The organism is Cryobacterium sp. TMT2-17-1 (assembly GCF_004402765.1).
GTDB classification, from domain to species: Bacteria; Actinomycetota; Actinomycetes; order Actinomycetales; family Microbacteriaceae; genus Cryobacterium; species Cryobacterium sandaracinum.
In genome coordinates this window covers 1-57,671 of sequence record NZ_SOGC01000040.1, presented here as the reverse complement: position 1 = coordinate 57,671, position 57,671 = coordinate 1, and the positions used below count along the sequence as shown (strand labels likewise).

General features: G+C 67.0%; 46 protein-coding genes, 1 tRNA gene and 1 pseudogene (1 of these 48 running past the window's edge). 39 read left to right on the top strand and 9 right to left on the bottom strand.

Going from position 1 to position 57,671, the window contains the following annotated elements:
• The 21 genes from E3O47_RS11715 to E3O47_RS11615 all read left to right on the top strand — a co-directional run.
• On the top strand, positions 1-2,041 hold the 3' portion of the coding sequence (locus tag E3O47_RS11715; protein ID WP_134420601.1) for a primosomal protein N'. 50 nt of this gene lie to the left of the window's left edge; only the last 2,041 of its 2,091 coding nucleotides appear in the window; its start codon lies off the left edge, out of view; it ends in the stop codon at positions 2,039-2,041.
• Entirely contained in the window at positions 2,042-2,959 is a 918-nt protein-coding gene (fmt, locus tag E3O47_RS11710; protein ID WP_104100522.1) for a methionyl-tRNA formyltransferase, read from the top strand. It begins immediately after the preceding gene.
• On the top strand, positions 2,956-4,404 hold the full coding sequence (locus tag E3O47_RS11705) for a transcription antitermination factor NusB (protein WP_134400838.1): 1,449 nt from the start codon (positions 2,956-2,958) through the stop codon (positions 4,402-4,404). Before fmt ends, E3O47_RS11705 begins: the two co-directional genes overlap by 4 nt.
• A gap of 759 nt (positions 4,405-5,163) precedes the next feature.
• Positions 5,164-5,832 carry a ribulose-phosphate 3-epimerase gene (gene rpe / locus E3O47_RS11700; protein WP_134420599.1) on the top strand — a complete coding sequence of 223 codons (669 nt, stop codon included), beginning with the start codon at positions 5,164-5,166 and terminating at the stop codon, positions 5,830-5,832.
• 12 nt (positions 5,833-5,844) lie between these two features.
• Positions 5,845-6,108, top strand: a complete 264-nt coding sequence (locus E3O47_RS11695) for a phosphoribosyl-ATP diphosphatase (RefSeq protein ID WP_104100525.1) — start codon at positions 5,845-5,847, stop codon at positions 6,106-6,108.
• A 78-nt stretch (positions 6,109-6,186) separates the two neighbouring features.
• Positions 6,187-7,026, top strand: a complete 840-nt coding sequence (gene hisG, locus E3O47_RS11690) for an ATP phosphoribosyltransferase (protein WP_104194874.1) — start codon at positions 6,187-6,189, stop codon at positions 7,024-7,026.
• A 51-nt stretch (positions 7,027-7,077) separates the two neighbouring features.
• Positions 7,078-7,839, top strand: a complete 762-nt coding sequence (gene hisF / locus E3O47_RS11685) for an imidazole glycerol phosphate synthase subunit HisF (RefSeq protein ID WP_104100527.1) — start codon at positions 7,078-7,080, stop codon at positions 7,837-7,839.
• Positions 7,840-7,877: 38 nt separating this feature from the next.
• Positions 7,878-8,297, top strand: coding sequence for a phosphoribosyl-AMP cyclohydrolase (hisI, locus tag E3O47_RS11680; RefSeq protein WP_134420597.1), 420 nt, complete (start codon positions 7,878-7,880; stop codon positions 8,295-8,297).
• A 2-nt stretch (positions 8,298-8,299) separates the two neighbouring features.
• Positions 8,300-9,841 carry an anthranilate synthase component I gene (locus E3O47_RS11675; RefSeq protein WP_134420595.1) on the top strand — a complete coding sequence of 514 codons (1,542 nt, stop codon included), beginning with the start codon at positions 8,300-8,302 and terminating at the stop codon, positions 9,839-9,841.
• Positions 9,842-10,507 (top strand): Trp biosynthesis-associated membrane protein, encoded by a 666-nt coding sequence (locus tag E3O47_RS11670; protein ID WP_134420593.1) that lies wholly within the window; start codon positions 9,842-9,844, stop codon positions 10,505-10,507.
• A gap of 100 nt (positions 10,508-10,607) precedes the next feature.
• Complete coding sequence (locus E3O47_RS11665; protein ID WP_104100531.1) at positions 10,608-10,832, top strand: DUF6704 family protein; 225 nt, start codon at positions 10,608-10,610, stop codon at positions 10,830-10,832.
• Positions 10,833-10,836: 4 nt separating this feature from the next.
• A complete protein-coding gene (gene trpC, locus E3O47_RS11660; protein ID WP_134420591.1) occupies positions 10,837-11,607 on the top strand; it encodes an indole-3-glycerol phosphate synthase TrpC in 771 nt (256 codons plus the stop codon).
• Complete coding sequence (trpB, locus tag E3O47_RS11655) at positions 11,608-12,825, top strand: tryptophan synthase subunit beta (protein WP_104100533.1); 1,218 nt, start codon at positions 11,608-11,610, stop codon at positions 12,823-12,825.
• Complete coding sequence (gene trpA / locus E3O47_RS11650; protein ID WP_104100534.1) at positions 12,822-13,658, top strand: tryptophan synthase subunit alpha; 837 nt, start codon at positions 12,822-12,824, stop codon at positions 13,656-13,658. The genes trpB and trpA overlap by 4 nt, the downstream gene beginning before the upstream one ends.
• A gap of 90 nt (positions 13,659-13,748) precedes the next feature.
• Positions 13,749-14,726 (top strand): prolipoprotein diacylglyceryl transferase, encoded by a 978-nt coding sequence (lgt, locus tag E3O47_RS11645; RefSeq protein WP_241976772.1) that lies wholly within the window; start codon positions 13,749-13,751, stop codon positions 14,724-14,726.
• A gap of 124 nt (positions 14,727-14,850) precedes the next feature.
• Positions 14,851-19,428: a glutamate synthase large subunit gene (gene gltB / locus E3O47_RS11640; protein WP_134420589.1), complete on the top strand. Its 4,578-nt coding sequence runs from the start codon at positions 14,851-14,853 to the stop codon at positions 19,426-19,428.
• Positions 19,421-20,878: a glutamate synthase subunit beta gene (locus tag E3O47_RS11635; protein WP_104100537.1), complete on the top strand. Its 1,458-nt coding sequence runs from the start codon at positions 19,421-19,423 to the stop codon at positions 20,876-20,878. The genes gltB and E3O47_RS11635 overlap by 8 nt, the downstream gene beginning before the upstream one ends.
• Positions 20,879-20,988: 110 nt before the next feature.
• Positions 20,989-22,434, top strand: a complete 1,446-nt coding sequence (pyk, locus tag E3O47_RS11630; protein WP_104100538.1) for a pyruvate kinase — start codon at positions 20,989-20,991, stop codon at positions 22,432-22,434.
• 322 nt (positions 22,435-22,756) lie between these two features.
• A complete protein-coding gene (locus E3O47_RS11625; RefSeq protein WP_104100539.1) occupies positions 22,757-23,251 on the top strand; it encodes a hypothetical protein in 495 nt (164 codons plus the stop codon).
• A gap of 122 nt (positions 23,252-23,373) precedes the next feature.
• On the top strand, positions 23,374-24,294 hold the full coding sequence (locus E3O47_RS11620) for a DUF6545 domain-containing protein (RefSeq protein WP_134401183.1): 921 nt from the start codon (positions 23,374-23,376) through the stop codon (positions 24,292-24,294).
• Complete coding sequence (locus tag E3O47_RS11615) at positions 24,291-24,770, top strand: hypothetical protein (protein ID WP_233191355.1); 480 nt, start codon at positions 24,291-24,293, stop codon at positions 24,768-24,770. Before E3O47_RS11620 ends, E3O47_RS11615 begins: the two co-directional genes overlap by 4 nt.
• 117 nt (positions 24,771-24,887) lie before the next feature.
• On the opposite strand, the gene E3O47_RS11610 is transcribed toward E3O47_RS11615, so the two are convergent.
• Positions 24,888-24,973 (bottom strand) — tRNA-Leu (locus tag E3O47_RS11610).
• A 38-nt stretch (positions 24,974-25,011) separates the two neighbouring features.
• Between E3O47_RS11610 and E3O47_RS11605 the strand changes: the two genes are divergently transcribed.
• Positions 25,012-25,617: a response regulator gene (locus E3O47_RS11605; RefSeq protein WP_104100541.1), complete on the top strand. Its 606-nt coding sequence runs from the start codon at positions 25,012-25,014 to the stop codon at positions 25,615-25,617.
• A gap of 19 nt (positions 25,618-25,636) precedes the next feature.
• Here E3O47_RS11605 and E3O47_RS11600 read toward each other — a convergent pair whose 3' ends face one another.
• Complete coding sequence (locus E3O47_RS11600; RefSeq protein ID WP_104100542.1) at positions 25,637-26,113, bottom strand: hotdog fold thioesterase; 477 nt, start codon at positions 26,111-26,113, stop codon at positions 25,637-25,639.
• 56 nt (positions 26,114-26,169) lie between these two features.
• Here E3O47_RS11600 and polA point away from each other — a divergent pair, with 56 nt between their 5' ends.
• From polA to E3O47_RS11525, 15 genes are all read left to right on the top strand, one after another.
• On the top strand, positions 26,170-28,848 hold the full coding sequence (polA, locus tag E3O47_RS11595; protein ID WP_134420587.1) for a DNA polymerase I: 2,679 nt from the start codon (positions 26,170-26,172) through the stop codon (positions 28,846-28,848).
• Between the two features lie 75 nt (positions 28,849-28,923).
• Complete coding sequence (locus E3O47_RS11590; RefSeq protein WP_134401181.1) at positions 28,924-30,600, top strand: DUF885 domain-containing protein; 1,677 nt, start codon at positions 28,924-28,926, stop codon at positions 30,598-30,600.
• A gap of 178 nt (positions 30,601-30,778) precedes the next feature.
• The gene (gene rpsA / locus E3O47_RS11585; RefSeq protein ID WP_104100545.1) at positions 30,779-32,236 is read left to right on the top strand and encodes a 30S ribosomal protein S1; all 1,458 of its coding nucleotides are present in this window, start codon (positions 30,779-30,781) and stop codon (positions 32,234-32,236) included.
• 99 nt (positions 32,237-32,335) lie between these two features.
• Positions 32,336-32,965 carry a dephospho-CoA kinase gene (gene coaE / locus E3O47_RS11580; protein WP_104100572.1) on the top strand — a complete coding sequence of 210 codons (630 nt, stop codon included), beginning with the start codon at positions 32,336-32,338 and terminating at the stop codon, positions 32,963-32,965.
• 10 nt (positions 32,966-32,975) lie between these two features.
• Positions 32,976-35,039 carry an excinuclease ABC subunit UvrB gene (gene uvrB, locus E3O47_RS11575; protein ID WP_134342446.1) on the top strand — a complete coding sequence of 688 codons (2,064 nt, stop codon included), beginning with the start codon at positions 32,976-32,978 and terminating at the stop codon, positions 35,037-35,039.
• Between the two features lie 98 nt (positions 35,040-35,137).
• Positions 35,138-38,005 carry an excinuclease ABC subunit UvrA gene (uvrA, locus tag E3O47_RS11570; protein ID WP_233191356.1) on the top strand — a complete coding sequence of 956 codons (2,868 nt, stop codon included), beginning with the start codon at positions 35,138-35,140 and terminating at the stop codon, positions 38,003-38,005.
• A 17-nt stretch (positions 38,006-38,022) separates the two neighbouring features.
• On the top strand, positions 38,023-39,891 hold the full coding sequence (gene uvrC / locus E3O47_RS11565; protein ID WP_104100548.1) for an excinuclease ABC subunit UvrC: 1,869 nt from the start codon (positions 38,023-38,025) through the stop codon (positions 39,889-39,891).
• 62 nt (positions 39,892-39,953) lie between these two features.
• Positions 39,954-40,829, top strand: a complete 876-nt coding sequence (gene rapZ / locus E3O47_RS11560) for an RNase adapter RapZ (RefSeq protein ID WP_104100549.1) — start codon at positions 39,954-39,956, stop codon at positions 40,827-40,829.
• Positions 40,830-40,927: 98 nt separating this feature from the next.
• Positions 40,928-41,908 carry a DNA-binding protein WhiA gene (whiA, locus tag E3O47_RS11555; protein WP_104100550.1) on the top strand — a complete coding sequence of 327 codons (981 nt, stop codon included), beginning with the start codon at positions 40,928-40,930 and terminating at the stop codon, positions 41,906-41,908.
• A gap of 125 nt (positions 41,909-42,033) precedes the next feature.
• Positions 42,034-42,660, top strand: coding sequence for a superoxide dismutase (locus tag E3O47_RS11550; protein WP_134420585.1), 627 nt, complete (start codon positions 42,034-42,036; stop codon positions 42,658-42,660).
• A gap of 83 nt (positions 42,661-42,743) precedes the next feature.
• Positions 42,744-43,748: a type I glyceraldehyde-3-phosphate dehydrogenase gene (gene gap, locus E3O47_RS11545; RefSeq protein ID WP_104100552.1), complete on the top strand. Its 1,005-nt coding sequence runs from the start codon at positions 42,744-42,746 to the stop codon at positions 43,746-43,748.
• 11 nt (positions 43,749-43,759) lie between these two features.
• Positions 43,760-44,974 (top strand): phosphoglycerate kinase, encoded by a 1,215-nt coding sequence (locus tag E3O47_RS11540; protein ID WP_134420583.1) that lies wholly within the window; start codon positions 43,760-43,762, stop codon positions 44,972-44,974.
• The gene (gene tpiA, locus E3O47_RS11535; protein ID WP_104100554.1) at positions 44,965-45,765 is read left to right on the top strand and encodes a triose-phosphate isomerase; all 801 of its coding nucleotides are present in this window, start codon (positions 44,965-44,967) and stop codon (positions 45,763-45,765) included. The genes E3O47_RS11540 and tpiA overlap by 10 nt, the downstream gene beginning before the upstream one ends.
• A gap of 162 nt (positions 45,766-45,927) precedes the next feature.
• A complete protein-coding gene (gene secG, locus E3O47_RS11530) occupies positions 45,928-46,179 on the top strand; it encodes a preprotein translocase subunit SecG (protein ID WP_104100555.1) in 252 nt (83 codons plus the stop codon).
• Between the two features lie 79 nt (positions 46,180-46,258).
• Positions 46,259-46,627: an RNA polymerase-binding protein RbpA gene (locus E3O47_RS11525; RefSeq protein WP_104100556.1), complete on the top strand. Its 369-nt coding sequence runs from the start codon at positions 46,259-46,261 to the stop codon at positions 46,625-46,627.
• A 95-nt stretch (positions 46,628-46,722) separates the two neighbouring features.
• Here the strand turns inward: E3O47_RS11525 and pgl are convergent, their stop codons facing one another.
• The 6 genes from pgl to tkt all read right to left on the bottom strand — a co-directional run bounded on the left by pgl (position 46,723) and on the right by tkt (position 54,959).
• A complete protein-coding gene (pgl, locus tag E3O47_RS11520) occupies positions 46,723-47,493 on the bottom strand; it encodes a 6-phosphogluconolactonase (protein ID WP_104100557.1) in 771 nt (256 codons plus the stop codon).
• The gene (locus tag E3O47_RS11515; protein WP_104100558.1) at positions 47,490-48,458 is read right to left on the bottom strand and encodes a glucose-6-phosphate dehydrogenase assembly protein OpcA; all 969 of its coding nucleotides are present in this window, start codon (positions 48,456-48,458) and stop codon (positions 47,490-47,492) included. Before E3O47_RS11515 ends, pgl begins: the two co-directional genes overlap by 4 nt.
• Positions 48,455-49,996, bottom strand: coding sequence for a glucose-6-phosphate dehydrogenase (gene zwf, locus E3O47_RS11510; protein ID WP_134371577.1), 1,542 nt, complete (start codon positions 49,994-49,996; stop codon positions 48,455-48,457). The genes E3O47_RS11515 and zwf overlap by 4 nt, the downstream gene beginning before the upstream one ends.
• 69 nt (positions 49,997-50,065) lie before the next feature.
• Positions 50,066-51,673 (bottom strand): glucose-6-phosphate isomerase, encoded by a 1,608-nt coding sequence (locus tag E3O47_RS11505; RefSeq protein ID WP_104100560.1) that lies wholly within the window; start codon positions 51,671-51,673, stop codon positions 50,066-50,068.
• Entirely contained in the window at positions 51,670-52,806 is a 1,137-nt protein-coding gene (tal, locus tag E3O47_RS11500) for a transaldolase (protein WP_104100561.1), read from the bottom strand. Before tal ends, E3O47_RS11505 begins: the two co-directional genes overlap by 4 nt.
• Positions 52,807-52,865: 59 nt before the next feature.
• A complete protein-coding gene (gene tkt / locus E3O47_RS11495; RefSeq protein WP_104100562.1) occupies positions 52,866-54,959 on the bottom strand; it encodes a transketolase in 2,094 nt (697 codons plus the stop codon).
• 283 nt (positions 54,960-55,242) lie between these two features.
• Between tkt and E3O47_RS11490 the strand changes: the two genes are divergently transcribed.
• Positions 55,243-56,163, top strand: a complete 921-nt coding sequence (locus tag E3O47_RS11490; RefSeq protein ID WP_241986187.1) for a heme o synthase — start codon at positions 55,243-55,245, stop codon at positions 56,161-56,163.
• 76 nt (positions 56,164-56,239) lie between these two features.
• Here the strand turns inward: E3O47_RS11490 and E3O47_RS11485 are convergent, their stop codons facing one another.
• Complete coding sequence (locus tag E3O47_RS11485; protein ID WP_241972974.1) at positions 56,240-57,130, bottom strand: COX15/CtaA family protein; 891 nt, start codon at positions 57,128-57,130, stop codon at positions 56,240-56,242.
• 309 nt (positions 57,131-57,439) lie between these two features.
• Here E3O47_RS11485 and E3O47_RS11480 point away from each other — a divergent pair.
• Positions 57,440-57,671, top strand: a pseudogene (locus E3O47_RS11480) (Fe-S cluster assembly protein SufB); the annotation flags it as partial.

The following is a 57,671-nucleotide window of genomic DNA, read 5'->3' as shown; positions in this document are numbered from 1 at the left end:
GCAGCTCGACCACCTGTTCGATTACAGCATTCCCGATGAGCTCGCCGGCATCGCCCGGCCCGGCGTGCGCGTGCGGGTGCCGCTGCGCTCGGCCGGTCGCGTCGCCGACGGATACCTGATCGAGGTGTTGGGTGCGGCCGAGGGGCGCGGTGCGGTCGGACCGGCCGCAGGCCCGGAGGCGCTGCCGGGTCTCGAGGCTGGCACCGAATTCCGGGGCGCGCTCAGCCCGATCGAGAGCGTGGTCTCCGCCGCCCAGGTGCTCACCCCCGAGGTCTGGGAGCTCGCCCGTCGGGTCGCCGACCGGGCCTCGGGGAACGCGAGCGACATCATCCGTCTCGCCGTGCCCCCGCGCCAGGTCCGGGTGGAGAAAACCTGGCTGGCGGCGCGAACAGCGGATGCTTCCGCCCCGGCCGACGGGACGGCCGGTGTTGCCACCGTGGCCGAGCCTGGCGATGTGGCCGACCCCGCCACCCCCGCCGGGCCGGCCTGTTCCGATTACCCGGCCGGCACCCTCGACACGGCCGTCGCCACGGGGGCGCGCCTCTGCGTGGCCGCGGTGCCCGAGCTGCAACGGCTGCCGGACGGGCAGACCATCGGGAAGTGGGCGATCACCCTGGCCGAGCTCGCGGTGGCCGGCCTGGCCGCCGGGCGGAGCGCCATCCTCGTCGTGCCGGACTACCGCGACCAGGACCAGCTTCAGGCCGCCCTCGACCTGCTGGCCCCGGCCGACTCGGTCAGCCGCGTCGATGCACGCCAGCCCAACCCGGAACGCTATCGGGCCTTCCTGGCCGCCCTTGCCCCGGAACCCCGGATCGTGCTCGGCAATCGGTCGGCCGTCTACGCGCCGGCCCACGACCTCGGTCTGATCGCGCTCTTCGACGACGGCGACCCGCTGCACGGCGAACCGCTCAGCCCCTACGCGCACTCCCGCGACGCCGCGCTCGTGCGCCAGGGCCAGTCCGGCTGCGCCCTCGTCTTCCTCGGCCATACCCGCACCGTCGAGGTGCAGCGCCTGGTCGAGCTGGGCTGGCTCACTGCGGTGCACCCCGCGCAGAACCGGCATCCGCGGATCATCCCTACCGACTTCCAGTCCGAGCCCGACCAGCAGGCCCGCGCCGCGCGCATCCCGACGGCCGCGTGGCGGGCCGCCAAGGAGGCGCTGGCCCACGGCCCCGTGCTGGTGCAGGTGGCCAGCCCCGGCTACGCCCCGATGCTCGCCTGCCAGAGTTGCAAGAAGGCCGCCCGCTGCACCACCTGTCAGGGGCCGCTCGCTTTGGCCTCCAAGGACTCCACCCCGTCGTGTCGCTGGTGCGGGGCGCTGGCCGCCAACTGGAGCTGCACGCACTGCGAGGGGCGCGCCCTGCGGGTCGTCACCCTCGGCACCGGGCGAACCGCCGAAGAACTCGGCCGGGCGTTCCCCGGCGCGCGCATTATCGTCGCCGACGGCGACCATCCGCTGCAGCACCTCGGCGACGCCCCGGCCCTGGTGATCGCCACCCGCGGCGCGGAGCCCATCCCGACGGGTGGATACCGAGCCATCCTGCTGCTCGACGGCGAACGGATGCTCGCCCGGGAATCCCTGCGGGTCGGGGAGGACTGCCTGCGCTGGTGGTCCAACGCCGCATCCCTGGCGGCCCCAGGTGCCGCTGTGGTCCTGGTCGGCGTGGGCGGGCTCGTCGCCCGGGCGCTGAACTCCTGGCAGCCCGAGATGCTCGCCGCGTCGGAACTGGCCGATCGCCGCCAACTGCGATTCCCGCCCGCGGTGCGTGCTGCATCCGTCACCGGCACCGACGCCGACGTCGCCCTGGCCCTGGCAGAGCTGGCCGGGATGGACGGCGTCGATGTACTCGGCCCGGTCACCACGGAGGACCCCCTGGTGCGTGCGATCGTGCGGCTGCCCTACGCCAGCGGTGACGCCGTGGCCCGTGCGCTCAAGGCCGCGGTCGTGCGCAATGCCGCCCGCCGCCGGCGCCCGAAGGGGGCGGCCTTCCGCCCCGCGCCTACACTCAAAGTACGATTCGACGACCCGGAGCTGCTCTAAATGAAACTCGTCTTCGCCGGCACGCCGCAGGCGGCCGTGCCCAGCCTGGGCGCCCTGGCTCAGTCCCACCACGACCTCGCGGCCGTGATCACCCGGGCGGATGCCCCGTTCGGCCGCAAACGCGTGCTCACCCCCTCGCCGCTCGCGCGAGCCGCCGTCGAGAACGGGCTGCACGTGATCAAGGCCAATCGCCTCGACGAGGCCGCGACCGTGGAGATCGCCGCACTGCGACCCGACCTCGGCGTCATCGTCGCCTACGGCGGGCTCGTGCGTGAACCGCTCCTGTCGGTGCCCCGGCTCGGCTGGATCAACCTGCACTTCTCCCTGCTCCCGCGCTGGCGCGGTGCCGCTCCCGTGCAGCGCGCACTCATGGCCGGCGACGAGCAGACTGGTGCCGCCGTATTCCAGCTGGTTCCGGAACTCGACGCGGGCGCCGTGTTCGCGCAACTGACGCGGGCGATCGTCGAGGACGACACCGCGGGCAGCCTGTTGCGGGCGCTCAGCGACAGCGGCGCGCGTCTGCTGCTGCAGGTGATCGACGCCCTCGAAGCCGGCGGCGTCCAGGCGACCCCGCAGTCCGGTCCGGTCACCCTGGCCCCCAAGCTGACTCTCGCGGATGCCCGTATCGACTGGTCCGAACCGGCCGTCTCGGTGCGCAACCGGGTGCGCGGGGTCACCCCGGAGCCGGGCGCGTTCACGGTGCTCGGCGACGCCCGCCTCAAACTCCAGGGCGTTGCCCTGACCCAGGGATCCGAGCCGCAACCGGCCGGCCTGATCCGTGAGATCGACAAGAAAGTGCTGATTGGAACGGGGACCGAGCCGCTCGAGCTGGTCACCGTGCAACCGGCCGGAAAGACACAGATGAAGGCAATCGACTGGTGGCGCGGAGTGAATTGGACGGAGGTTGTCGCCTCATGAGCGACGACCGTCGCCAGGGGCGAAAGAACGACGTCCGTGCTCAGGGCGGCCGCGGCCTGGAGCGCCCGCAGACCGACTTCGTGCAGCCGGCCCGGCGGGTGGCCTACGAGGTCATCGCCGCCGTGCGGGAATCAGACGCCTACGCGAACCTGCTGCTGCCCAGCCGCATCAAGCGGGCGGCGCTCAGCACCGCGGATGCCGCATTGGCCACCGAGCTGACCTACGGCACCCTGCGTATGCAGGGCTTCTACGACCGGGTGATCGCCGACGCGGCCGGTCGGCCCGTCACCGTGATCGACCCGGCCATCCTGGACGTGCTACGTCTTGGTGCGCACCAGTTGCTCGCCACCCGGGTGGCCACCCACGCCGCCGTGAACGAGTCCGTCGAACTCGCCCGTCAGGTGGGCTCCCGCGCCACCACCGGTTTCACCAACGGGGTGCTGCGCACCATCTCCCGCTCCAGCGCCGACGAGTGGCGCGAACGCGTGCTCACCGAAGCCACCAGTGATGATGACCGCCTTGCCGCGGAGTACTCACACCCGATCTGGGTGGTGCGGGCGTTCCGGCAGTCGCTGCGCCTCGAGTGCCGAGAGACCGAGCTCGAGGAGCTGCTGTCGGCCGACAATGCCGCGCCCAAGGTGAACATGGTCATTCTGCCCGGCCTCAGCAACACCGAAGACACCGACGGTCTCGGCGTTGCCAACGACTTCTCGCCCATCGGTTTTGTGTTGGCCGGCGGCGACCCCGTGCACCTGATGCAGGACAGCGGCGGACGCCTTCGAGTGCAGGACGAGGGATCCCAGTTGGCGGCCCTCACGCTCAGTCGGGCCCGCCCGGTGGCGCCGGGAGAGCGTTGGCTCGACCTCTGCGCGGGCCCCGGCGGCAAGGCCTCCCTGCTTGCCTCCGAGGCGCTGGCCGGCGGGGCCAGCCTCGTCGCCAACGAGCTCGTCCCGGCCCGGGCCGCCCTCGTGCGTAAGGCGCTGACCGCCGTGCCCGGAGAGGTGCCTGTCTGGGAGGAGGACGGCACCCGGTTCGGAGACGATCATCCGAAGGAGTTCGACCGGATCCTGCTGGATGCTCCCTGCACCGGGCTCGGCGCGCTACGTCGGCGCCCGGAGGCCCGCTGGCGCAAGCAGCCCAAGGACGTCGCCGAGCTCTCCGATCTGCAGTCCGGGCTGATCCACGCGGCCCTTGGCGCGCTCAAGCCGGGCGGGGTGCTGGCCTACGTCACCTGCTCACCGCACATCGCGGAGACCCGCGGGATCGTGGCTACCGCGCTCAAGAGATGGGAGGGCCGTGTGCGCACTCTCGACACGGCATCCGTGCTGCAGGGGCTGAGCAGCTCCGAGCTCGACCTGCCCGGCGACGGGGGCAGCGTGCAACTGTGGCCGCATAGGCACGGCACTGACGCTATGTTCATCACCCTGCTCGAGCGCACGGAGTAGCCCGCGCACCCGGACCCCGCGCACCCGGGCCCCGCGCACCCGGACCCGGCGCATTCGGGCCCTGCGCATTCGGGCCCCGGCCTCGACCCAATCTGACGGAGATTCTGGCTCCCCTGGTTCTTCCGTGAGCATGGCCCGGCCGAGCCCGCGCGTGTGGCTAAGGCAGGACATCCGTCCCGCGCGTTCACCGGTGCCGCGAGTCAGTGCGGCACCGGGGTAGATATCCAATCCGGCCGGTGGGATCTCCTGAGTTGACCACGACACTCACGAATGCGCAGCGGTTCTGGCGCGGGCGGGGCGAGTGTCCGGCCCGCCCGACGGCAACCGGTGGATGCGTCGTTCCTGCGGCTGCGGCTCTGCCTCGGCCAGCCGGCATGCGGGCGGGCGGACGTCGCCCCGGCCGCGCCCGCGCGTCGCGTGGCCAACTCAGGACATCCGTCGTCCGGGCTGCCCAGCCGCCGCGGACCAGTACGGGACCAGTTCGGATGCCGGTGTAGCCGGACGGACCTCCTGCGTTAGCCACAACCCGCGCCGAATCTGCGGCAGGGCTTGTGAGGTCCAGGCACTCGCATCCTTCTCCGTCGCAGCCCCAACGAATTCGACGGAGATTCTGGTTGAAAACTACTTTTTTGAAAGGTTCTCGGCCCATTTCGGCAAAATCTCCGTCGAATTCGTTCGGGACGGGATCGCTCCAGGGCCTTGGACTCGACCGGCAGGGGACTTTCGAGCCGCCGGGGCTCGCCGCAGTAGGGTGAAGGCATGGTCACCCGGATTAACCCCAGCATTCTCGCCGCCGACTTCGCCAATCTCGAACGGGACCTGGGGCGCATCCGCACCGCCGACCTGGTGCACGTCGACATCATGGACAACCATTTTGTACCGAATCTGACGTTCGGACCGCCTGTCGTCGACCGCCTCGCCCAGGTCTCCCCGCTGCCCTTCGACCTGCACCTGATGATCGAGAACCCGGAGCGTTGGGCGCTCGGCTACGCCGAAGCCGGCGCGTTCTCGGTCACCTTCCACGCGGAGGCCACGACCAACCCGGTCGGCCTGGCCCGCAAGCTGCGCTCGATCGGCGCCCGGGCCGGCATCGCCCTCAAGCCCGGCACGGCCATCGAGCCCTACCTCGAGCTTCTGCCCGAATTCGACCAGGTGCTCGTGATGACCGTCGAACCCGGCTTCGGGGGGCAGAGCTTCATGCCCTCCACCATGCGCAAGCTCCGCACCCTGGCGGAGGCCGTGAAGAAGTCCGGCCTGGACGTCTGGCTGCAGGTCGACGGCGGCATCACCGAGGACACCATCGTCATCGCCGCCGAGGCCGGGGCGAACACGTTCGTCGCCGGCTCCAGCGTGTTCAACGCCGCGGACCCGGCGAAGCAGATCGCCCTGTTGCGCGCCGCCGCGACCGAACACCAGCACGCGCACTAGTACCCTAGTCAGGTGAAGACTTTTGACGACCTGTTCGCTGAACTGAGCGACAAAGCACGGACCCGGCCCGACGGCTCGGGGACCGTGCGCGAACTCGACGCCGGCGTACATGCCATCGGCAAGAAGATCGTCGAAGAAGCCGCCGAGGTCTGGATGGCCGCCGAGTTCCAGAGCGACGACGAAACCGCCGCCGAGATGAGCCAGCTGCTGTACCACGTGCAGGTGATGATGCTGGCGAAGGGGCTGACCCCCGCCGACCTGTACCGCCATCTGTGACGCGTCATCAGAGAGACTCCACCCGGTTGACCCCGTGAGACCTGTTCGCCAGAACCTGAAGACGCAGAGAGTGCCCAAATGCTGAGAATTGCCGTGCCCAACAAGGGCTCGTTGTCCGAAACCGCCGCGCAGATGCTGTTCGAGGCCGGCTACACCGGCCGCCGCGACCCGCGCGACCTCGTCGTCGCCGACCCCCGCAACGACGTGGAGTTCTTCTACTTGCGTCCCCGCGACATCGCCACCTATGTGGGCTCCGGAGCCCTCGACGTGGGAATCACCGGGCGCGACCTGCTGCTCGACTCGGGCTCCACCGCCCAGGAGATCGCCAGCCTCGACTTCGGCGACTCCACCTTCCGCTTCGCCGGCCCCGCAGGCCGCTTCACCGACCTGGCCGACCTGTCCGGCCATCGCGTCGCCACCAGCTACCCCGGACTGGTCGAGGCCTTCCTCGCCGAGCACGACGTCAGCGTGACACTGGTCACCCTCGACGGCGCGGTCGAGTCCGCCGTTCAGCTCGGCGTGGCGGATGCCGTCGCCGACGTCGTCTCCACCGGCTCCACGCTGCGCAAGGCCGGCCTCGAGATCTTCGGCCCGGTCATCCTGCAGTCCACGGCCGTGCTGATCAGCTCCGAGAACGACAAGCCCGGCATCGCGACCCTCCTGCGCCGCTTGCAGGGCGTGCTCGTGGCCCGCCAGTACGTGCTGATGGACTACGACATCCCGCAGACGCTCCTCGACGACGCCTGCCTGCTGGCGCCCGGCATCGAGTCGCCCACCGTATCGTCCCTGCACGACCCGGAATGGGTTGCCGTGCGTGTGATGATCCCGCGCCTGAACACGAACCATGTCATGGACGCCCTCTACGAGCTCGGGGCGCGCGCCATCCTGATCAGCTCCATTCACAACGCCCGCTTGTAACGGGCTGACCGGCGGTACCCAGATGCGGCGACACACAATGGAGGCACAATCGTGAGTCTTTCGGTGCGGGTCATACCCTGCCTCGACGTGGCCGACGGCCGCGTGGTCAAGGGCGTGAACTTCCAGAATCTGCGAGACGCGGGCGATCCGGTCGAACTCGCCCGCCGGTACTACGAGCAGGGAGCCGACGAACTCACCTTCCTCGATGTGACCGCCACGGTGGACAACCGTGCCACCACCTATGACGTCGTGCGCGCCACCGCAGAGCAGGTCTTCATCCCGCTTACGGTGGGCGGCGGCATCCGCACGGTCGAGGACGTGTCCCGGCTGCAGGCCAGTGGTGCCGACAAGGTCGGAGTCAACAGCGCCGCCATCAAGCGGCCCGCCCTGATCGGCGAGATCGCCGACCGGTTCGGCTCCCAGGTACTCGTGCTCTCGCTTGATGTGAAGCGTAGCGGGCGCACCGAGTCCGGCTTCGTCGTCACCACCCACGGTGGCCGCACCGAAACCGACCTGGACGCTCTCGCCTGGGCGCAGACGGCCGTCGGGCTGGGGGTCGGCGAGCTGCTCGTCAACTCCATCGACGCCGACGGCACGAAGGCGGGCTTCGACGTCGAACTCATCACGCTGATGCGCGCCCTGAGCACCGTTCCGGTGATCGCCTCCGGCGGCGCCGGCCGGGTCGAGGATTTTCCCCCGGCCATCGCGGCGGGGGCGGATGCCGTGCTCGCGGCATCCGTGTTCCACAGCGGCCAGCTGACCGTCGGCGACATCAAGGCGGAGCTCCGGCACGCCGGAATGCCCGTGCGCTGATGATGCTGTGCCTTACCCGACCCGAAACGGCTCCGTAAATGACCGATGTACTCTCCACCCTCGACGACGCCCTGGCCAGGGCCGTCTTCAACTCCGACGGCCTGCTGCCGGCGGTGATCCAGCAGTGGGACACCAGTGAGGTGCTCATGCTCGGCTGGATGAACCGGGAAGCGCTGCGCCGCACGCTCACCGAGGGGCGCGTGACGTTTTGGTCGCGCAGTCGCCAGGAATTCTGGCGCAAGGGCGACATCTCCGGCCACGGCCAGTATGTGAAGTCCGCCGCGCTCGACTGTGACGCGGACACCCTCCTGGTGCAGGCGGACCAGGTCGCAGCAGCCTGCCACACCGGCTCCCGCACCTGTTTCGACGGGCGCGGCATCGAGGTCGTGACCGGCGCCCGCCCCGCGGCACCCGACGTGGCAGCAGACCGGGCAACCACCCAAAAACCGAAGGACTGACCATGGCACCGAACAGCTCCGGCCCAGCCCCGACGACCACCGCCGGGCAGTTCGCGCTCCAGATCGACGACCACCGGGTGTTCCCCGTGGTGCGCGAACTCTTCGCCGACGGCGAAACCCCGGTGGGCATCTACCGCAAGCTCGCTGCCGGCCAGCCCGGTAGCTTTCTGCTCGAGTCCGCCGAGCAGGGCGGCATTTGGTCGCGGTTCTCGTTCGTGGGCGTGTCCTCGTTCGGCGTGCTCACCCAGCAGGGCGACGAGACCCGCTGGCTCGACTATGGCCTCTCGGCTGAGCGCGCCCTCGGCGACGCCACCGGCCTCGGCCCGCTGGCGGCTCTCGCGGCCCTCCACGAACGCTGGGAAACCCCGCGGATGCCCGGCCACCCACCCCTGACCGGCGGCCTCGTCGGATTCATCGGCTGGGAGGCGATCCGCCAGATCGAGCGCCTGCCGAATCGCCCGCCGGCGGACTACGACGTGCCGGGCCAGGCCTTCAGCTTCGTGGCCGACCTCGTCGTGATCGACCACAAATTCGGCACCGTGCAGCTCATTGCCAACGTTCTCAACGACGGCCACGACGAACCGGATGCCCTCTGGGCCGCCGCCCAGGACCGGCTCGACGCCCTGCAGTCTCGCCTGGCCGAGCCCTCCGAGACCTGGCTCGCAGAGGTCGACCTCGCCACGCCCGCCTCCCCGACGAACCGCACCCGACGTGAGGACTTCCTCGCCGCTGTCGACGTCGCCAAGGAGCACATCGTCGACGGTGACGTGTTCCAGGTGGTCGTCTCCCAGCGGTTCGACCAGGAGTGCACGGCGGACCCCATCGACGTCTACCGGGTGCTGCGCAGCCTCAACCCGTCGCCCTACATGTACCTGCTGAGCCTGGAATCGCCGGAGAAGGAGACTTACTGGATCGTGGGCTCCTCCCCGGAGGCCTTGGTGAAGGTGCAGAACGACCGCGTGTTCACGCATCCGATCGCGGGCTCGAAGCCGCGCGGCACGACCCCGGAGGCCGACGCCGACTTCGAAGCCGAGCTCGCGGGCGACGCCAAGGAACGCGCCGAGCATCTGATGCTCGTGGACCTGGCCCGCAACGACCTGCTCAAGGTGTGTGCACCCGGCTCGGTCGAGGTGACCGAGTTCATGCGCATCGAGCGGTTCAGCCACATCATGCACCTCGTCTCCTCGGTGGAGGGGAACCTGCTGCCGGGCCGGTCCGCGATCGACGTCTTCCGCGCCACGTTCCCGGCCGGCACTCTCTCCGGGGCCCCGAAACCGCGCGCCCTCGAGATCATCGACGCGCTCGAGCCCGCGCAGCGCGGCGTGTACGGGGGGGTGGTCGGCTACTTCGGGTTCGCCGGGGACGCGGACCTGGCCATCGCCATTCGGACCGCAACGATCATGAATGGCGTCGCCCGCGTGCAGGCCGGCGGCGGCCTCGTCGCGGACTCCGACCCGGCGTCGGAATACCAGGAGTCGCAGAACAAGGCCGCGGCGCCCCTTCGCGCAGTCGCGGTCGCGAACGCCATGAAGCGGGTGCGCTAGGTGGCATCCGCACGGCGCCTCAAGCTCGGGCACATCCTCGTGGTGCTGGCGGCCAGCGGTCTGGCCCTGCTGGCCTGGACCCAGGTCTGGGTGAACGTCATCGTGGAGCAGTCCGGCTCGGCTGTGCACAGCCTCGAGGTGTCCGGCTCCACGGCCGCCCCCGGGGTGACAGCCCTTGCCCTCGCCGGACTGGCCCTCGCCGGTGCCCTGAGTATCGCCGGTCCCGTCATCCGGGTGGTCCTCGGCCTGCTTCAGGTTCTGCTCGGCTTCTCCGTGTGCCTTTCGGCTATTTTGGCCGTCACCGATCCGGCGGCGGCCAGTGCCGGCGCGGTCACCGATGCCACCGGAATCTCCGGCGCAGACTCGGTCGTCGACGCCGTCGCCTCGGCGGCCGTGACCCCGTGGCCGTTCATCGCGCTGCTCGCCGGCGTGGTCATGGGCGGCGCCGGGGTCGGGGTGCTCGTCACGTCCCGGCGTTGGCCCGGACCGACGTCCCGCTACCAGGCCGTGCGATTCGAAGCGGCCGAGTCGGCCGAGTCGGCCGAGTCGGCCGAGGCGACGGATGCCGGCGATTCCGACGCCGCGGACGTTTCCGCACCCGAACGTGACGCCATCGACGACTGGGACGGGCTGAGCCGCGGCGAAGACCCCACCACCCCGCAGTGAATCGAGACCTGATTCCCGGTTTCACCTGGTGCGCTGGGGAGGCCGGGGAACCGTGGGGCCGCTAGACTTGACTTGTCCGTCAGCGCACAAGAGGAGAATCATGAGCTTTGAATCGGTAGACCCAGGTGAAGGCCATTCGATCGCGGCCTGGACCGCCGTCACCATCATGCTTCTCGCCGTCGCGATCGGCACCGTTGCCTTCTTTCTGGTGATCCCTTGGCTCGTCTGGGCATCCGTCGGCCTGCTGGTGGTTGGCCTGCTGGTCGGCCGGATCCTCGCCAAAATCGGTTACGGCGTAGCCGATACGGCTCACCTGGGCCACTAGTCGAGTGCTGTCTGATCTTCTAGCCGGGGCCGTCGCCGACGCTGAACTTCGTCGGGCCGCCCGTCCGTTCGCCATCGTCGAGTCAACCGCTCTCGACCAAACTCCCGCGATCGATGCCCTGGCGGTGCTCGCACCCGCCGATCAGGTCAAGATCATCGCGGAGGTCAAGCGCGCCAGCCCGTCCCGGGGCACCCTGGCCGAGATTTCGGACCCTGCCGCCCTCGCCGTCTCCTACGAGTTCGGCGGCGCCAGCGCGATCAGCGTGCTCACCGAAGGTCGCAAGTTCCTCGGCTCCCTGTCAGACCTCGAGCAAGTGCGATCCGCCGTGCGCATCCCGGTGCTGCGTAAAGACTTCATCGGCTTGCCGTACCAGGTCTTCGAGGCCAGGGCGGCAGGTGCCGACATGGTTCTGCTCATCGTCGCCGCACTCGACCAGACCACCCTGGTCTCCCTGCACGACCTCGTGCGCCAGCTCGGCATGACCGCGCTGGTCGAGACCCATAGCGCCGAGGAGGTCGACCGTGCCCTGGCCATTGGCGCAAGCCTCGTCGGGGTAAACGCCCGCGACCTGTCCACGTTCCAACTCGATCAGGACCTGTTCGGCAGGCTCGCGGACCGGATCCCCTCGGGCGTCGTCCGCGTCGCCGAATCGGCCGTCAAGACCGCCGCCGACGTGGCGCACTACCGCGCCGCCGGCGCCGACATCGTGCTCGTCGGCGAGGCCCTCGTCACAAACGATCCCATCCGAACCCTCTCCGAATTCCTGGCGGTTTAAATGTCAACGTCCCTCAGAACAGAAGCAGGCCCGTACTTCGGCGACTTCGGCGGGAGGTTCGTGCCGGAGTCCCTCGTGGCTGCCCTCGACGAGCTGACCGACGAGTACGCTCTGGCACGGCAGGACCCGGCCTTCGCGGCCGAATTGATGGAATTGCACCGGAGCTACACCGGGCGCCCGTCCATCATCACCGAGGTGCCCCGGTTCGCCGCGCACGCCGGCGGTGCCCGCATCATCCTCAAGCGGGAAGACCTCAACCACACCGGCTCGCACAAAATCAACAATGTGCTCGGCCAGGCTCTTCTCACCAAGCGCATCGGCAAGTCCCGCGTCATCGCCGAGACGGGCGCCGGGCAGCATGGCGTGGCGGCCGCGACGGCCGCCGCCCTGTTCGGGCTCGACTGCGTCGTCTACATGGGCGAGGTCGACACGGAGCGCCAGGCCCTGAATGTGGCCCGGATGCGACTGCTCGGCGCCGAGGTCGTGCCGGTCAAGACCGGGTCCCGCACCCTGAAAGACGCCATCAACGACGCCATGCGTGACTGGGTCACCAACGTTGAGACCACCAACTACATCTTCGGTACCGTCGCCGGGCCGCATCCGTTTCCGGCCATGGTGCGCGACTTCCAGAAGATCATCGGCGAGGAGGCCCGCCAGCAGGTGCTGGACCTCACCGGCCGCCTCCCCGACGCGGTCACCGCCTGCGTCGGCGGTGGTTCGAACGCCATGGGTATCTTCCACGCGTTCCTCGACGACCCGGAGGTGGCCCTGGTCGGCTACGAGGCCGGCGGTGACGGCGCGGAGACCCTGCGCCATGCGGCGACGATCACCAAGGGGCGCCCCGGCATCCTGCACGGCGCCCGCAGCTTCCTGCTGCAGGACGAAGACGGTCAGACCGTGGAGTCGCACTCCATCTCTGCGGGTCTGGACTACCCGGGGGTGGGCCCGGAACATGCGTGGCTCGCCAGTATCGGCCGGGCCACCTACCTGCCGGTCACCGATGACGAGGCGATGAGCGCCCTCCGGCTGCTCAGCCGCACGGAGGGCATCATCCCCGCCATCGAGTCGGCGCACGCCCTCGCCGGCACCTTGGACCTCGGCAAGCAGCTCGGACCTGACGCCACCATCCTGGTAAACCTCAGCGGACGCGGCGACAAGGACATGGAAACCGCGGGTCGGTACTTCGACCTGCTCGACAAGGGCGCGGAACAGTCATGAGCACGGAAACAGGTACGGGTTCCACGACCGGAACGACGAGCACGGTCGAGGCGACAATCGCCCGTCGCCGCTCCGAGGGCGGCGGTGCTCTGATCGGCTACCTGCCCGTCGGGTTTCCCACCCTGACCGAGAGCATCGACGCGGCCGTGGCACTCGCGCAGAACGGTGTCGACGTCATCGAGCTGGGCCTGCCGTACACCGATCCCGTCATGGACGGGCCAGTGATCCAGGCGGCCACCCAGCAGGCTCTGGCCAACGGCTTTCGGCTGCGGCACGGGATCGAGGCCGTCGCGGCGATCACCGCCCAGGTGAACGTGCCCGTTCTGGTCATGACCTACTGGAACCCGATCATGCAGTACGGCGTGGACCGGTTCGCCGACGACCTGCTCGCGGCGGGAGGCGCCGGGCTGATCACGCCCGACCTCATCCCCGACGACGCGGCCGCCTGGGTGGGAGCCAGCACGCGAACCGGACTCGACCGTGTCTTCCTCGCCGCCCCGTCGTCGTCCGATGCCCGGCTGCGTCAGGCAGTGGACGCCAGCCGCGGCTTCGTCTACGCGGCCTCCACCATGGGAATCACCGGCGCCCGCGGCGACGTGGACTCCGCCGCGCGGGTGCTCGTCGACCGCCTCCGCGCCGTCGGGTCCACCAGCGCGTGCGTCGGACTCGGCATCTCCACCCCGGAGCAGGTGCGGGAGATCCTCGCCTACGCCGATGGCGCCATCGTCGGTTCCGCCCTGGTCAAGGCACTGTCCGACGGGGGAGTGCCGGCCCTGGCCGTCCTCACCCGTGACCTCGCGGCCAGTGCCCGGGATCTGCGCCCCGCCGTCTGATCCCCGCCATCGAAGCACCCAAAAGCTAAGGTAAGTTGACCGAGGCGGTCACGGGGCCTCCCCGGCGCCACGATGAAAGGTAGTCCCCAGGTGTCTTTTCTTCTGAGCATCCCGAGCCCGAGCCCCGAATGGAGCTCGTTCACCCTCGGCCCGTTCACCATCCACGCCTACGCCCTCTGCATTCTGGCAGGGATCATCGCCGCCACCGTCATGACGAGCCGCCGACTGTCTGCGCGCGGCGGAGAGCCGGGCGTGGTGCTGGACATCATCCTGTGGGCCGTTCCTCTCGGCATCGTCGGCGCGCGCTTCTACCATGTGTTCACGCACCCCTCCGACTACTTCTTCGAGGGTGCCAACCCTCTCGAGGTGTTCGCCATTTGGAACGGCGGCAACGCCATCTTCGGAGCGCTCCTGGGCGGGGCCGTCGGCGCTTACATCGGCTGCCGCATCTCGGGCATCCGGTTCTGGGCCTTCGCGGACGCCCTGGCACCGGGGATGCTCGTGGCGCAGGCCATGGGCCGTCTCGGCAACTGGTTCAACGAGGAGCTCTTCGGTCTGCCGACCGACCTGCCCTGGGGCCTCGAGGTGTCCGCGGCGAACCCGGCCCTCCCGATCGGGCTTCCCCCCGAAACGTTGTTTCACCCAACCTTCCTCTACGAGATGGTCTGGAACGTGGTCGGCGTCGTCCTGATCCTCGCGATCGAACGCAAGGTCGCGCTCCGCTGGGGCAAGGCCTTCGGCGTCTACCTGATTTGGTATGGCCTCGGCCGCAGCTTCTTCGAATCGATCCGGGTCGACCCGAGCGAGATGTTCTTTGGCCTCCGCACCAATGTGTGGGCCGCTTTCGCCGCCATCCTGCTGGGAATCATCCTGATCGTCGTGCAGAGCAAGCGCCACACGGGCCTGCCCGCGAGCGTGTACATTCCCGGCCGCGAGTGGAAGGGGCCCGACGCTGAGGTAGAATCTGATGAGTTTGATTCGGACCCCAAGGATCACGGTGATAAGGCCGTCGGTCTCGCCGGATCAGACGACGTTGCAGCCACAAGCACCAGCAACTCGCGCCTCTAGGCTCAAGGTTGACTCCAACCTGTTCCACGGCTTGTGACCCGGTATGACGGGCCGCCGCGCACATGTCTACCTGAGCGGGCCAGCGTCGTCCCCACTCGCCAGTTACTTTTGTGAGGACGGTCCAATGCCGCAAACACCCCTCTTCTCGCGCTTCAGCGCAGTGCCGAAGCCGCAGGGCTTGTACAACCCGGCCGATGAGCGCGATGCCTGCGGCCTCGCCATGGTTGCCACGCTTCGGGGCACCGCCGGGCACGACATCATCACCCTCGCCCTCGACGCGCTGCGCAACCTCGAGCACCGCGGTGCGGTCGGATCGGATGCCGGCACCGGAGACGGCGCGGGCATCATCACTCAGGTTCCCGACGAGTTCCTGCGGTCGGTCACCGATTTCGCCTTGCCCGCGGCGGGCCGCTACGCCGTCGGCAATGTGTTCCTGCCGATCGATCCCACCAAGCGCAGCGGCATCAAGCGCCAGATCAACCGGATCGCCCTCGAAGAGGGACTGGTGATCCTCGGCTGGCGCGAAGTTCCCGTGCGCCCCGACGAGGTCGGCACCCTGGCGCGCGCGGCCATGCCGGCCATCCAGCAACTGTTCGTGCAGAGCGCCCGCACGACCGAGGCCGGCGACACGCTCGGCGACATCGCGCTGGACCGCCAGGCAGTCAGGCTGCGGAAGCGTGCCGAACGCGAGCTGGAGATCTACTTCGCCTCACTGTCCTGTCGCACCGTGGTCTACAAGGGTATGGTCACGACGCTTCAGCTGGAGCCGTTCTACCCGGACCTGTCCGATCCGCGCTTCGTCTCCAAGCTCGCCCTCGTGCACTCCCGCTACTCCACCAACACGTTCCCGTCCTGGCCGCTCGCGCAGCCGTTCCGCATGATCGCGCACAACGGCGAGATCAACACGGTTCAGGGCAACCGCAACTGGATGCAGGCGCGCCAGTCGCAGCTCGAATCCGACCTGCTCGGCGACCTGGCGCCGCTGCTCCCGATCGTCACCCCCGGCGGCAGCGATTCGGCCTCGTTCGATGAGGTCGTTGAGCTGCTCAGCCTGTCGGGGCGTTCGCTCCCGCACGCCGTCATGATGATGGTGCCGGAGGCCTGGGAGAACCAGACCGACCTCGACGCCGAACGCCGTGCGTTCTACGAGTACCATTCCATGCTGATGGAGCCGTGGGACGGCCCGGCCGCGATCGTGTTCACCGACGGATCCCTCGTCGGCGCCACCCTCGACCGCAACGGGCTGCGCCCCGGCCGCTACCTCATCACCGACGACGGCCTCGTCGTGCTCGCCAGCGAGATCGGGGTGCTCGACATCGACCCCAACCGGGTGGTGCGCAAGGGCCGCCTGCGTCCCGGCAAGATGTTTCTGGTCGACACGGTCGCCGGACGCCTGATCGAAGACGACGAGATCAAGGCCGACCTCGCGGCCAGCGAGCCGTGGGGAACCTGGCTGGACGCCGGGCGCATCAACCTCAAGGATCTGCCCGAGCGGGAGCACATCGTGCACCCGCCGGCATCCGTCGTGCGCCGCCAGCGCACCTTCGGCTACACCGAGGAGGAGGTGCGCATCCTGCTCGCGCCGATGGCTCGCCTCGGCGGGGAACCGCTCGGCGCGATGGGCTCCGACACCCCCATCGCCGTGCTCAGCGACCGACCCCGGCTGCTCTTCGATTACTTCACGCAGCAGTTCGCTCAGGTGACCAACCCGCCGCTCGACTCGATCCGCGAGGAAGTTGTCACTTCCCTCAAGCTCGGGCTCGGTCCGGAACGCAACCTCCTCTCGGTGGGCCCCGAGCACGCCCGGCAGGTCGTGCTCGATTTCCCCGTGATCGACAACGACGAGTTGGCGAAGATCCAGCACATCGACACCGCGCCGGGCAGCCGCACCACCAGGACCATTCGCGGGCTCTACCGGTTCGAAGACGGGCCGGACGCCTTGGAGGCCCGCATCAAGGAGATGTGCGCCGAGGCCGACGCCGCCATCGACGACGGCGCGATGTTCCTCGTCCTGTCCGACCGGGATTCCAACAAGGATCTGGCCCCGATCCCGTCGCTGCTGATGATTGCCGCGGTTCACCACCACCTGATCCGCACCGAGAACCGCATGAAGGTCGGCATCGTGGTCGAGGCCGGCGATGTGCGCGAGGTGCACCACGTCGCCCTCCTGATCGGCTACGGCGCATCCGCCGTGAACCCGTACCTTGCGATGGAAACGTGCGAGGATTTGGTGCGCAGTGGCTACATCACGACCGGCACGCCCGAACAGGCCGTGCGCAACGTGATCAAGGCCCTCGGCAAGGGCGTGCTCAAGATCATGTCCAAGATGGGGATCTCGACCGTCTCCTCCTACGCCGGCGCGCAGACCTTCGAGGCCGTGGGACTGAGCCAGGAATTCATCGACCAGTACTTCACCGGCACCACGAGCAAGCTCGGCGGCATCGGCATCGAGGTGGTCGCGGCCGAGAATGAGGCCCGGCACCGGGCCGCCTACCCCGAGGATGCCGCGGTCACCGCGCACGAACGCCTCGCGACCGGAGGTGAGTACCAGTGGCGCCGCGACGGGTCTCCGCACCTGTTCAACCCGGACACCATTTTCCGGCTCCAGCATTCCACCCGCACGCGCAGCTACGACATCTTCCGCGAGTACACGAAACTCGTCGACGACCAGGCGACGAGCCTGATGACGCTGCGCGGCATGTTCACCTTCACCACCGGCAAGCGCCACCCCGTGCCGCTGGACGAGGTGGAACCGATCTCCTCGATCGTGAAGCGCTTCGCGACGGGGGCGATGAGCTACGGATCGATCTCCGCCGAGGCGCACGAGACCCTCGCCATCGCAATGAACCGCCTCGGGGGCAAGTCCAACACCGGTGAGGGTGGAGAAGACCTTGACCGCCTGCTCGACCCGGAGCGACGCAGCGCCGTCAAGCAGGTGGCATCCGGCCGGTTCGGTGTGACCAGCATGTACTTGTCCCACGCCGACGACATCCAGATCAAGCTGGCGCAGGGAGCCAAGCCCGGCGAGGGCGGCCAGCTGCCGCCCACGAAGGTCTACCCGTGGATCGCCCGCACCCGGCACGCGACCGCCGGCGTCGGCCTGATCTCGCCGCCCCCGCACCACGATATCTACTCGATCGAAGACCTCAAACAGTTGATCTTCGACCTGAAGCGGGCGAATCCGACCGCACGCATCCACACCAAGCTCGTCAGCCAGTCCGGTATCGGCGCGGTCGCCGCCGGAGTGGCCAAGGCCCTGTCCGACGTCATTCTCATCTCCGGTCACGACGGCGGAACCGGCGCGAGCCCGCTCAACTCCCTCAAGCACGCGGGGACCCCCTGGGAACTCGGCCTGGCCGAAACGCAGCAGACCCTGATGCTCAACGGGATGCGCGACCGGGTCGTGCTGCAGGTCGACGGCCAGTTGAAGACCGGCCGTGACGTCATCATCGGAGCGTTGCTCGGCGCCGAGGAGTTCGGCTTCGCTACCGCCCCGCTGATCGTGGAGGGCTGCGTCATGATGCGCGTCTGCCACCTGGACACCTGCCCCGTCGGGGTGGCCACCCAGAATCCCGAGCTGCGCAAACGTTTCACTGGCAAGGCCGAGCACGTGATCAACTTCTTCGAGTTCATCGCTCAGGAGGTGCGCGAGTACCTCGCCGAGCTCGGATTCCGCAGCCTCGACGAGGCCATCGGCCACCGGGAGGTGCTCGACGTCAACGGGGCGCTTACGCACTGGAAGGCCTCCGGACTCGACCTGTCGCCCATCCTCGTCGGTCCGGACTTCTCCGCGGGGGAGCCCCGGCAGTCCGGTCGCCCTCAGGAGCACGAACTTGAGCTCCACTTCGACAACGAACTGATCCGGCAGAGCGCCAGTGTGCTTGAACATGGTGGGCAGGTCTCGATCTCCCTGCCCATCCGAAACACCGAGCGGGCCGTGGGCACCATGCTCGGCCACGAGGTCACCGTGCGCCACGGCGAGAACGGGCTGCCGTCCGGTTCCATCGACGTCACCCTCACCGGCAGCGCCGGACAGTCCTTCGGCGCGTTCCTGCCGAGCGGCATCATCCTGCGGCTCGAGGGTGACTCCAACGACTACGTCGGCAAGGGTCTCTCCGGTGGCCAGATCACCGTGCGACCCGACCGGGGCAGCCTGTTCCCGGCCGAGCAGAACGTGATCGCCGGTAACGTCATCGGCTACGGCGCGACCCAGGGCAGCATGTTCATCCGCGGCATCGTGGGCGAACGCTTCCTGGTGCGCAACTCCGGGGCCACCGCCGTCGTCGAGGGCGTCGGAGATCACGCCCTCGAATACATGACCGGGGGACTGGCGGTCATCCTGGGCGAAACGGGGCGCAACCTGGGTGCCGGTATGTCTGGCGGAACCGCCTACGTCTACGGTCTTCGTACCGAGAATGTCAACCGGCAGGCCCTCGACTCCGGCGAACTCACACTTCTGCCGCTCGGCGGCGCGGACCGCGAGATCGTGCGCGACTTGCTCGGACAGCATCATGACCAGACCGAGTCCGCCCTGGCGGCCCGGCTGCTGGCCGATTTCGAGACCACCATGTCCACATTCGTCAAGGTGCTACCGCGCGACTACGCGGCCGTCCTGGCAACCAGGCAGATCGCCGTCGACGAGGGCCTCGACCCCGATGGCGTCGTCGTTTGGAACCGCATTCTGGAGGCAACCAATGGCTGATCCGAAAGGATTCCTCAAGACCACGGACCGGGAGCTTCCGGCCCGCCGTCCCGTATCCGTTCGTCTGATGGACTGGAAAGAGGTCTACGAGCAGGGCGACGCGACGCAACTGAAACGCCAGGCCGGCCGCTGTATGGACTGCGGTGTGCCGTTCTGTCAGCAGGGCTGCCCGCTCGGCAACATCATTCCGGAATGGAACGACCTCACCTGGCGGGACGAGGGTCGACAGGCCATCGAACGTCTCCATGTCACCAACAACTTCCCGGAGTTCACCGGGCGTCTCTGCCCGGCACCCTGTGAGTCGGCCTGCGTTCTCGGAATCAGTCAGCCGCCGGTCACGATCAAGCAGGTTGAGGTCTCCATCATCGACCAGGCCTTCGCCAACGGATGGGTGCAGCCCCAGCCGCCCGGACGCCTCACCGGCAAGACGATCGCGGTCGTCGGCTCTGGCCCGGCCGGCCTCGCGGCCGCGCAGCAGCTCACGCGGGCCGGTCACACGGTGGCGGTCTTCGAGCGCGACGACCGGATCGGCGGGCTTTTACGTTACGGCATCCCGGACTTCAAGATGGAGAAGAAGCACCTCGAGACCCGACTCGGCCAGATGACGGCCGAGGGCACCCGCTTCCGAGCAGGCGTCACCATCGGGGTCGACATCACCTGGGATGACCTCCGGGCCCGCTATGACGCTGTGGTGGTCGCCACGGGGGCCCTGGTACCCCGCGACCTGCCGATCCCCGGGCGCGACCTGCCCGGAGTGCACTTCGCCATGGAATACCTCGTGCAGCAGAACAAGGTCGGCGCCGGCGACACTGTTGACCAGCAGATCACCGCCGAGGGCAAGCACGTGGTCGTACTCGGCGGCGGCGACACCGGCGCCGACTGTATCGGTACCGCGCACCGCCAGGCCGCGGCATCCGTCACGAATCTCGCCATCGGCCGCCAACCGGGCATGGAACGGGCGGAACACCAGCCGTGGCCGCTGTCACCGACGCTGTTCGAGGTGTCGAGCGCCCACGAAGAGGGCGGCAACCGCGAGTACCTGGTGTCGACGGTGGAGTTCCTGGCCAACGAGGCGGGTGAGGTGCGCGCCATCCGCGTGGCCGAGACCGAATTCCGGGGCGGACGCCGGGTGCCCAAGGCCGGAACGGAGCGCGAGATCCCTGCGGATCTGGTTCTCCTGGCCATGGGCTTCACCGGTCCTGAATCACGCGAGCTGACCGACCAGCTGCACGTGCCGGTCGATGGGCGGAGTAATGTCGAGCGTGACGTTAATTACCAGACCAGCCATGAAGGCGTGTTCGTTGCTGGTGATGCCGGCCGTGGCCAGTCGCTCATCGTCTGGGCGATCGCCGAAGGTCGGGCTGCTGCGGCAGCCGTCGACAAATTCCTCGAAGGCGAGACGCAACTGCCTGCACCGGTCAAACCGTCCGATCATGCCTTCGCAATCTGATTGGTCACTGATCCAGTGATTCGATTCCAAGAGATCCACCACCCCGTGGTCTCCCAACCATCAACAGAGAATATGCGCCGAAACAGCGCGGAAACCGGAGTTCTTTCAGAATGAGACGCGCCAAAATTGTCGCCACGCTCGGGCCGGCAGCAGCCAGCTACGATCAAATTCGTGCCCTTATCGATGCCGGTGTCGACGTCTGCCGGATGAACCTGAGCCACGGGGACTACCAGGTCCACGAGGGTGTTTATGCGAATGTACGCAAAGCAGCGAACGACTCCGGTCGTGCCGTCGCCGTCATGGTCGACCTGCAGGGACCGAAGATCCGTCTCGGAAAATTCGAAGGCGGCCCTTACGAACTTGCCCTCGGAGACATTTTTAAGATCACCACAGAAGAAATCCTGGGTACCAAGGAACTCTCCGGCACCACGTACAAGGGCCTGCCCCAGGACGTCAGGCCCGGCGACTTCCTGCTGATCGACGACGGCAAGGTCAAGGTCGAGGTGGTGGCCACGAACGACACCGTCGTGACGACCAAGGTGATCGTTGCCGGCCCCGTGTCGAACAACAAGGGCATCAACCTGCCCGGTGTCGCCGTCAACGTGCCGGCCCTGTCCGAAAAGGACGAGGCCGACCTGCGCTGGGGTCTCCGCCTCGGCACGGACCTGATCGCGCTGTCGTTCGTTCGGGACGCCGCCGACATCACCCGCGTGCACGAGATCATGGCCGAAGAAGGACGCCGCGTTCCCGTGATCGCGAAGATCGAGAAGCCGCAGGCCGTGGAGAACCTCGAGGGCATCGTCGACGCGTTCGACGCCATCATGGTGGCCCGTGGCGACCTGGGCGTGGAGCTGCCGCTCGAGGCCGTTCCGATCGTGCAGAAGCAGGCGGTCGAGCTCGCTCGTCGCATGGCCAAGCCGGTCATCGTGGCGACGCAGATGCTCGAGTCCATGATCCACAGCCCGGTGCCGACCCGCGCGGAGACGTCTGACGTCGCCAACGCCGTGCTCGACGGCGCGGATGCGGTCATGCTCAGTGGCGAGACCAGCGTCGGCGAGTACCCCGTCGTCACGGTCCAGACGATGGCGCGGATTGTCGCGTCGACCGAGGACCACGGCCTGGAGCGTATCGTTCCGCTGACGAACAAGCCGCGTACCCAGGGCGGTGCGATTACCCTCGCCGCCATCGAGGTCGCCGAGTTCGTCGAAGCGAAGTTCCTGTGCATCTTCACGGAGTCCGGTGACTCGGCCCGACGGATGTCCCGGCTGCGGTCGAAGATCCCCATGCTGGCTTTCACCCCGGAGCCCGGTATCCGTCGTCGACTGGCCCTCACCTGGGGCATCCAGACCTACCTGGTCGACCGGGTCACCCACACGGATGCCATGTTCGGACAGGTGGATGACATCCTGCTGGGCCAGGGTCTGGCACAGCTCGGTGACAAGGTCGTCGTCATCAGCGGTTCCCCTCCCGGCATCGCGGGTTCCACGAACGACATCCGTGTGCACCGCGTCGGCGATGCCCACAATGAAGTTCACCCGGCGTACGCGAAGAAGTAGCGCCGCGACGGAGAAAGCCCCGCCGCCCGGCTTCGGGTGGCGGGGCTTTCTCGTGTTGTCAAATCTGCGCGGCACAGCCGAGCGCCGTGATTCTGTGACCCACCGCCCCCGGGCGACACCCTGTTCCCCTTCAGTGTCGCCCATGAGGCTGTGCGCGTGAACACTCCGAACCGGAGCGTGACTGGACGGTCCGTGGCGTGCGCGGGTCCCCCGACCCGGTAGCGTGGACATGTCCAACCTCATTTCAGGCTAACACCTGTTGGACATGTCTAATGTCACGGTCCGGCGCCACGGGACAGCGGCGCACAGGGGGGAGCAGGACGTGAACTACGAAGCACGCACCGAGCGGGCGCGCGAACTGGTGGCCACCCTCACCCTCCCGCGTCCGCTGACCGCCGCGACGCTGCACCGGTACATGGAAGGTCTGCGCGGCAAGGCGATCCTGATTCGTGCGGCGAGTCCGCGGCTCGTAGAATCCGGAGTCTGCGGGCTGTGGATCGAGGTCGCCGGGGAGAATTTCGAGCGCATCCACCATGCGCCGACGGACTCCGCCGTGCACCGCCAGCAGTTCATCAACCATGAGTTCGGCCACATGATCCTGCGGCATGAGAAGCAGCTGATGCCGGCCGAGCGGGTCGCGCTGCTCGCACCCCTCATCCCGCTCGACTCGATCGCATACGCGCTGTCCCGCAGCAACTTCACCGACGAGCAGGAAGCCCTGGCCGAGGCGATCGGCGACCGGCTGGCCCTGATCATGTTCGGAGACAGCGCCGAAACGGCCAACGGCCCCCGAACCGGTTTCGGCCGGGTGCTGTAGTGCAGATCATCCTGCTATCGGTGTCGGCGTTGATCTGGATCGCCACAATATTGTGCGTGCCGTCACTCCTTCGCGGTCGTCGTCGCCGTCTCTTCTGGGTCCTCGTTGCTTTCGGGACGACAATGACCCTGCAGCCTTACGTCGTGTACAACGCCGTCGACGGACTACTGGGTGGGGACAACGTCGCCTACTTCAGCTTTCATGCAACGGCGATCGTTACCATTGGTCTCCTGGACGGCATCGTGCAGGAGGCCGTGTCCGTGGGCGGTCTCACGCGGCGTAGGAATCAGGTGACCGCACTCGTCACCGGCGCAATTGTCACCGCCCAAGCTGTCCTATTCTTCGGCGGAGACTGGCGTTTTCGAGACCAGATCCACGAGGCTTTTCCGAATCGTTGGGATTTCGCCGCCTACTCGTCCACCACGTGGATTGCGATGGCCCTCTTCTCCGTGTCGGTAGGTGCGGCATGCGCGTCCGATCTACGCCTTCAGCATCGGTTGATCACTCGGGCGTCTCTCGCTCTCGTTGTGCTCGGTTGCCTCGGGGTTCTGGTCTACACGATCGTCAGCTTCGCGAGCGTGACCGCAGCCCTTCTCAGTCCGGACTTCTCCTTTGACGGGTGGCCCTACACCGCTTACCACATCGCCCTCGCCACCGCTCCCGTCTGCCTCGGCCTGGGTCTGGGTCTGACTGCCATGGAAGTGGGTATCCAGGCCCTGGCGAAGACCAGCCGCAACCGGGTGCTGCTGTGGCAGATCACTCCGTTGTGGGAGCGCCTGCTGGCCGGATCTCCGGAGCTCAGCATCGAGCGCGACCTCTCGCGCGTCGGGCTGCTCCTCGTGCGGGCTCCCGGCGCTCACCTGTACCGGCGTTACGTCGAGGTGCGGGATAGCCTGCTCCTCAACCCAGACCAGAGCCTGACGGTATCCGAACGGACACTGGTCAACGCCGCCGAGAACCACGTGCGGGCCATCCCCGCCGCAGCTTCGATCGTCACCACCCTTGCCCGCCCCGCGACACCCCGACAGGACCACACATCGTGATTGACCCGCGAGCAGCCGACGACGGGCCCAGCATCCCCGGCGAACCGATCAGTCCGCAGCGGGAACTGGCACGCAAGCTCAACCTCCTGCTTGACGTGGTCGTCGCCGAGGGCAACACGCCGCACACCTACAAGCAGATCGCCGCGGGACTGCAGGCGCGGGGCCTGTCGCTCTCCCGAGCCCGGTGGGCCTACATGATCACCGGGGACGGGCCTCTCGTGACAGACGTCGACCTGCTCACGGGCATCGGCGAGTTCTTCCGTATCCCGCCGGAGTACCTGCTGGGCTCTGACTGCGACCTCCCCGACCGCGTCGATTCCCAGCTCGCGTTCGTGAAAAGCCTGCGTGCCCAGCGCGTGGTCAACTTCGCGGCACGCACGCTCGGGGATGTGTCCCCGGAGACGCTGCGGTCGATCACCGCGCTCCTGGAAGAGGACATGCAGCGCGGCGATGCCGCGCGACCCGCTGAGGGCTGACGGGCTGACGGGCTGACGGGCTGACGGGCTGACGGGCTGGCCGATGCGCCGACTGGCGCTGACGCCCCGGCAGAGCCGAAACGGCCCGACTCGGCGGAAATTTCTGCCTGGGGGTGTTGGTACCGGTGGTGGGACTCGAACCCACACGTCCTTGCGAACAAAGCATTTTGAGTGCTCCGCGTCTGCCATTCCGCCACACCGGCTCACAACACCTGCTCCAGAATACCGTAGGCTTTCCCCCGTGACCGACCAAGACTCCACCCCAGTACCTCCTCGCCGCGTTGTCGTTGCCGAGGATGAGTCCCTCATCCGCCTCGACATCGTCGAAATCCTCCGTGACGCCGGATTCGAGGTGGTCGGTGAAGCCGGCGACGGAGAAACCGCTGTCGCCCTGGCCACCGAGCTGCGGCCCGATCTGGTCATCATGGACGTGAAGATGCCGCACCTCGACGGAATTTCCGCGGCCGAGCGCATCACCAAGGCGCACATCGCCCCCGTCGTGCTGCTGACCGCGTTCAGCCAGAAAGAACTCGTCGAGCGCGCCACGGAAGCGGGCGCGCTGGCCTACGTGGTCAAGCCGTTCACCCCAAACGACCTGCTGCCCGCCATCGAGATCGCGCTGTCGCGCTACAGCCAGATCATCACCCTCGAGGCCGAGGTGGCCGACCTCGTCGAGCGCTTCGAGACCCGCAAGCTCGTCGACCGGGCCAAGGGCCTGCTCAACGAGAAGATGGGGCTCACCGAGCCCGAGGCCTTCCGGTGGATCCAGAAGGCGTCCATGGACCGCCGGCTCACCATGCACGACGTCGCCCAGGCGATTATCGAGCAGCTCAGCGCCAAGAAGTAACCTTCGGCAGCCGGGCAGATCACCCTTCGAGGTTGATGCCTGGCCGTTTTTCAAGCCTCGGGTCTTGCGCCTCGGGCCGGTTCGTCAGTTCCTTGATCAGATTGGTGATCCGGATCGTCGAGCAGCGCCGGCCCTGATCATCCGTGACCGCGATCTCGTGCGTCGTGAGCGTACGGCCCAGGTGCACCGGCGTGCAGACACCCGTGACGAAGCCCGACGTCGCCGACCGGGTATGTGTGGCATTGATCTCGATCCCCACCGCCAGGCGGCCGGGACCGGCGTGCAGATTGGCGGCCATCGAGCCCAGCGACTCGCCCAGCACGACATAGGCGCCACCGTGCAGGAGCATCGCCGGTTGCGTGTTGCCCTCGACGGGCATCCGTGCCACCGCGCGCTCGATGGTGAACTCGACGAACTCGATGCCCATCTTTTCGGCCAGGGAGCCGGCTCCCCGCTGCTGGACCCACTCGAGGGCGTCCGTGGTCTGCTGGATCATAGTCACCTTCGGTCGCTGCACCTGCCCGCGCCGGATGACGCTTGTAGGCTATCTCTGTGTCAGATTCCGAAAAGCCTACCCTGATGATCATCGACGGCCATTCCCTGGCCTACCGGGCGTTCCACGCCCTCCCCGTGGACAGTTTCCAGACCCACGACGGGCAGCACACCAACGCCATCCACGGGTTCCTGTCCATGCTGCTCAGTCTGCTGCGCAACGAGAAGCCCACGCACATCGCCGTGGCGTTCGACATCTCGCGGTTCTCCTTTCGAACGCGCGAATACGCCGATTACAAGGGCACGCGGGCCAGCACGCCAAGCGAGTTCATCGGGCAGGTGCCGCTGCTGCAGGAGGCCCTGGCTGCGATGAACATCACGACGCTGACCAAGGAAGACTTCGAGGCCGACGACATCCTCGCAACACTGTCCGTGCGCGGCAACCAGGAAGGCTTCCATGTCCTGGTGGTCTCGGGGGACCGGGACACGATCCAACTCGTCAACGAAAACGTCACCCTGCTCTACCCGGCCAGCCAGGGCGTCTCGGCGCTCACCCGCTACGACCCGGCCCGGGTGCGCGAGAAGTACGGCATCGAGCCGGCACAATACCCGGATGTCGCGGCCCTGGTCGGCGAGACCAGCGACAACCTGATCGGGATCTCCAAGGTGGGGGAGAAGACCGCCGTGAAATGGCTCGGCCTCTACGGCAGCCTCGACGGCATCCTGGAACACGCCGAGGAGATCAAGGGCGTCGTCGGCAACAACCTGCGCGAGCAGAAAGAGAACGCGATCCGCAACCGGCGACTCAACCACCTCGTCACCGACCTCGACCTCCCGGTGGAGCTCCCCGACCTCGTGCGGCGCCCCATCGACGAACCGGCCGTGCGCGCTGTGTTCGGTCGGCTCGAGTTTCGCACCCTGCTTGACCGCGTGATCAAGCTTGAGGGCGCCGGCGCGACCGGAGGCGTCGCCGTGGTCGTGCCGGAGGAAGTGCTGGTCGCCGCGCCTCAGGCACCCGCCGCCCAGGACCTGCTCGACGAGGAGCTGGCCGCGTGGATCGCCCGGGCCACGGTCGCCTCCCCGCAGGGCCTCGCTCTCTCCGTCGAGGTACACGAGGGCAAGGCCATCGGCTTCGGAGTGTCCGGACCGACCGAGTCGGTAAACCTGCCCTGGCAGCCCGGACGCACGGACTACCTCGCATTCGAGGCCTGGCTGGCCAGCGACTCGCCCAAGATCATGCACGACGCCAAGAGCCAGATCAAGGCGCTCCGCCGCAGCAACCTGGACTTTTCGGGGCTGGTGTTCGACAGCCTGATCGCGGGCTGGCTACTGCGCCCCGGGGTGCCGGACAAAACCCTCGCCACCCTCGTCTTGCGATACCTGGGCGAAACCCTGCCGGTGACCGACCCCAACCAGCTGATCCCGGCCGAGAACGAGGCCGGGGGCGTGCCGGTGGAGTCCTGGTACACGTTCCGGGTGGCCGCGGCCATCGACGCGCTGCTCGACGACGGGTCCCGCGAGGTGCTCACCACCATCGAGATGCCCACCCTGCTGGCACTCTCCGACATGGAACTGGCCGGCGTGGCCGTCTCCCATGACCAGTTGTCGGCACTGTCCGGCCAGCTGGGCGAGCGCGCCGCCGGGTTGGCCGCCGGCGCCTACGCCGAGATCGGCCGCGAGGTGAACCTCGGTTCACCCAAGCAGTTGCAGGAGGTGCTGTTCGACCAGCTCGGCATGCCCAAGACCCGTGCGAACAAGACCGGGTTCTCCACGGATGCCGGGGCTCTGGCCGACCTGCAGGCCAGCAACCCGCATCCGTTCCTTGACATGCTGTTGCAGCACCGCGACGCCACCAAGCTGCGCCAGATCGTGGAGACCCTGGACAGGGCCATCGACGAGACGGGACGTATCCACACCACGTACGTGCAGATCGGCACGGCCACCGGTCGGATCTCCTCCACCGACCCCAACCTGCAGAACATCCCGGTGCGCACCGAGGAGGGCCGCCGCATCCGGGCCGCATTCCACGCGGCCAACGGGGCCGACTGCCTGCTCACCGCCGACTACTCACAGATCGAGATGCGCATCATGGCGCACCTTTCCGGCGACGCGGGACTGATCGAGGCCTTCAACGCCGGCGAAGACCTGCACCGGTTCGTCGGCGCAAGCGTGTTCGGCGTGGCGCCGGAAGACGTCACGAACGAGATGCGCTCCAAGGTCAAGGCCATGTCCTACGGCCTGGCCTACGGATTGAGCGCCTTCGGGCTGTCCCGGCAGCTGCGCATCGAGACGAAGGAGGCCAAGCAGCTCATCACAGACTACTTCGCCCGGTTCGGCGCGGTACGCGACTACCTGCGCAATGTCGTCGAGCAGGCCAAAATAGATGGTTACACGGCCACCATATTCGGCCGCCGCCGCCCGTTCCCCGAGCTGCACAGCGCCAACCGGGTCGTACGCGAGAACGCGGAGCGCGCGGCCCTCAACGCGCCGATCCAGGGGTCGGCCGCCGATATCATGAAGATCGCGATGAACGGGATCGCCGTGGACCTGATCGACGGCAATTTGGGGTCGCGCATGCTGCTTCAGGTACACGACGAACTGATCTTTGAGGTTGCCCCGGGGGAGTGGGATGCGCTCCGCCAGGTCGTGACGCACCGGATGGAGACCGCAGCGGACCTGTTGGTGCCGCTCGACGTGCAGGTCGGCCGCGGCGACAACTGGGATGCCGCCGCCCACTAGGCAGCGACTACCAGCCGCCCGAATGCAAGGTCCGGCGCTCCGCCCGCGGTCGAGCGCGTGTTCTAGGCTCGGGTCATGACAACCGACAAGCAGCGCACCCCCACGCCGATCGACCGGATCGCCGAGGACTGGGTGGACACCCTCGTCGGTATCGACCCGACCGTGGGCACGTACATCGGCCGCACCGAGGTTGACGGCCGCTTCGGCGACTACTCCCCGGACGGCCTGGACCGCAGGGTCGACGCGGCCCGATCCTTCATCACCCGCCTCGACGCGGCCACGGCCGTCGACGACGTCGACGTCGTCACCCGCACCGACCTGCGCAGCTCGCTCGCCCTCGACGTCGAGAGCGCCGAAGCCGGATTGCCGCTGCGCGACCTGAACGTGATCGCGTCGCCGGCCCAGGGCATCCGGGAGGTCTTCGACCTGATGCCCACCGCCACCGTCGCCGACTGGGACACCGTTTGCGCCCGTCTGCGCGCACTGCCCGGGGCCATCGACGGCTACATCCAGACCCTGCGTCTCGGCATCGAGCGCGGCAGTATGCCTGCCCGGCGTCAAGTGCAGGAAGTCATCCTGCAGGCCCGGCGCCACGCGGCGAACGACGGCTTCTTCGCCGAGCTCGCCGCCAACGCCGGCCACGACACGGGAGCGCTCCCGGCCTCGCTGGCCAAGGATCTCGACACCCGGGCGCGTGCCGCTGCCGCGGCCTATGGAACGCTGGCGGACTTCCTCGGCACCGAGCTCGAGGGCAGGGCCCCCACCCGTGACGCCATCGGTCGCGACCTCTACCTGCTGCAGTCCCGCCGTTTCCTCGGCGCGACCATCGACCTCGACGAAACCTATGAGTGGGGCGTGGAGGAGCTGGCGCGGATGGTCGCCGAGCAGGAGAGCATCGCCGACCTGATCAAGCCGGGCGCGAGCGTGCCCGAGGCCATTGCGTTCCTCGACACCGAACCCAGCCGCAAGCTGCACGGCACCGACGCCCTGCAGAAATGGATGCAGGAGACCAGCGACCGAGCCGTCGCCGAGCTCTCCGAGACCCAGTTCGACATCCCCGACGAGATCAAACGCCTCGAGTGCCTGATCGCCCCCACCCAGGAAGGCGGCATCTACTACACCGGGCCTACGGACGACTTCTCCCGCCCGGGCCGGATGTGGTGGTCGGTGCCGGTCGGGATCACCGAATTCGACACCTGGCGCGAATTGACCACCGTTTACCACGAGGGCGTGCCCGGCCACCATCTGCAGATCGGCCAGGCCGTCTACAACCGGGCCAAGCTGAACACCTGGCGCCGCCAGCTGGCCGGCACCTCGGGTCACGCCGAGGGCTGGGCGCTCTACGCGGAACGTCTGATGGAGCAGCTGGGCTACCTCGATGACCCGGCCGACCGTCTCGGCATGCTGGACGGGCAGCGGATGCGCGCCGCCCGCGTCGTCCTCGACATCGGCGTGCACCTCGAGAAGCAGCTGCCCGACGGTTCGGGCCCCTGGACCGCCGACTACGCCTTGGAGTTCTTGGGCCGGAACGTGAACATGAACGCGAGCTTTGTCAAGTTCGAGGTGAACCGGTACCTCGGCTGGCCGGGGCAGGCCCCGTCCTACAAGGTCGGCCAGCGCATCTGGGAGCAGCTGCGGGACAGGTACAGGGAGCGCGAGGGTGACGCCTTCTCGATCAAGGAGTTCCACCGCAAGGCCCTCGATCTCGGCGGGGTCGGCCTGGACACCCTCCAGGCGGCGATGCTCGGTTAACGTTCGGGGTCGATCGGCGTAGCTTCCGTGGGGGACGGGCAAGTTGCCGGCCTCTCCCGCAAACAGCTAAGCTTGATTGTCACGCTTGTGACGAACTGTCCACCGCCATGCATGGTGCACGAGCACGAGTTTTTCCCGTGTGTGGCCCGAACTATGTCCATCCTGGAGCAACTACTACATGACAAACGCAACGACCGAACGGGCACCCAAGCAGGTCGCCATCAACGACATTGGATCTGCTGAAGACTTTCTTGCCGCGGTCGAAAAGACTCTGAAATTCTTCAACGACGGAGACCTCATCGAGGGCACCGTGGTGAAGATCGACCGCGACGAGGTTCTCCTCGACGTGGGCTACAAGACCGAGGGCGTCATTCCCTCCCGCGAACTTTCCATCAAGCACGACGTCGACCCCTCTGAGGTCGTCAAGGTCGGCGACCTGGTTGAGGCCCTCGTTCTTCAGAAGGAAGACAAAGAAGGCCGTCTCATCCTGTCCAAGAAGCGTGCTCAGTACGAGCGTGCATGGGGCGACGTTGAGAAGATCAAGGAGTCGGATGGCGTTGTCACCGGTTCGGTCATCGAGGTTGTCAAGGGTGGCCTCATCGTGGACATCGGACTCCGCGGGTTCCTCCCGGCTTCGCTCATCGAGTTGCGCCGTGTTCGCGACCTGACCCCGTACCTGGGCCAGGAGATCGAGGCCAAGATCCTCGAACTCGACAAGAACCGCAACAACGTCGTGCTGTCCCGTCGTGCGCTGCTCGAGCAGACTCAGTCCGAGAGCCGCACCACGTTCCTCAACAACCTTCAGAAGGGACAGGTCCGCAAGGGTGTTGTCTCGTCGATCGTCAACTTCGGTGCGTTCGTCGACCTGGGTGGCGTTGACGGTCTGGTTCACGTCTCCGAGCTCAGCTGGAAGCACATCGAGCACGCCAGCGAGGTCGTCGAGGTTGGCCAGGAAGTCACCGTCGAGATCCTTGAGGTCGACCTCGAGCGCGAGCGCGTGTCGCTCTCCCTCAAGGCCACGCAGGAAGACCCGTGGCAGGTCTTTGCTCGCACCCACGCCATCGGCCAGGTTGCACCGGGTAAGGTCACCAAGCTCGTTCCGTTCGGCGCGTTCGTTCGCGTTGCCGAGGGCATCGAGGGACTCGTTCACATCTCCGAGCTCTCCGGCAAGCACGTCGAGCTCGCCGAGCAGGTCGTGTCGGTCGGCGACGAGGTCTTCGTCAAGGTCATCGACATCGACCTCGAGCGTCGCCGCATCTCGCTGAGCCTCAAGCAGGCCAACGACGGTGTCGACCCCGAGGGCACCGAGTTCGACCCGGCGCTCTACGGAATGCTCACCGAGTACGACGACCAGGGCAACTACAAGTACCCCGAGGGCTTCGACCCGGAGACCAACGAGTGGCGCGAAGGCTTCGAGACCCAGCGCGAGAAGTGGGAGCAGGACTACGCTGCAGCCCAGGCTCGCTGGGAAGCCCACAAGAAGCAGGTTGCCTCCGCGAACGACGAGATCACCGCCGTCAGCGATGTCCCGTCCGCCGCAGGCAACACCTTCTCGAACGAGACGGCCGGCGCCGGCACGCTCGCGGACGACGAGGCCCTCGCAGCACTGCGCGAGAAGCTCTCCAGCTCCAACTAGCACCGAGCTGACTGAAGGCCGCACCCTCCGGGGTGCGGCCTTTTTTCGCTTCGCCGGCGGATGCCGGTTCGTCCATCGAGGGCCGTTAGCATGGCAAGTGTGTACTTGATTGGACTGACCGGCGGGATCGCATCCGGAAAAAGCACCGTCGCGCGGCGGCTAGTGCAGCACGGGGCCGTGCACATCGACGCCGACCAACTCGCGCGGGTCGTGGTCGGGCCCGCCACCCCGGGGCTCGTCAAGATCGCGGATGCTTTCGGTGACGCGGTGCTGCTGCCCGACGGCAGCCTGAACCGGGTGGCGCTCGGCGCGGTCGTGTTCCGCGACCCGGAGGCGTTGGACCGCCTCAACGCGATCGTGCACCCCGAGGTGCGCGCGCGCTCGAACGCACTGATCCGCGAGGCGGAAGATGCCGACCGCAACGCGATCGTCGTGTACGACGTGCCCCTGCTGGTGGAGGCAGGCGTCGACCATCCTTTCGACCTCGTCGTCGTCACCCAGGCCGACGAGCCGACCCGGGTGCGCCGCATGGTGGAGCTGCGGGCGATGGATGTCGGCGAAGCGGAGCGCCGGATCCGCGCCCAGGCCAGTGACGCCGACCGTCACAGGATCGCCGACGTCGTCATCGACACGGGCGGCACTCTTGAGCAGACCCTGGAGCAGGTCGACGTGCTGTGGGACCAGGTGCGGGGTCAGGGTCAGCAGCGCATTGTCAGAGGCGCTCCGTAGACTGACGAGCATGGAACCCACGCGCTCTGTTAATCCGTTCGAGGTGGTGAGCGAGTACACGCCGAGCGGCGACCAGCCCACAGCGATCGCCGAGCTGGCCGGCCGCATCAACGCCGGAGAGACCGACATCGTGCTGCTCGGCGCCACCGGAACGGGCAAATCGGCGACCACGGCCTGGCTGATCGAACAGGTGCAGCGGCCGACCCTGGTGCTCGCCCATAACAAGACCCTCGCCGCGCAGCTCGTGAACGAATTCCGTGAGCTGATGCCCAACAATGCCGTCGAGTATTTCGTGTCGTATTACGACTACTACCAGCCCGAGGCCTATGTGCCCCAGACCGACACCTTTATCGAGAAGGACTCCTCGATCAACGCGGAGGTCGAGCGCCTACGGCACTCCACCACGAACTCCCTGCTCAGCCGGCGCGACGTCATCGTGGTCTCCACGGTCTCCTGCATTTACGGCCTCGGCACGCCCGAAGGCTACCTCGAGGCCATGGTCGCTCTCCAGGTCGGTCAACAGGTCAACCGGGACTGGCTGATCCGCAAGTTCGTTGCCATGCAGTACCAGCGCAACGACATCGACTTCTCTCGCGGCCACTTTCGGGTGCGCGGCGACACCATCGAGATCATCCCGATGTACGAAGAACTCGCCATCCGCATCGAGATGTTCGGCGACGAGATCGAGGCGCTCTACAGCCTGCATCCGCTCACCGGCGACATCGTGAGGAAGCTCGACTCCGTTGCCGTCTTCCCCGGCTCGCACTACGTGGCCAGCACGGACGTGATGGAGCGCGCCATCGGCACCATTCAGGAGGAGCTCGCCGAACGGCTTGAACAGCTGGAGCGCGAGGGCAAACTGCTCGAGGCCCAGCGCCTGCGCATGCGCACGCAGTTTGATCTGGAGATGATGGAGCAGATCGGTTTCTGCTCCGGCATCGAGAACTATTCCCGGCACATCGACCAGCGGCAACCGGGGGAGGCGCCGCATTGCCTGCTCGACTATTTTCCTGACGACTTCCTGATGGTCATCGACGAGTCCCACGTCACGGTGCCGCAGATCGGCGCCATGTACGAGGGCGACTCCTCGCGCAAGCGCACACTCGTCGATCACGGGTTCCGGCTCCCGAGCGCCCTCGACAACCGACCGCTCAAATTCGGGGAGTTCAAGGGGCGCGTCGGCCAGACCGTCTACCTCTCCGCCACCCCCGGCAAGTACGAGTTGGGCATCGCCGACGGCATCGTTGAACAGATCATCCGTCCCACCGGGCTGATCGACCCGCAGATCATCGTCAAGCCCAGTAAGGGCCAGATCGACGACCTTCTCGAGGAAATCCACAAGCGCGTCGACCGCAACGAACGCGTCTTGGTCACCACGCTCACCAAGAAGATGTCCGAGGAACTCACTGACTTCCTCACCGAGGCCGGCGTGCGGGTGCGGTACCTGCACTCGGATGTCGACACGCTCCGTCGCGTCGAACTCCTCACTGAGCTGCGGGCCGGCGTCTACGACGTCCTCGTGGGCATCAACCTGCTCCGCGAGGGGCTCGACCTGCCCGAGGTGTCGCTTGTCGCCATCCTCGACGCCGACAAGGAGGGCTTCCTCCGTTCGGCGACCTCGCTGATCCAGACCATCGGCCGCGCGGCCCGCAACGTCTCCGGCGAGGTGCATATGTACGCCGACCGGCTCACAGCCTCGATGGAGCGCGCGATCGACGAGACCGACCGCCGCCGCGAGAAGCAGGTGGCCTACAACACCCTTCACGGCATCGATCCCACCCCGCTGCGCAAACGGATCGCTGACATCACTGAGGTTCTCGCTCGGGAAGAGGCGGACACCGCCGAGCTTTTGGCCGGCCGCGACACCCGCCGCAAGGGCGTCGCGGCGACACCGCGCCGGCAGGGACTGGCCGCGAACGGCGCGAACGACCTCGAGTCGATTATCGCCGACCTGAACGGCCAGATGCTCGAGGCGGCGGGGGAGCTCAAGTTCGAGCTCGCGGCCCGGCTCCGCGACGAGGTATCCGAGCTGAAGCGCGAGCTGCGCCAGATGGAGAAGGCCGGCCACATCTGATCGGATGATTGGACTGGCTGGCTAGACTTCGAACATTTGTTCGCTCAGGGCGTGCTGATTCGCAGGGTTGGACGCGTGACGCTGCATAGAATCGAATGGTGTCAATTTCCAAGGTAGAGACCGGATCAAAACTCAACGTTCGTGGCGCCCGTGTGCACAACCTGCACAACGTGGACCTCGAGATTCCGCGCGATTCGCTCGTCGTCTTCACGGGGCTGTCCGGCTCGGGCAAGTCTTCGCTCGCGTTCGACACCATCTTCGCGGAGGGCCAGCGGCGCTACGTCGAATCGCTGTCCGCGTACGCCAGGCAGTTCCTGGGCCAGGTCGACCGACCCGACGTCGACTTCATCGAGGGCCTGAGCCCTGCCGTCTCCATCGACCAGAGATCGACCAACCGCAACCCTCGGTCGACCGTGGGCACCATCACCGAGGTCTACGACTACATGCGGCTGCTCTGGGCGCGCATCGGTGTGCCGCACTGCGCCGTCTGCGGCGAGGTCATCCAGGCACAGACCGTGCAGCAGATCGCCGACCAGCTGATGGGACTCGATGAGGGCGTCCGTTACCAGGTGCTCAGCCCGGTCGTATCCCAAAAAAAGGGCGAGTTCGTCGACCTGTTCAAGGAACTGGCAGCGGGCGGTTATTCCCGCGCCATCGTCGACGGCACCCCGATCCAGCTCAACGAGCCGCCCGTTCTGAAGAAGCAGCTCAAACACGACATCTTCGTGGTCATCGACCGTCTGGTCGCCGGCCCCGACCTGTTGAGCCGGCTCACAGACTCCCTTGAGACGGCGCTCAAGCTGACCGATGGCATCGTGCAGATCAACTACGTCGACCGGGAGGGCGACGAGGCCTGGCAAAGCTACTCGGAGAAGCTCTCCTGTCCCAACAACCACCCCGTGCAGCTCACCGAGATCGAGCCGCGCACATTCTCCTTCAACGCGCCCTTCGGCTCCTGCCCTGAGTGCTCCGGGCTCGGCACGCGCATGTCGGTCGACGCAGACCTGCTTCTCGGCGACCCCGAGCTCAGCATCGCGGACGGCGTCGTGCTGCCCTGGACCACGCAGGGCAAGGGACTGTTCCAGTACTACGAGAAGCTCCTCGACGGGCTCGCCCGAGACCTGGACTTCTCCCTCGACACCCCGTGGGGCGAACTGCCCGCCGAGGTGCAGGACGCCGTTCTGCGCGGCGACAACTTCGAGGTCAAGGTGAAGTGGAAGAACCGCTACGGCCGGGAGATGAGCTACACCTCCGGCTTCGAGGGCGTCGTGCCCTACATTGAACGTCAGTACCTGCAGGCGGAGTCCGACACCCAGCGCGCCCGCTGGGGAGAATACCTGCGCGAAGTCGACTGCCCCGTCTGCTCCGGAACCCGGCTCAAGCCCGAGGTCCTCGCCGTGCTCGTGCACGGGGCCAGCATCGCTGATGTCTGCAACCTCAGTCTCACCGACGCCCGCGATTTCATGAACAAGCTCGAGCTGACCGACCGGGAGGCCGTCATCGCCGCGCAGGTGCTGCGAGAGATCAAGGCGCGCCTGGACTTCCTGATCCGCGTCGGCCTGAACTACCTCAATCTGGCCCGGGCCGCGGCGACCCTGTCCGGCGGCGAGGCGCAGCGCATCCGTCTGGCCACCCAGATCGGGTCCGGCCTGACCGGGGTGCTGTACGTGCTCGACGAACCGAGCATCGGCCTGCACCAGCGCGACAACCGACGGCTGATCGAGACCCTGGTTACCCTGCGCGACCTCGGGAACACCCTGATCGTGGTTGAGCACGACGAAGACACCATCAAGACGGCCGACTGGGTCGTCGACATCGGTCCGGGCGCCGGCGTCAACGGCGGCCATGTCGTGCATTCCGGTTCCTACGCCGACCTGCTCACCAACACGGAGTCGCTGACCGGGGACTACCTTGCCGGCCGCAGATCCATCCCGACCCCGGCCACCAGGCGCGAGATCGACCCGGCGCGCGAAATCTCGGTTATCGGCGCGGAGGCCAACAATCTCAAGAAGGTGTCGGTCAGCTTCCCGCTCGGCACGTTCACGGCCGTGACCGGCGTCAGCGGATCGGGCAAGTCGTCTCTCGTCAACGACATCCTGTACCGGGTACTGGCCAACCGGCTCAACGGCGCCCGCAAACTCCCCGGCCGGCACACTCGCGTCACCGGGCTCGAGCAGCTCGACAAGGTCATCCACGTCGACCAGGCCCCGATCGGGCGCACGCCGCGCTCCAACCCTGCCACCTACACCGGCGTCTTCGACAAGATCCGCACCCTCTTCTCCGAGACGATCGAGGCTAAGGCGCGCGGCTACCTGCCCGGCCGGTTCAGCTTCAACGTCAAGGGCGGCCGCTGCGAAGCCTGCTCCGGCGACGGCACGATCAAAATCGAGATGAACTTCTTGCCCGACGTCTACGTTGCCTGCGAGGTCTGCGGGGGAGCGCGCTACAACCGCGACACCCTCACCGTGCACTACAAGGGCAAAAGCATCGCCGAGGTGCTGGACATGCCGATCAGCGAGGCCGCCGATTTCTTCGAGGCGATCTCGTCCATCCACCGGTTCCTGAACACCCTCGTCGAGGTCGGCCTCGGCTACGTGCGCCTCGGCCAGAGCGCCACGACGCTGTCCGGCGGCGAGGCCCAGCGCGTCAAGCTGGCCACCGAGCTGCAGCGCCGGTCCAATGGCCGCAGCGTGTACGTGCTCGACGAGCCCACGACCGGCCTGCACTTCGAAGACGTGCGCAAACTGCTGCTTGTGCTGAACAGCCTGGTCGACAAGGGCAACACCGTAATCGTGATCGAGCACAACCTCGACGTGATAAAATCCGCGGACTGGGTGATCGACCTTGGTCCCGAGGGCGGCTCCGGCGGGGGCCGCGTGCTTGCCACCGGAACCCCGGAGCACGTCGCCACCGTGAAGAAGAGCCACACGGGCGTGTTCCTGAAGGAGATCCTGGCGGCACACTGACCGCCTCAGGAACCATCATGTCCGATGCGCTGAGCTACCGCCCCAAGACGGGCGAGATCCCCACGAGTCCCGGGGTGTACCGATTTCGTGACGAAACCGGGCGGGTACTCTATGTCGGCAAGGCCAAGAACCTGCGGGCGCGGCTCGCGAACTACTTCGCCCCGCTGAGCAGCCTGCATGAGCGCACCCGGCGCATGGTCACCACGGCCAGCTCGGTTGAGTGGACGGTCGTCGGCACCGAGGTCGAGGCCCTCCAGCTGGAGTGGACCTGGATCAACGAGTTCGACCCGCCCTTCAACGTGCGGTTCAAGGACGACAAGTCCTACCCGTACCTCGCGGTGACCCTCGCCGACGAGGCGCCGCGGGCTCTCGTCACCCGCACCACCGGCATCCGCGGCGCCCGGTATTTCGGACCGTACCCGAAGGTCTGGGCCGTGCACGAGACAATCGAGCTGATGCTCAAAGCCTTCCCCATCCGCACCTGCAACAACGCCAACTACAAACGGGCCATTCAGTCCGGCAAGCCCTGCTTCGGCGGGCAGATCGGGCGGTGCTTCGGCCCCTGCTCCGGCCTGGTCTCCATCGAGGAGCACCGGGTGATCGTAAATGAGTTCGTCAGCTTCATGGGCAGCCAGGATCGCAAGCTGATCAACCAGCTGACCGCGGAGATGAAGGATGCCGCGGTGGGCCAGAACTACGAGGTCGCCGCCAAACGGCGCGACCAGGTGCGGGCGCTGAACGCCGTTCTGGAGAAGAGCGCCGTCGTGCTCCGCGACAGCGTCGACATCGACCTGTTCGCCATCGACCAGGATGAACTCGCCGCGGCGGTGCAGTTGTTCATCGTGCGGGGCGGCCGCATCCGCGGTGTGCGCGGCTGGATGGTCGACAAGGAACTGGACCTCACGACGAGCGACCTGATCGACTCGATCATGCTGACGGCCTACGGCTCCGGAGCCGTGCCTCCGCGGGAGATCGTTGTGCCGGAGTTGCCCGACGACGCCGCGGCGCTGGAAACCTGGCTGGCCGGCGTCGGCAAACGCAAGGTCCGGCTTGTCGCTGCCCAGCGGGGCGAGAAGGCCGCCCTGCTCGCCACGGCGACCCAGAACGCCAAGCATGCCTTGATGCTCTACAAGACCCGGCGGAGCTCCGACTTCGTCGCCCGGTCCAAGGCCCTCGAAGACATCCAGGAGGCGTTGGAGATGCCCTCCGCGCCGCTCAGGATGGAATGCTACGACGTCTCGCACCTGAGCGGCACCAACATCGTCGCCTCCATGGTGGTGTTCGAAGACGGGTTGCCGCGAACCGACGAGTACCGCCGGTTCAGCATCCCCGAGTCCACGGATGACACGGACTCCATCTACCGCACGCTTACCCGCCGCCTGGCCTACCTGATCCCCGACGAGGAAGCGGCGCCGGAGAGCGAGGCCGATGCCACGGTGACGCGCAAGAAGTTCCGGTACCAGCCGAACCTGCTCATCGTCGACGGCGGCCAGCCTCAGGTGGCCGCGGCGGCGCGGGCGCTGCGCGAATCCGGCGTCACCGGTATCCAGCTGTGCGGAATCGCGAAGCGGCTCGAGGAAATCTGGTTGCCGGACTCCGACTACCCGGTGATCCTGCCGCGCAACAGTGACGCCCTGTTCCTGATCCAGCGCATCCGCGACGAGGCGCACCGGTTCGCGATCATGCACCAGCGCTCGAGAAGGAAGCGGGACATCACGTCGGTGCTGAACGAGGTCCCCGGTCTCGGCCCGGCCAGAGTCAAGGTGCTCCTGCAGCATTTCGGCTCCGTCACCCGGCTCAAGGAGGCGCCGGCGGAGGCGATTGCCGACGTTCGCGGCATCGGTCCGGTGCTGGCCGAGGCGATTCATCGCCACTTGCGCGCCTGAACGGTCCGGCTGATCGGTAGGCTGGACACTTAGGTTCCACCCGATCGAAGGCGCAGTCCAGAATGACAACGGAGAACGACAGGCAGGAAATGCTTATCGTGACGGGGATGTCCGGCGCAGGCCGCTCCACCGTGGCCAACGCGCTGGAAGACCTGGGCTGGTACGTCGTCGACAACCTTCCGCCGCAGATGCTGCGCCCGCTGGCCGAACTCGTCGGCCGGGCCGGCACCAGCCTGCCGAAGATCGCTGCCGTGGTCGATATCCGCGGCCGAGACTTCTTCACCGATTTCCAGGAGATCCTGCACTCGCTGCGCAAGACGTCCCAGGTACGGGTCATTTTCCTCGAAGCCCGCGACGACGTGCTCGTGCGACGGTTCGAATCCGTGCGACGACCGCATCCGCTGCAGGGCGACGGCACGATCCTTGACGGCATCGCGGCCGAGCGCGTCAAGCTCAGCGCCGTGCGCGAGTCCTGCGACCTCGTCATCGACACCTCCGATCTCAACATCCACCAGCTGGCCACGTCGATCTCGGACCGCTTCGCCGCCGAGGACGCCGCCGGGGTGCACGTCACGCTGATGAGTTTCGGCTTCAAGTACGGCCTTCCCACCGACGTCGACATGGTCGCCGATGTGCGTTTCCTTCCCAACCCGTTCTGGGTTCCCGAACTGCGCAGCCACAACGGCCAAGACTCCGAGGTACGGGATTTTGTTCTCGCCCAGACCGGGGCGCGGGAGTTCATCTCGCACTACGCGGCGGCCCTGGAACCGGTCCTCGCGGGGTACCAGCGGGAGAACAAACGCCACGCGACCATCGCGGTCGGGTGCACGGGCGGCAAGCACCGCTCGGTCGCCATGGCCGCGGAAATCGCGGCCCTGGTCAAGGACTTCCCCGGTGTCGCGGTCAGCGTCAAGAACCGCGACCTCGGACGGGAATAACCCGGTCACGGGCGACTGCATCCAGCAGACGCCCACTCCGGCCAGAACGACTACAACTCGGCCCCACATCAGGCCAGGACGACAGAATGGACAAGCGATTGGCACTCACCGCCGACGTCAAAGACGAGCTTGCTCGCGTCGAAATTTCAAAGACCACGGTGCGTGCAGCGGAACTGGCCACCATTCTCCGCTTCTCCGGCGGACTGCACATGATTTCCGGCCGGATCGCCATCGAGTCAGAGCTCGACACCCCTCTCCTCGCCAGGAGGGTGCGCAAAGATCTCGCCGAGCTCTACGGCGTGCGCAGCGACGTGACCGTGATCCCCGCCGCCGGCCTGAGGCGCGCCAGCCACTACCTGGTGCGAGTGCTTGACGGCGGCGAAACCCTCGCGCGCCAGACCGGGCTGCTCGACGCGAGACGGCGCCCGATTCGCGGTCTGCCGAACCGGCTCACCACGGGCTCGAAGGAAGAGATCGCCGCTGTCTGGCGTGGAGCCTTCCTCGCCCACGGCTCGTTGACCGACCCGGGTCGTTCGGCGGCGCTGGAGGTCACCTGCCCCGGGAACGAATCTGCCATGGCCCTCGTGGGAGCCGCCGGCCGCCTCGGAGTCGTCGCCAAGGCGCGTGAGGTACGGGGCGTGCACCGGGTCGTCATCCGCGACGGCGACGCCATCGGCGCCATGCTCGTGCAGATGGGGGCGCAGGAGACCGTGCTCAACTGGGAGGCCCTCCGCCAGCGTCGGGAAGTGCGCGCGACTGCGAACCGACTGGTCAACTTCGACGACGCGAACCTGCGCCGCTCCGCTCAGGCCGCGGTGGCCGCGTGCGCGCGCGTGCAGCGCGCCATGGAAATCCTTGACGAGGAGATCCCGGAGCACCTCCGGTATGCGGGCGAGCTGCGCCTCTCCTTCCGCGACTCCAGCCTCGACGAGCTCGGTCACCACGCGGACCCGCCCATGACGAAGGATGCCGTCGCCGGCCGCATCCGTCGCCTGCTGGCCATGGCCGACAAGAAGGCCGCCGACCTGGGCATCCCGGGCACGGACGCGAACCTCCCGGCCGACCTCGATGACGTCTGACCTGCCCGGCGTTCAGCGTTCATCCACGTTCGTCACAGCCACAGCGCATCCTGAGTAGACTGGAATGGTTGCTCACGAACGGGTGGCGGAGCGTTTCGCGCCGACAACTACAGAGGAGATGCACCTTGGCTGAATACACACTTCCGGCTCTGGCCTACGACTACTCGGCTCTTGCGCCGAGTATCAGCGGCACCATCATGGAACTCCATCACGGAAAGCACCACCAGGCCTACGTCACCGGGGCCAACACAGCCCTGGCCCAGCTGGCCGAGGCTCGCGACAGCGGCAACCTCACCTTTGTGAACAAGCTCGAGAAGGACCTCGCGTTCAACCTGGGCGGCCACGTCAACCACTCGATCTTCTGGACCAACCTGTCGCCCGATGGCGGAGACAAGCCCACTGGTGACCTGGCTAGCGCAATCGAGGACAACTTCGGTTCCTTCGACAAGTTCCAGGCCCACTTCGCGGCCGTGGCCCTTGGCGTTCAGGGCTCCGGCTGGGCGGTTCTCGCCTGGGACTCGATCGGCCAGCGCCTGATCATTCAGCAGTTCTTCGACCAGCAGGCCAACTTTGCGGCCGGCACGATTCCGGTGCTGATGCTCGACGTCTGGGAGCACGCGTACTACCTCGACTACCGCAACGTTCGTGCGGACTATGTGAAGGCGTTCTGGAACATCATCAACTGGGCCAACGTACAGGAACGCTTCACCATCGCACGCGAAAAGACCACCGGACTGCTGCTCCTTTCCTGAGAGGAGGGGCCCCCACGGGGGCCCGCAGCCCGTCCGATTCACCCACCACAACGCGCCTCGGCGCACAAGAATAGGAGACATTCGTGTCTGTAAAGATTGGTATTAACGGATTTGGCCGCATTGGCCGTAATTATCTTCGCGCCGTCCTGGCCCAGGGCAGCGACATCGAGATCGTCGCCGTGAACGACCTCACCGAGGCGAAGACGCTGGCTCACCTTCTTAAATATGACTCCATCACCGGTCGCCTTCCCGCCACCGTCGAGGTCGATGGAGACACCATCCTCGTCAACGGCAAGCCGATTAAGGTTCTTGCCGAGCGCGACCCCGCCAACCTGCCCTGGGCAGCCCTGGGCGTCGACATTGTGATCGAATCCACCGGACGCTTCACCAAGGCTGAGGATGCGCGCAAGCACATCACCGCCGGTGCCAAGAAGGTCATCGTTTCCGCTCCTGCCTCCGGCGAGGCGGCAACCATCGTCATGGGCGTCAATGAGGCAGACTACGACCCGGCCAAGTTCGACATCATCTCCAACGCGTCGTGCACCACGAACTGCCTCGCGCCCCTCGCGAAGGTGTTCAACGACAACTTCGGCATCAAGCACGGCCTGATGACCACGATCCACGCGTACACGGCCGACCAGAACCTGCAGGACGGCCCGCACTCTGACCTGCGTCGTGCCCGCGCGGCCGCTCTGAACATCATTCCGACCACGACCGGTGCCGCCAAGGCCCTCGGCCTGGTTCTGCCGGAGCTCAAGGGCAAGCTTGACGGCTTCGCGCTGCGCGTTCCGGTTCCCACCGGCTCCATCACCGACCTCACCGTCGTTGCCGAGCGTCCCGTCACCGTCGAGGCCATCAAGGCCGCGTACAAGGCTGCCGCCGAGGGTCCCCTCAAGGGCATCCTCATGTACACGGAAGACGAGATCGTCTCCAGTGACATCGTCACCGACCCGCACTCCTCGATCTTCGATGCCGGCCTGCTTCGCGTCATCGGCGACCAGGTCAAACTGTCCGCATGGTACGACAACGAATGGGGCTACTCCAACCGCATGGTTGACCTCACTGCGCTCGTCGCCAAGAGCCTCTAACGGAGTCCGCAGTGACGCTGCGTACTATTGATTCACTGGGGCAGCTCGGCGGAAAGCGCGTCATCGTCCGTTGTGACCTGAATGTGCCGTTGCAAGACGGTCAGATCACCGACGATGGGCGTGTCCGGGCATCCTTGCCCACCATCAAGGCCCTCATCGAGCAGGGCGCGCGAGTTGTGATCGTGTCGCACCTCGGTCGACCGAAGGGCGCACCGGAAGCCAAGTACAGCCTGGCTCCCGTTGCCGACCGTCTCGGCGAGCTCCTGGGCGCGGACGTGGCATTCGCCACGGACACGGTCGGGGCGTCGGCTCAGGCTGCCGTTGCCGCCCTCACCGACGGTGACGTGGTTGTTCTCGAGAACCTCCGCTTCAACGCGGGGGAGACCGCCAAGGACGACGCCGCGCGCGGCGCCTTCGCCACGGAGCTTTCCGCTCTGGGCGATGTGCTCGTCTCGGATGGCTTTGGCGTCGTGCACCGCAAGCAGGCCAGTGTGTACGACCTCGCCGGGATCCTTCCCAGCGCGGCCGGCCTCCTGATCGCCGCTGAGCTCGAAGTCCTGGACCGCCTCACCGAGAAGCCCGAAGCGCCGTACGCGGTCGTTCTGGGCGGCTCGAAGGTGTCCGACAAGCTCGGCGTCATCGGGCACCTGCTGCCCCGCGTCAACTCGCTGCTCATCGGCGGCGGCATGGCATACACGTTCCTCGCCGCTCAGGGCCACAAGGTGGGCGCAAGCCTGCTGGAGGCCGACCAGATCGAAACCGTTCGCGGTTACCTTCAGGAAGCGGAGCGCCTGGGCGTGCGGATCGTGCTGCCGACGGATATCGTCGTTGCCTCCAAGTTTGGGGCAGACGCCGAAGTGGCGGTCACCCCGGCCGACGCGATCGAGAGCACCACGTTCGGTGCCTCCGGTCTCGGTCTGGACATCGGACCGGAGACCGGTGCGGCGTTCGCCGACATCATCCGGTCGTCGAAGACGGTCTTCTGGAACGGCCCGATGGGCGTGTTCGAGTTGGCGCCGTTCGCGGAGGGCACCCGTGCGGTGGCCGGCGCGCTGACCGAGGTCGACGGCCTGAGTGTCGTCGGTGGTGGAGATTCGGCCGCGGCCGTGCGCATCCTCGGTTTCACCGATGACCAGTTCGGTCACATTTCTACCGGCGGCGGCGCGAGCCTCGAGTTCCTCGAGGGTAAGCGCCTGCCAGGACTGGAGGTCCTCGGATGGCAGTAAACGAACACCCACGACGCACTCCGCTGATTGCCGGAAACTGGAAGATGAACCTGGACCACCTCCAGGCCATCGCGTTCGTCCAGAAGCTCGCCTGGAATCTCAAGGATGCGAAGCACGATGTCGCAGCGGTCGAGGTCGCGGTGTTCCCACCGTTTACCGACCTCCGCTCCGTGCAGACGCTCGTCTCCGCTGACAAGCTCCCGATCGTCTTCGGCGGCCAGGACCTGTCGGCCCAGGATTCGGGCGCGTACACCGGTGAAATCTCCGGCGCGTTCCTCGCGCAGCTCGAGTGCAAGTATGTGTTGATCGGTCACTCCGAGCGCCGCACACTGCACGCCGAGACTGACGAGATCGTCTCGGCGAAGGTCACGGCAGCGCTCAAGCACAACCTGGTTCCGATCATCTGCGTCGGCGAGTCTGCCGCGGACCTGGAACTGCACGGCCCGAGCGCCGTACCGGTCGCCCAGCTGCGCGCGGCCCTGGCCGGCGTGACCAACGCGGCCGACTTCGTCGTCGCCTACGAGCCCGTCTGGGCGATCGGTTCCGGCAAGGCGGCAACGCCGGAGCAGGCCGAGCAGGTGGCGGCGCAACTGCGTCTCGTGCTCACGGAGACGCTGGGCCAGGATGTGGCCGACAAGACCCGTATCCTGTACGGCGGTTCCGTGAAGGGTTCGAATATCGCGGGCTTCATGCGCGAGCCGAACGTGGACGGCGCCCTGGTGGGCGGTGCCAGCCTGGATATCGACGAATTCTCGAGCATCGTCCGGTTCCAGCAGCACGTCGGTCTGTAACAAGACAACTGCACCACATCTGCTGTCTCAACTCGGCAGCAGGCCTCGAAGCAGCCCATCGGCCCCCAACAGGGGGTCGGTGGGCTGGTTCGTGAGTCAGGCTATGATTATCACTGATCTTGATGGGTTTTTTGGGCCCATCGCACTGTGAAAGGTTTTTGCGTGGAGATTCTCCAGGTTGTGCTGCAGGTGTTGCTCGGAATTACGAGTCTCCTGTTGACCATGCTCATTTTGCTTCACAAGGGGCGTGGTGGCGGTCTGTCCGACATGTTCGGCGGAGGTGTCACTTCCAACCTCGGTGCGTCCGGTGTGGCGGAACGCAACCTCAACCGCATCACCGTCATCCTGGGGTTGCTCTGGATTACCTGCATCGTAATCCTGGGACTCCTCACCAAGTTCGACACGGGGCTTTAGCCTCCCGTTTCACAGTTTCGACGAGCTCTAGCTCAACCGGTCAATCGGCTACAACGCCCTTTTCAAGCGGAGGAACATAATGGCATCTGGTGGCAGCGCAATCAGAGGATCCCGGGTCGGTGCCGGCCCCATGGGCGAGCAGGACCGCGGTTTTCACGCGGACCGCATCAAGGTGTCCTACTGGGACGCCCTCGGCAACGAGACCGTGCGTTACTTCGCGGCAAACCTCCCCGATGAGGAGATTCCGGTGACCATCGACTGCCCGTCGTCGGGGCTCCCGGCCGGGCGGGACAAAGAGAACCCGCCGTCGGTGGTCAAGCTTGAACCGTACAAGACGCACCTTGCCTACGTGAAGGAACGCCGCACCGAGGAAGAGGCAGAATCGCTCCTCGAAGAAGCGTTGGAGCAGTTGCGCGTGCGCCGGGGCAAGCTGTCCGCGACGAACTGACGTTTGGACGCGCACGCCTGTCGTTCACTGAGAAAGGCCCCGACTCCGGTCGGGGCCTTTCTCGGTGTGCGGGTCTGCCCGAGCGGGTGACTGTTCTAGAACGTCGACGCGGTGAGGTTCTCGGGGACCTCCGCAGCGGCCTCCCGGTCGACGAAGAAGTTCGTGTACCGGCGGCCCTTGATGCCCGCCACGGGCACTTCGTCGCGGCTGGCGCCGGCTAGGGCGAGACCGAGCGCCGATGCCTTGTCCGGCCCGGCCAGCACCATCCACACGCACCGTGAGGAGTTCAGGGCCGGTCGGCTGAGGCTGAGCCGCTCCGCCGGGGGCTTGGGAGAGTTGCGCACGGCGAGCACGCTCTTGCTATGTTCGCGGATGCCGGCCTGGTGCGGGAATAGGGAGGCGACGTGGCCGTCCGGCCCGACGCCGAGGAAGGTGATGTCGAAGCGCGGCAGGTCGGTTCCCTCGATCGAGGCGGACTCGAGCAACGCGGCGTAGCTCTCGACTGCGGTGTCGAGGTCGACTCCTTCGTCCGAGGCGGCGAAGGGGTGGATGTTCGCCTCCGGGATCTGGATGTGGTCGAGTAGGGCGGTGCGAGCCTGGCGCTCGTTGCGGTCGGGGTGCTCCTTGGGCACCCAGCGCTCGTCACCCCACCAGAACGTGACCAGGGCCCAGTCGATGGTGTCGCGGGCCGCGGAGGCGTTGACAGCTTCCAAGACCTCGATCGCGACGCTGCCGCCGGCCAGGACCACGTTGACTTCTCCCTGTTCGTGCAGGAGGTCCACGGTCGTTGTGATAAATCGGGCGGCCACCGAGGCGGCCAGGGCCGCGCGATCGGTGTGCACAAGTACGCGTCGTTCGTTGGTCACGGTCGTCCTTCGTTGTGTTCTGCGACCACATCGTCAAGGTGCGGTAGGCCGCGCGTGATGACCTCACCATACAGCTCATCGGGGTCGAGGCGGCGCAGCTCGTCGCTGAGGCAGTCCCGCAGGCTCCGCCGCTTGAGGGTGAGGTCCTGAACGGGCTGGCCGGGCTGGGTGAGTCTGGCGATGTCGGGCACTTCTCGTTCGAGCGAGATGAGCCCGGCGGAGCGCGTCAGGTGCACACTCCGGATGCCGTGGGACAGCGGCCCCGTAGTGAACTCGTAGTCCACCGAGACCTGCAGCTGCAGAGCGAGCCAGGCGGCGAGGAGTGTCGTGGAGGGCGAGTCCGCGGCACCGGTCACCTGCACGGCGGTCACAGGCAGGTAGGGCGGCTGGTCGAGGACCGCCGCCAGCTGGGCGCGCCAGAGGGTGAGGCGGGTCCAGGCGAAGTCCGTGTCGCCGGGACGGTATGAACCGCAGAGGTGATGAAGCGCGGCCTGCGGGTCGGGCTGCGCGGAAGCATCCGTGATGCGCCGGTGGGCGATGCGCCCGAGGGGCGAATCCGCTGGCACAGTGGGCGCCACACCGGGCCACCAGGCCACGACGGGGGCGTCGGGCAGGAGCAGACCGGTGACCAGGCTTTCCGGGTCGCTGGCGGCCTCACCGTAGGCGCGCAGCACGATGACCTCGCTGGCGCCCGCGTCCCCGCCGACACGGATTTCCGCGTCGACGCGGGGGGCGAGTGGGGAGGCCGTGTCATCCTGGTCCATCGTCGACAGCACGATCACGCGCATAGGGTGTTCCCTGGACGCGTCGTTCGCGGCCTCGATGGCCTCCTCCTCGCGGCCCATGGTGGACGCGATGATGAGCGTAAGCACGCGGCCGAGGGCCACCGCGCCGCCTTCTTCGCGGATGCGCACCAGGGCCTTGGAGATCTTGGAGGTGGTCGTGTTGGGCAGATCGACGATCATGGGCGTCTCCAATGTCGGCCGTCGCGGGACAGCAGTTCGTCGGCCGAGACCGGACCCCAGGTTCCCGGCCGGTATTGCTCGGGCTGGCCCTGCTTCGCCCAGAACTCCTCGATCGGGTCGAGGATCTTCCACGACAGCTCGACCTCCTCGTGCCGGGGAAAGAGCGGCGGGTCGCCCAGGAGCACGTCGAGGATGAGCCGCTCATAGGCCTCGGGGCTGGCCTCGGTGAAGGCGTGGCCGTAGCCGAAGTCCATCGTCACGTCGCGCACCTGCATGCCGGCACCGGGCACCTTGGAACCGAAACGGATGGTGACGCCTTCGTCGGGCTGCACCCGGATGACCAGGGCGTTCTCGCCCAACGGTGCGGAGTTTCCCTTGCCGAAGAGGTGCTGGGGGGCTCGTTTGAACACCACGGCGATCTCGGTGACCCGGCGGCCCAGACGCTTGCCCGCACGCAGGTAGAAGGGCACCCCTGACCACCGGCGGTTCTCAATGGTCAGCCGCAGCGCGGCATACGTTTCGGTGAGGGATTCGGGGTCCATCCCGTCCTCGTCCAGAAACCCCACGACCTTCTCGCCGCCCTGCCAACCGCCGGCATACTGGCCGCGGGCCGTGCCACGGGCGAGGTCGTCGGGAAGCCGGACGGAGGCGAGAACCTTCTCTTTCTCCGTGCGCAGGTCGGCAGCGTCGAAGGAGATTGGTTCCTCCATGGCGGTTAGCGCTAGAAGCTGCAGCAGGTGGTTCTGGATGACGTCCCGGGCTGCGCCGATGCCGTCGTAGTAGCCGGCCCGACCGCCCACGCCGATGTCCTCGGCCATGGTGATCTGCACGTGGTCGACGTAGTTGGCGTTCCAGATCGGTTCGTACAACTGGTTCGCGAAGCGGAGGGCCAGAATGTTTTGCACCGTCTCCTTGCCCAGGTAATGGTCGATGCGGAAGACCGAGTCGGGCGGGAAGACCGACTCGACCACGGCGTTGAGTTCGCGCGCGGTCTGCAGGTCACTGCCGAACGGCTTCTCGATCACGACCCGCCGCCACTGCCCGTCCGTCTGATCGGCCAGGCCCGAGCGGCGCAGCTGCTCCGTGACCTGCGGGAATGCTTTCGGCGGGATCGACAGGTAGAACGCATGGTTGCCCATCGTCCCGCGCTCCCGATCGAGTTGCGCGATGGTGTCCTTGAGCAGTTGGAACGACGCGGCGTCGTCGAACGACCCCGGCACGAAACGGATGCCCTCGGCCAGCTGAGTCCAGACGTCCTCGTTGAACTCGGTGCGCGCGTACTCCTTGACCGAGTCGTGCACGACTTTCATGAAGTCCTCGTTGGTCCAGTCGCGGCGTGCGAATCCGACGAGCGCGAAACCCGGCGGAAGCAGGCCGCGGTTGGCGAGGTCATAGACGGCCGGCATGAGTTTCTTCCGCGACAGGTCACCGGTGACGCCGAAGATCACCAAGCTGCTGGGCCCGGCGATGCGATTCAGACGGTAGTCGTTTGGTGAACGCAGTGGATTGAACTCCGGGGTGATTTCCACCGGGGACATGCAGCTCCTTCGAGGTGTGGCGTTCGAGCACGTTGTTCGGCGCCGGCCCGCGGGCCGGCGCCGAACGGGTTAGCGCAGTGCGTCGAACAGGGTGGCGATGTTCATGGCCGGGTCGGTCAGCGTCAGCGTCAGTACGGGGCGACCGTGGTCCGCCAGCACGCTGGCGTCACCGCTGGCTTGGGCCAGGATTAGTTCCCCGAACGTGAAGGGGCGCTCCGGGATGTCGAGGTCGACGTCCGGGGTGGTGAGGATCTGCAGGAACACTCCGGTGGCCGGTCCGCCCTTGTGCAGCTGGCCGGTGGAGTGCAGGAACCGCGGTCCCCAGCCGAACGTGACCGGGCGCTTGGCCAGTGCGGCCAGCAGATCACGGATTTCGGCGAGCTGGGGCAGTTCCAGCCGGTTGACGTAGGCCTGCACGGAGATGTAGCCGTCCGTGCCCAGCTCCTCGATCAGGGCATCGATAGCGGAGGGCAGGTCGCTGGCGGCGCCGATCACGTGCGCGGTGCCGCGGATCTCGATTCCGTCCGTGATGAACGCGGCGGGGACCGGTTCGGGACGGGCGTCGAGGAGACCGCGGGTCGCGTTTTTGGCGGCCTCGACATCCGGCTGGTCGAACGGGTTGATGCCCAGCAAGCGGCCGGCGACGGCGGTGGCATACTCCCAGACGAGGAACTGCGCGCCGAGGGTGCCGCTGATCCGGATCTCGTCGTGTCCGCCGTTATCGGAGAACACGTCGCGGCCGGCGTCGGAGACCAGGCGAACAACCTGCAGGTCAGGCAGGTCCAGGGTCAGCTCGGGGGCATCCAGGTCGAGCACGACGGGAAGGATGCCGATGCCCTGTTTGCCGGTGGATTCGGCGATCAGCTGTTCGGCCCAGTCGGCGAAACCGACGATGTGGGTGCCATCCTCGACGATTGCGAGCTTGTCGCGGCGCGGGGTGGTCGCGGCGATGGCCGCACCCAGGATGAGCCCCGGGTTCTCGGCGGTGTCCACGGCAAGGGAAAGCGAAACGGCCTCGGCCTCGTCGAGCAGCTCGGCGATGTCCACGCCGGCAAGGCCGGACGGAACGAGTCCGAACGCAGTCAACACCGAGAAACGTCCACCGACCGTGGGGTCCGCGTTGAAGACGCGGTAGCCCACGGAACGGGCATCCGCGTCGAGGGGGGAGCCAGGGTCGGTCACGATGATGATGCGCTCGACCGGGTCAATGCCGGCCTCGCGGAAGGCGCGCTCGAAGACACGGCGCTGACTGTCGGTCTCGACCGTGGAGCCGGACTTCGACGACACCACGAGCGCGGTGGCGGCCAGGTTCTCGCCGAGGGCCGCGAGGACCTGACCGGGGTCGGTGGAGTCGAGCACGGTGAGGTTCACGCCGGCGGTGCGGGTGATGACCTCGGGGGCCAACGACGAGCCACCCATGCCGGTGAGGGCGATACGGGTGACTCCGCCGGCCCGCAGGGAGTCGCGCAGGGCAAGGATCTCCGCGACCAGCGGACGGGAATCCGTAACGGACTCGGTCCAGCCGAGTCGCTTCGCGGCTTCGGCTTCGGCTTCGGGGCCCCAGAGGGCCGGGTCAAGGGCGGTGATCCCGGATGCGACGAGGTCGGCCACCAGGGTCGGGACGGTGGTGCGAACGGCCTCGGCCGCCGCGCCGCTCACGGAGATGTGGAAGCTCACAGTGCGGCCCCGTTCTTGGTCGTCGTGGCGGTCTCGAGGGCAGCGGTCACGGTCTCGAGGAGTTCATTCCACGAGACGATGAACTTGGCCACGCCTTCGGCCTCGAGTACCTGGGTGACGTCGTTGTACGAGACACCCTCGTTCGCGAGTGCGTCGAGAACCAGGTTGGCTTCGTCGTACGCGCCGGTGATGGAGTTCGCGGGGATGACGCCGTGGTCGAGTGTGGCCTCGAGGGTCTTCTCCGGCATGGTGTTGACGACCTCGGGCGCGACCAGGTTGGTCACATACAGGGTGTCGGGGAGGCTGGGGTCCTTGACGCCGGTGGAGGCCCAGAGGGGGCGTTGCTTGTTGGCTCCGGCGCTGATCAGGCCGAGGGCGCGTTCGGTGGAGAAGGCTTCCTCGTAGACCTGATAGGCGAGCTGGGCGTTCGCGACGCCGGCCTTGCTCTTGAGCGCAAGCGCGGCTGTCGTCCCGATGACCTCAAGGCGGGTGTTGATCTCGGTGTCGACCCGCGAGACGAAGAACGACGCAACGGAGTGGATCACGCTGAGGTCGAGGCCGGCCGCCTTGGCCTTCTCCAGGCCGGACAGGTACGCGTTGATGACCTGGCGGTGACGTTCGAGGCTGAAGATCAGGGTGACGTTGACGCTGATGCCGAGGGCGATCGTCGCGGTGATCGCCTCGAGACCTTCCACCGTTGCGGGGATCTTAATCATGGCGTTGGGTCGATTGACCTTCGCCCACAGTTCCTGGGCCTGCGTGACCGTGCCGGCCGCGTCGTGGGCCAGCCCGGGCTCGACCTCGATCGACACGCGCCCGTCGACGCCGCGGGTGCGATCGTAAACCGGGCGGAAGATATCGCTGGCCGCGGTCACATCGTCGGTGGTGATCTCGAACACGGCGTCGTGCACGCTGGTGCCGGCGGCGGCAAGAGCGGCCACCTGCTCCGCGTACGCCTCGCCCTTGCTGAGGGCGCCGGCGAAGATCGTCGGGTTGGTGGTCACGCCGACGATGTTCTTCGTGTCGATCAGGTTCGCCAAGCCGCCGGAAGCGATGCGTTCCCGGGACAGGTCGTCCAGCCAAATGCTGACGCCGGCCAATGACAGCTCGGCTAGGGGAGTGTTCTCAGTCATATTTCGTATCTCCTTGGAATGCAGGGTATTCAGGTGTGTGGTGTCGCGGCGCAGCGGGTTCAGTTCGCGGCGAGAGATTCCTTGGCGGCGGCGACGACGGCATCCGTCGTGATGCCGAATTCACGGAACAGGGTCTTGTAATCGGCCGACGCACCGAAGTGCTCGATCGAGACGCTGCGGCCACGGTCGCCGACGTACTTGTCCCAGGTCAACGCTATGCCCGCCTCGACGGATACCCGGGCGGTGATCGATGCGGGCAGGACAGCCTCGCGGTACTCGGCGCTCTGCTCCCGGAACCATTCGAGGCTGGGGGCCGACACGACGCGCGCGCTGATGCCTTCGGCCTGGAGCTGCTCGCGGGCCGCCAGGGCCAGCTGCACCTCGGAGCCGGTGCCGATCAGGATCACATCAGGTGTGCCGCCCGCAGCCTCAGCGAGCACGTAGGCGCCCCGGGCCACGTTTCGGGCGGATGCGAGCACGTCGCCGGTGGCGTCGCCCTCGCCGCGCTCAAACACGGGAATGTTCTGGCGGGTCAGCACGATGCCGGCCGGTCCCTGGCGGCGCTCGAGGATCGTCTTCCACGCCCAGGACACCTCGTTGGCGTCGCCGGGGCGCACCACATCGAGTCCGGGGATGGCGCGCAGGGTCGCGAGCTGCTCGATCGGCTGGTGGGTGGGGCCGTCCTCGCCGAGGGCGACGGAGTCGTGGGTCCAGACGAAGATCGAGGGGGCCTGCATCAGCGCGGCCAGGCGGATGGCCGGTCGCATGTAGTCGCTGAAGATCAGGAAGGTGCCGCCGAAGGGGCGGGTGTTCCCATGCAGCACGATGCCGTTCAGGATGGCGGCCATGGCGTGTTCGCGAATGCCGAAGTGCAGCACGCGGCCGTAGGGGTTGCCGGTCCATTCATTGGTGGAGTGCTCGCTCGGAATGAAGGAGGCAGCACCGCCGATGGTGGTGTTGTTCGATTCTGCGAGGTCGGCGGAGCCACCCCACAGCTCGGGGATGACCGTGCCGAGCGCGGTGAGGACCTTGCCGGACGCGGCACGGGTCGATACCTCCGTGCCGGCGGGGAAGACGGGCAGGGCCGCCTCGACGCCGTCGGGCAGGTCGCCGGAGAGCACCCGATCGAGTAGGTTCTTGCGCTCAGGGTTGGCGGTCGCCCAGGCCTCGAACTCGACGTTCCAGGCGGAGTGGGCGACGGCCCCGCGGTCCACGGCCTGTCGGGTGTGCGCGATGACCTCGTCGGCGACCTCGAAGGCCTGCGCGGGGTCGAAACCGAGGACCGTTTTGACGGCGGCCAGCTCCTCGGCGCCGAGCGCCGAGCCGTGGATCTTGCCCGTGTTCTGCTTCTTCGGGCTGGGCCAGCCGATGATGGTCTTCAGGATGATCAGCGACGGCTTGTCGGTGACTGCCTGGGCCGCCTCGATCGCGTCGTGGAGTGCGGCGATGTCCTCGACGTAGGCGCCGGTCTGCTTCCAGTCGACTGTCTGCACGTGCCAGTCGTAGGCCGAATAGCGGGCCGCGACATCCTCGGTGAAGGCGATGTTGGTGTCGTCCTCGATGGAGATCTGGTTGCTGTCGTAGATCGCGATCAGGTTGCCGAGCTGCTGGTGGCCGGCGAGGGAGGAGGCCTCGCTCGTGATGCCTTCCTGCAGGTCGCCGTCGCCGGCGATCACGTACACGAAGTGATCGAACGGGCTCGTGCCGACCGACGCCTCCGGGTCGAACAGTCCGCGCTCGAAGCGGGAGGCGTAGGCGAAGCCGACGGCGGAGGCCAGACCCTGGCCCAGAGGACCGGTCGTGATCTCGACCCCGTCGGTGTGGCCGTACTCCGGGTGCCCGGGCGTCTTGGAACCCCAGGTGCGCAGAGCCTTCAGATCTTCGAGCTCGAGTCCGTAGCCACCGAGGTACAACTGCACGTACTGGGTGAGCGAGCTGTGGCCGACCGAGAGAATGAAACGGTCCCGACCGATCCACTCGTTGTCGGACGGGTCACGCCGCATCACCTTCTGGAACAGGAGGTAGGCCGCGGGAGCGAGGCTCATGGCGGTACCGGGATGCCCGTTCCCGACCTTCTCCACGGCATCGGCCGCGAGGAGGCGCGCGGTGTCGACCGCCTTGCTGTCAATTGAATCCCACTGCAGTGCTGCCACTTGGTATTGACCCTTCTGAAGACAGGGGAGAAGGTTGCTGAGAACCCGCACCCGCTATTGTGCGCGCCCGAGGACATCAGCGTCATCACGGTGTCGCAGCAGATGCCCGGTTCCGGTGGATCAGCATGCATGCACCGAGATTGGCGAGCACCCCCAGTATAGGCAACGCCGGTTCGGACCCGTGATGTGTCGTCTCGTGACGCACCCCGGGCGGCCCGTCGACGGTTTCGGTTCCGACAGTTCGCCTAGAATCACAGTCACTGTCACCAGCGTTGGAGGAGCTTTGCCCGGAGCCGCCGAAACCCACATCCTGAGCGCCCCACGCACGCTCCGGCGCACGGCAAGGGCCTACCTCTCGCTGACCAAGCCGCGGGTCGTGGAACTGCTCCTGGTGGTTACCGCTCCCACGATGATCCTGGCCGAACAGGGCATCCCGAGCCTGTGGCTGGTCGTGGCAACTCTGATCGGCGGTGCGCTTAGCGCCGGCTCTGCCGGGGCGTTCAACTGCTACGTCGACCGGGACATCGACCGGCTGATGAAGCGTACCCAGAATCGCCCGCTCGTCACGGGGGAACTCACCGACCGGCAGGCCCTGGTGTTCGCCTGGCTGGTCGGCCTGGCATCGATTCTCTGGCTGCTGGCCTTCACGAACTGGCTCGCCGCGGCCCTGTCGCTGGGCGCCATCCTGCTCTATGTCGTCTTCTACACGATGGTTCTGAAACGCCGCACGGCCCAGAACATAGTCTGGGGCGGCATCGCGGGCTGCATGCCCGTGCTCATCGGCTGGGCCGCAGTGACCGGCGACCTGTCATGGCCGCCCTTCGTCCTGTTCCTGATCATCTTCCTGTGGACGCCGCCGCACTACTGGCCGCTTTCCATGAAATACCGTGACGACTATCAGGCCGCCGGGGTGCCGATGCTCGCCGTCGTGCGCGGCCGCAGCCAGGTGGGCCTACAGGTCATCCTGTACGCCTGGGCGACCGTCGCCTGCTCGCTCCTGCTCGTACCGATCGCGGACATGGGCCTGCTGTACCTTTTTGTGGCCCTGGTGACCGGCGCCTGGTTCATCTCCGAGACGCACCGGCTGTACGGCCTGGCGATCCGTCACGTGGAGGTGTCGCCGATGCGCCTCTTCCACGGTTCGATCGCCTATCTCACCCTGTTGTTCCTGGCCGTCGGAGTTGATCCGCTGCTCCCGTTCTAGCCCGCAGCTCCCGTTCGACACCGGGCACGGCGTTCGGGCCGTGATGATCACAACTAAACGACGAGGACTTACGTCGCTACCGGCGACCGACCAAGTCGGGGGTGGTCGCTCTGGGGGACACCCGCACGTCCACCGGTTTGCTGAGGTTCAGGACGAGCGCGGTCAGGATGGCCACGAGCACGCAGGAGAGCACCATGTGGATGCCGACCAACCCGGCAGGGAGCCCCGTGTTGGACTGGATCAGGCCGACGCCGACCTGCATGGCCTCGACGAGCAGAAGGAGAAGGGCCCAGCCCTGCGTCGGCAGAGCGCGCGAGAAGGCCACGACGAGGAGAACCACGGTGAGGGCAACGGTGACGTAGGCCGGCCAGCTGTGCACGTGCTGCAGGATTTCGGGGTCAAGGCCCGTGCGGGGAGCATCCGCGTCCCCGGCGTGCGGGCCCGAGCCGGTGGTGAGAATGCCGACGAGGATCGTGACGAACACGACGGCGCTCGTGGCATACGCCAGCGTCCGATACCAGACCGGAACCGCGAGGGTGCGCCGCACCCGGCCGGTGTAGACCCGGTGCACGAAGACGGTGCACAGCAGGACCAGGATCACGGAGATCACGAAGTGGATGCCGACCACATAGGGGTTCAGCTGGGCAAGAACGCTGATGCCGCCGATAACGGCCTGCGCGGGGATGCCCAACCCCGCGAGCAGGGCGACCCAGAACAGGTCGGGGCGTTCCTTGCGGAGGCGCACCACGGCGAGGAAGGCCGCGATCGCGACCAGGCCGAGGGCAACTCCGAGCAGGCGATTGCCGAATTCGATGTAGCCGTGGATGCCCATCTCGGGCGTGTTGACCACTGAGTCCGCGGTGCACTTGGGCCAGGTGGGGCAACCGAGGCCCGAGCTGGTCAGGCGCACCAGGCCTCCCGTCCCGACCAGCAGAATCTGGGCGGCGAGGTAGATCCACGCGATCACACGCACACGCCTGTCAATCCTGGTCGGCAACCACGCCGTAATTCGATTCACCGGTTCTGCTCCCTCTTCGATGACCACATGTGAAAACGCCGGATCGCACTGCTGAACCCGTCGCCAGCCTGTAGAATTAAGTTTTTCATGGGCGGGAACGTTGCGGTTGCCACAACCGCGGCGCGCGTCGTCCTTAAACATCTTAGGTACGCAACGTAGCCGCCCACACAACCGATCCCTGACTGGGTCTCCGCTGGAGGCCATTCTGGGAACGACCGGACTAATATCCGGGTTGCCGGGGTGGCAGAAGAGGTAAATATGTCTGACGTCCTTCTTGACCGCCCCGAACTTGCGGGGCTCGGTGTCTACGAGTTCGGGTGGTCCGACTCCGATGCTGCTGGTGCCTCCGCTCGCCGCGGGATTTCGCCGGAGGTGGTGACTGATATCTCCAATCTCAAGGGCGAGCCTGAGTGGATGCTGCAGCGTCGCCTCAAGGCCCTTGAGTTGTTTGAGCGCAAGCCGATGCCGACTTGGGGTGCTGACCTGTCGG

Bases quoted from the DNA above. Each gene is read 5' to 3' on its own strand.
- fmt (WP_104100522.1), top strand. From the start codon at position 2,042: ATGAAACTCGTCTTCGCCGGCACGCCGCAGGCGGCCGTGCCCAGCCTG.
- E3O47_RS11705 (WP_134400838.1), top strand. From the start codon at position 2,956: ATGAGCGACGACCGTCGCCAGGGGCGAAAGAACGACGTCCGTGCTCAG.
- rpe (WP_134420599.1), top strand. From the start codon at position 5,164: ATGGTCACCCGGATTAACCCCAGCATTCTCGCCGCCGACTTCGCCAAT.
- hisG (WP_104194874.1), top strand. From the start codon at position 6,187: ATGCTGAGAATTGCCGTGCCCAACAAGGGCTCGTTGTCCGAAACCGCC.
- hisI (WP_134420597.1), top strand. From the start codon at position 7,878: ATGACCGATGTACTCTCCACCCTCGACGACGCCCTGGCCAGGGCCGTC.
- E3O47_RS11675 (WP_134420595.1), top strand. From the start codon at position 8,300: ATGGCACCGAACAGCTCCGGCCCAGCCCCGACGACCACCGCCGGGCAG.
- E3O47_RS11665 (WP_104100531.1), top strand. From the start codon at position 10,608: ATGAGCTTTGAATCGGTAGACCCAGGTGAAGGCCATTCGATCGCGGCC.
- trpB (WP_104100533.1), top strand. From the start codon at position 11,608: ATGTCAACGTCCCTCAGAACAGAAGCAGGCCCGTACTTCGGCGACTTC.
- trpA (WP_104100534.1), top strand. From the start codon at position 12,822: ATGAGCACGGAAACAGGTACGGGTTCCACGACCGGAACGACGAGCACG.
- gltB (WP_134420589.1), top strand. From the start codon at position 14,851: ATGCCGCAAACACCCCTCTTCTCGCGCTTCAGCGCAGTGCCGAAGCCG.
- E3O47_RS11635 (WP_104100537.1), top strand. From the start codon at position 19,421: ATGGCTGATCCGAAAGGATTCCTCAAGACCACGGACCGGGAGCTTCCG.
- pyk (WP_104100538.1), top strand. From the start codon at position 20,989: ATGAGACGCGCCAAAATTGTCGCCACGCTCGGGCCGGCAGCAGCCAGC.
- E3O47_RS11620 (WP_134401183.1), top strand. From the start codon at position 23,374: ATGACCCTGCAGCCTTACGTCGTGTACAACGCCGTCGACGGACTACTG.
- E3O47_RS11600 (WP_104100542.1), bottom strand. From the start codon at position 26,113: ATGATCCAGCAGACCACGGACGCCCTCGAGTGGGTCCAGCAGCGGGGA.
- E3O47_RS11590 (WP_134401181.1), top strand. From the start codon at position 28,924: ATGACAACCGACAAGCAGCGCACCCCCACGCCGATCGACCGGATCGCC.
- rpsA (WP_104100545.1), top strand. From the start codon at position 30,779: ATGACAAACGCAACGACCGAACGGGCACCCAAGCAGGTCGCCATCAAC.
- uvrB (WP_134342446.1), top strand. From the start codon at position 32,976: ATGGAACCCACGCGCTCTGTTAATCCGTTCGAGGTGGTGAGCGAGTAC.
- uvrC (WP_104100548.1), top strand. From the start codon at position 38,023: ATGTCCGATGCGCTGAGCTACCGCCCCAAGACGGGCGAGATCCCCACG.
- rapZ (WP_104100549.1), top strand. From the start codon at position 39,954: ATGACAACGGAGAACGACAGGCAGGAAATGCTTATCGTGACGGGGATG.
- tpiA (WP_104100554.1), top strand. From the start codon at position 44,965: ATGGCAGTAAACGAACACCCACGACGCACTCCGCTGATTGCCGGAAAC.
- E3O47_RS11525 (WP_104100556.1), top strand. From the start codon at position 46,259: ATGGCATCTGGTGGCAGCGCAATCAGAGGATCCCGGGTCGGTGCCGGC.
- E3O47_RS11515 (WP_104100558.1), bottom strand. From the start codon at position 48,458: ATGATCGTCGATCTGCCCAACACGACCACCTCCAAGATCTCCAAGGCC.
- zwf (WP_134371577.1), bottom strand. From the start codon at position 49,996: ATGTCCCCGGTGGAAATCACCCCGGAGTTCAATCCACTGCGTTCACCA.
- tal (WP_104100561.1), bottom strand. From the start codon at position 52,806: ATGACTGAGAACACTCCCCTAGCCGAGCTGTCATTGGCCGGCGTCAGC.